Below are 53086 nucleotides of genomic sequence, written 5' to 3'. Positions count from 1 at the left end.
ACCGCCCCCTTCGTGGGTGCCCTGTTCGCCGTGGGGGTGCTGCGGGAGGCCGTCACACCGGCCCTGCTGCTGGCGGCGCCCCTGATGGCGGCCGGACTGGTGCTGCTGCTTGGCGAACAGCACAGCCACCGCCACCGGCATGCGGCGCAGCGCCACGACCATCGCCATCGCCACGACCCCGGCGGCGGCGAGCTGCACCACCGCCATCGCCACAGCGAAGCGCAGCTGGAGGGGATCGACCTCAGCCGCCCCTTCGTGCATGCCCACGAGCACGAGCACGAACCCCTGAAGCACGTCCACCCCCACGTGAGCGACGCCCACCACCGGCACCGCCACTGAACCGGGCCGGGGTCAGCCCAGGCCGATCGCCACGAGCGCATCGGGATCGCTGAACACCCGCTCCGGCGATGCATCGGTGATCACCCTGCCCCGGTGCATCACCAGCACCCGGTCGGCGTTCCGTTGCGCGAAGGAGAGATCGTGGGTCGCCATCACCACCGTGGTACCGGCGGCGTGGATGGCCTCGAGCAGCCTCTGCAGGTTCCGCACCTGGCCGGGATCGAGATAGGCCGTGGGCTCGTCCAGCAGCAGCAGGCTGGGACGCAGGATCATCACATCGGCGATGGCCAGCCGTTTCTTCTGCCCCAGGCTCAGGGCGTGCACCGGACGGTCGGCCAGATCCTCCAGCTCGAAGCTGACCAGGGTCTGCTGAACCCGGTCGGCGATCTCGGCGTCGGGGCAGCCGAGGTTGCAGAGCCCGTAGGAGAGATCCTCCTCAACGGTGGCGGCGACCAGCTGCTCCTCCGGGTTCTGGAACACCAGCCCCACCTGCTGGCGCAGCCGCCTCAGGGCGGCCCGCTCGTAGCGCAGCGGGCTGCCCTGCCAGTGGATCGTTCCGGCCGAGGGGCGGTAGAGGCCATTGGCCAGGCGGAAGAAGGTGGTCTTGCCGCAGCCGTTCTGACCGATCAGGGCGTAGCGCAGGCCGGCCCGGATCTCCGCCGAGAGGGCCACCAGTGAGGGCGTGGCCGCGGCGGGGTAGGTGTAGCTCACGGCGTCGAATCGCAGCATCACGGCGTGGCGGCGGGCCCGAGGTGGTGGAGGGCCGTGAGCAGGCCGAGGAGGAGGAGGCCGGCGAGGGCTTCGTTGCGGTGCCGCGGCGAGGGGCGGTAGCGGCGGCGGTGCCAGAGGCGGATCGTGCCGGTGTAGCCGCGGGCCGTGAGGCCCAGCACCAGCTGCCGGTAACTCTGCAGGCTGCGCTGCAGCAGCTGGGCCACCAGCACACTCAGGCTGCGCATGGAGGACCGCCAGCTGCTGTAGCCGAGGCGGGACTGCTGGGCGGTGATCATCACGGCGGCGGTGTCCGCGAGCACGAAGACGAAGCGGTGCATCAGCCCCATCAGCTCCGTGAGCAGCTCCGGGCAGCCGCAGCGCCCCAGCACACGGGTGATCTCCACCATCGGCACGGTGAGCAGCACCAGCAGCAGAGCGGAACTGAGGGCCATGGCGCGGGGCAGCACCAGAGCGGCCTGATCCAGACCCTGCCGGCTGATGAACAGCAGCAGCGGGCCGATCGCCAGCGGCTGCAGCGCATCCGCCGGTAGCCCTCCCGCCGGTGCCGCCCCGCTGATGCCCACGATCAGCGCCACCAGGCTGAGCAGGATGAACCCCAGCGGCAGCAGCAGCAGACGCAGGCACACGTCCAGCTGGATGCGGGCGTGCACCGTGAGCCAGCGCAGGATCCAGGCCACCATCAGCAGCTGCACGCCCACCGGCGCCACGTAGCCCAGCAGGAACAGGGCCGCGGCGAAGGCGAGCCTGTGCTCCGGCGGCAGGGTCCGCAGCCCGTTGCCGCTGGCCAGCATGTCGATCCGGCGGAGCATCAATCCGTCGCCCTGGGGCCCGGCCGCTCAGCAATGGGCGGTCAGGATGGCGTCCCGCTGCTGCTCCGTCCCTTGTAGAGGCCGATCAAGTAGCCGATCACGCCGGCGCCGATGGCGGCCTGCGACACGAACAGCAGGCTCTCGATCTCGCCGCTCGGGGGCTCCATCAGGCTGCTGAACCAGGGTTCGTAGGCCGGCTGGACCTCGGTGACCGCATCGGAACCCTTTCCGTCTGCGCCTTCGAAGTCGCCGTGGACGATGAACAGCGGCAGCAGCGTCAGGGCGACCACGGCCAGCAGGATCAGCCAGTTGCCATCCCGTCTTGGGGTGGTGTGCCGGGCCGGGGCGGGATCAAGGGAGTGAGTCATGGCCTGAGGAAGGGGAGGGCGATGCGGAGACGGGTGATGCCATCCGCCGTGGGGATGGGTGGACGGGCTGGATCAGGCCGGATCGGGGCGCAGCAGCTTCAGGGTCTGCAGCTCCTCGGTGGCGTAGGCCTGGAGCCAGTTCCAGACCAGAAGCGTGAGCAGTCCCTCGGTGAGCGAGAGGGGGAGCTGGGTGAGGAAGAAGATGCCGGCGAACTTGCCGAAGGAGACCATCACACCGCCGCTGGCGGCAGGGAAGGCCACGGCCAGCTGAACCGCCGTGACCAGGTAGGTGGCCAGGCCGCCGACGGCGGCCGCCAGAAACACCGCCAGTTTCTGCCGGCCCGCGGCGGCCACCAGCCGGTAGACGCCGTAGGCCACCCACGGGCCCACGATCGCCATCGCGAACACGTTGGCCCCCAGAGTGACCAGGCCGCCATGGGCCAGGAGCAGGGCCTGGAAGATCAGCACCAGGCTGCCGAGCACGGTCATCACCGACGGACCGAACAGCACGGCGCCCAGGCCGGCACCCGTGGGATGGGAGCAGCTGCCCGTCAGCGATGGAAGCTTCAGAGCCGAGAGCACGAAGGCGAAGGCCCCGGCCAGGGCCAGCAGCAGCTTCAGTTCGGGCTGCTCCCGGGTGATCCGGCTGAGTGAGCGCAGCCCCCAGACGAAGAAGGGCAGGGAGACCAGCCACCAGAAGGCAGCCCAGGGCGCCGGCAGGAAGCCCTCCATGATGTGCATCGCCCGGGCGGGCTGGGCGGCACCCAGCAGCAGCACGGCGCCGAGGCCGAGCATGCCGCCCAGTGCGGTGAGTCGTCGGTGCCGTCTCATGGCTGGATGGTGGGGAGATGGGACGGGGCCTGGCGCAGCCCCATCGGCGGCTGCCGGTCTCGGGCAGCGCTGACGTCACGCGCTGATCGCGTCCCGGGAGCGGAGAAATGAAGTGGCGGCGGGAGCAGCGCTCCATGCACGCCACCATGCAAAAGACGGTGGGGCGTCATCTGTGCCTCGCAGATGCAGGTGCTGTGGGTTGTGCAGCGGCGGGCGTTCTGACTGGGAGGGGGTTGCCTCCGTCACAGCTGCGGGACAGTGCCGGACTCACACCGGTCTTTCCCCGTTACCTCCAGCGGCTGATCCCCGCTGGAACCGATGCGGATCGGCACAGTGGCTGCGTGGCTGTCGCCAGCAGGTCTGTGCCGGTGGTTGTGATGCTGGCGCGCGAAAGTGCGTCAGCTCAACCTTAGGCACACCGCTGAGCTGGCTTCATAAAGCGTTGCGCTTTATCTGGGGGCTGATGGCTGGCGAGGGGCACGCCAGTGACACGCGTTCCCTTGGTCCTGAGGCTCACGCTCCTGATTCATCGGGCTCTCTCGCTCGCGCAGGCGCGCAGTGCGTGCTCAGGACGCGGAGGTATGGCGTGTCTTGTGTGGTGTGATCGACCGGATCAGCTGATGATCATGCCGACGATCGCGATCAGTCTGGCAACCTTGATCGATGCGATCGGTTGCCGCAGTGCCCTGACCGCAGAGTGCCTCGGACATCAACGAACCATCAGAACTGGCATGCTGTTTCTGACTGTCGGCCCCTGGAGGTGATGACAGCGAGACCTCGCTTCTCCGGCTGAGCCTTGGCACGCAATGAGGCCAACTTCGCTGTGACTTCTGTGTCATGATTGTTGTCGGTGACGAGAGCACGGCCTGTGGTGTCGATGAACGCAGATCCGTCTGGCTTGAGATGTGGCATCCGGCAGCCGTGGGTCGTGGTGGCTGTGCTCGGCTTTCTGCTCGGTGCCTGCACATCGCCGGCGGATCGGGTGATCCGTGGTCATGACGATTTCGTGATGCGGATGCAGGAGCAGGGGCTGAACCGGAGCTCCTACGCCGAGGAGTGGGAACGGGCCGACGAGGAGGGGGAGTACTGGCGCGCCTGCCAACTGTGGCAGGAGGGGCTGGCGCTCAAGGCGGCGGAGCTGAGCGAGATTCAGGAGCGCCTGGCCATCCTCAGGGACCAACTGGATCGCGAGGAGGCCCGCCGGGTTCACGAGGAGCTGCTGACCCTGGCGGATTACCCACTGGAGGCGAATCGCGCCTCCATGGAGGCTTACTGCGAACAAGTGGGCCTGGATTGACCCTTCGTCAGATGTGACGCATCACGCCGGTGGAGCCTCCTGCCATCGTCTCGATCGCGTTTGCTCAACGTGGCCAGAAAGGATTGCATCGGCATAGCCGAATCGAGGCGGATACCGCGTCTGTGTATCAATTGGGCGAACCGACGGTCACATGTCTGCGTTGGCGTTCAGGTCTTGCTCCTTAGCCTTCGCCCGCTCTTCGGAGCCCGTGTGTGAGGACTCTCATGAAATGTTTTCCGCGACTGCTGGTCGCTCCAGTTCTGCTCGGTCTTGCGGCCCCGGCTGTGCTGCCTCCGGCCGGAGCCCAGGCCACGGAGCTGAACCTTGACGATGTCAGCGCTTACGCCGTTGACGAGGAGGCTGAATCCGTCGATCCGTTCGATCAGGTCACCAGCATCTCCCAGTTCTCCGACGTCTACCCGACCGACTGGGCCTACCAGGCGCTCTCCAACCTGATCGAGCGCTACGGCTGTGTGGCCGGCTATCCGGACGGCACCTACCGCGGCGGCCGTGCCATGACCCGCTTCGAGGCGGCGGCACTGCTGAACGCCTGCCTGGATCGGATCACCGAGGTGACCGACGAACTCAAGCGCCTGATGAAGGAGTTCGAGAAGGAACTCGCCATCCTCAGGGGCCGCGTCGATGGCCTTGAGGCCCGCGTGGGTGAGCTGGAGGCCACTCAGTTCTCCACCACGACCAAGCTCTCCGGTAAGGCGGAGATGGTGCTCGGCGGCACCAGCTACACCGGTGATTATGACTACAACGATCTCGACGATCCTCAGGAAGCCACCAGCTTCATCTATCGGACCACGCTCAACCTCAACACGAGCTTCACGAGCAAGGACCTGCTCTACACCCGCCTGCGCAGCGGTAACGCGCAGGACAGTGCCTTTTCGGGCAAGGGCTATGTGCCCCTGGCTCTGCTGGATTCAGCCAACAACAACGACAACACCGTCAAGCTCGACAAGCTCTGGTACCAGTTCCCGGCCGGTGACTTCACCTTCTATGTGGCCCCGCGCGCGGAGAACTACTACTTCCTCTCCAGCCAGCCCACGATCTACAATCAGGGCCGCTTCATCCTGAAGCTGTTCAAGTGGCGCGGCGCTGATGGTGTCTATGGCCATTCCAGTGGTGCTGGTGGTGGCTTCAACTGGAAGAAACGCGGCGGCGATCCGATGCAGCCCAGGCTCGGCATCAGTGCCAGCTATATCGCCCGCGAAGCTGAGGACGGCAACCCGAACACCGGTGGCATCGGCACCGATAACGCCGAAGGCAAGTTCGTGGCCCAGGTGGCCTACGGCAATCCCCAGTGGCAGATCTCTGCCGGTTACGCCTACACCCAGCAGGCCATGACCCTGGGTCTGGGCACCACCGACGGTGGCGCCGGGGTTCCGGCCGGTGCCGACGCCAACTCGCTGGCGGTGAACGGCTACTGGCAACCACTGCGTTCCAGCTGGATTCCGGCGGTCAGCGTCGGCTATGGCGTCACCTGGCTCAATCTCGACGGTGACGCTCCCGACGGCACCCGCAGTCAGAGCATGAGCTGGATGGCAGGCCTGGAGTGGAAGGATGCCTTCGCCGAGCGCAACCGTCTCGGCTTCGGCATCGCCGGCCCTCAGTGGGTCACCGAGCAGAAGGGTGGCGACACCCCCGACGACGGCAACATGGCGTTTGAACTCTGGTATGAGTTCCGTGTCACCGACAACATCGCCGTGACCCCGGCGCTGTTCTATCTCAGCCGTCCCTTCGGCCAGGAAACCGGCTCCAGCGCCGAAACCGGTGGCGTGGGAACCGACAGCTTCGGAACCCTCGGCTACCTGGTGCGGACCACCTTCCGCTTCTGATCCCGACAGCCTGAGCCTGCCGGCACGGCTCCCTCACTCCCTCACACACCACAGCCTCCCCTCGGGGAGGCTGTGGTGTTGGTGATTGCGGTGTGGCTGGCGCGTGCCAGGCCTCACCAGCAGTTCTCACCTTCGCCGATGGGAATGCAGATTTCCGGCTCACTGCCTTCTCCTTCGCCTTCTCCTTCACCGCCACCGACTTCCCCTTCCCCTTCCCCTTCTCCCTCACCTTCACCGCCTTCTCCCTCACCTTCACCGCCAACGCCCTCTCCGCCTTCGCCCATCTCGTTGACAGGCTCATCGGTGGTCCATTCCTTCAGGCCACTGCCTTCTCCTTCCCCTTCGCCTTCACCCGCCACGGCCACGGAGGGCTGCAGGGCCTGAGTGGCGATCAGCGTGGATGCGGCCAGGAAAATGGCGACTGGGGAACGGTTGCCCATGGCGAGTGAACGATGCACGCTGATTCTTGCGGCCGCCGGCCTCAGGGGAGGCACAGGTGCTACGCCACGGCGTAGCGAATGATGCGTGCACGGGCTGGCTCTCGCGGCTCAGTCGCCGAAGCGTCGCAGCAGATTGCCGTACGCCTGAAAGATCAGATCGAGGGATGGCGAGGTCCCGTGCTCGGCCAGCAGCGCCCGGGCCCCGGCATCCAGTCCGAAGAGGAGCATGCGGTCGTCGTGACTCTGAACATGGCTCTGGATCCAGCCCACGCAGACCAGGCGTTCCCCGCGGCTGACGGTGGTGACTTCATGCAGGCTGGTGCTGGGGTAGAGCACCACCTCGCCGGGCTCCAGTTTCACCTCCCGGCTGTCCTGCAGGGTCTGGATGCGCAGAACGCCGCCCTCGTAGTCGAAGGGATCGCTGAGAAACAGGGTGAAGGACAGATCGCTGCGACCGCCCCGCATGTAGGCGTTGTCCACATGCATGCCGTACCCCTGGCCCACACCGCTTCGGCTGAACATGGTGCCGTGGATCCGGCAGGGCAGAGCAAAGCTTTTGATCAGGGGATCGCGTCTCAGGTGCTGCATCACCCGATCCGTGGCGTCCCTGCCCACCGGGCAGCTGCGGGTCAGCTGCTGGTTGTTCTTGACTCTGGCTGATTGACGCCCGGCTGTGGCGCGGCCATCGGCCCAGGCGGCGCCTTCGGCGTTCACCATCGTGATCAGCAGGCTGACAGCCTCTGCCGGGAGAAGGCGGTGAATCAGAAGATCCATGCAATCGAATCTGGCGGCAGCCGCCCTCAGGGATCCGGCCCTGCCTGTCTCATTGGTTACGCCGGCGTGTGATGCATGACACGGCGGCGGCGGGAGTCGGGCAAAGGGCTCTGGGGGCCTGAATAGCATGGCCTCAGGCCCTTCACTCCAGCGATGCGTTCCTTCCGCCGCGCCGAATCCCGGAACCAGACGATGGTTCCTCTGACCACGACGCGGCGGGTTGGGTCTGCCCTCGGGGGAATCCCCCGGCTTGCCTGGGGGATCACCGGGGCGATGCTTCTGTCGGGCGGCGTGAGTCTGATGGCTGCAGCCGAGGCCGCTGAAGTGCGTGTGTATTCCGGTCGTCACTACAACACCGATCGGGATGTGTTCAAGCGGTTCTCGGATCAGACGGGCATCCGCGTGCGCCTGCTCGAGTCCACCGGCCTCTCTCTGGTGGAACGCCTCAAACGGGAAGGGGCCCGATCGAAGGCCGACGTGATCATCCTGGTGGATGCGGCCCGCATCAATCAGGCGGCGGATGCCGGCCTTCTGCAACCGGTCCGCTCCGCGACGCTCGACCGCGCTGTTCCTGCCACCTATCGTGACCCGAGCGGTCGCTGGTATGGGCTCACGCGACGCGTGCGATCGATCATCGTGAATCCGGACAAGGTCTCGCCCGGCACGATCCGCACCTATCAGGATCTGGCCAGCCCGAAACTCAAGGGCCAGTTGTGCCTGCGCAAGCGAAGCAGCGTCTACAACCAGTCACTGGTGGCCGATCAGATCCTGCTGCGCGGTCAGGGGGCAACGCGGTCCTGGCTGAATGGAATCACCCGTAATGTGACCCAGCCCTACTACGGCAATGATGTGGCCCTGGTCCGCGCCGTGGCCAGCGGCCGCTGCGGTGTGGGTGTGGTGAACCACTACTACGTGGCCCGGATGCGGGGTGGGGTGCAGGGCAAGCGGGATCAGACCGTGGCCCGCAAGGTTGAGGTGATCATGCCAAAACCGGCTCACGTGAACATCAGCGCTGCCGGTGTGGCCAAGACCGCCAGGAACAAGACCGAAGCGATTCGCCTGATCGAATTTCTGGCCTCTCCCGACGGCAACAAGGGGCTGGCCGGTCCGACCTATGAATATCCCCTGCGTGGCAGTGGTTCCTCGGCCGAGCTGCGTCGTCTCGGCTCCTTCACGCCCGACAACGTTCCCATCGCCAAGCTGGCCCGGACCCAGCCGACGGCCCTGAAAATGATGGCCGAAGCCGGCTGGAAGTAGGTCTCGGCCGGGCCTCGCCGCGCCGTTCACTGGATCTCGGCGCCCGGATAGCCCCGCGGCGTCAGCATCACGCCCTCACGAACGGAGGTGCTGCTGTTGCCCACCAGCACCAGGGTGAGCATGTCCACCTGCTCCACCGGAACGCTGTCCAGCGGGTGGATCGCCAGCGATTCCCCCTCCCGATCCAGCTGACGGGCCAGCAGAACCGGTGTGGTGGCGGGACGGTGCCGGCTGAGGATGGTGAGGGCCTCCTGCAGCTGCCAGTCGCGATCGCGGGAGCGGGGGTTGTAGAGCGCCACCACGAAGTCCCCCATGGCGGCAGCCTCCAGTCGCTCCCGGATCCGGGGCCAGGGGGTGAGCCGGTCGCTGAGGCTGATGGTGCAGAGGTCGTGCATCAGGGGTGCCCCCACCCTGGCCGCCGCCTGCTGAAAGGCTGAGATGCCGGGCTGCACCCGGAAGCTCGGCCGGTCCTGCTCGGGCCGTTGCAACCAGCGGCTCAGAGCCAGCCCCGCCATGCCGTAGATGCCGCTGTCACCCGAGGAGATCAGGGCCACCCGCAGGCCGGAGCCGGCCAGATCCAGCGCCTGATCACAGCGCTGCTGTTCTTCGGTGAGCCTGCCGTCGACCCGCAGCTGGTCCGGGCGCCGCAGGGGTTCGAGCAGATCGAGGTAGAGGCTGTACCCGACCCAGGCGGTGGCCTCGGCCAGGCTGGTCCGTGCCGCGGCGGTGAGCTGATCCAACCCGCCCGGACCGGTGCCGATGCAGTCCAGCCGGCCCCGCTGCGGGGCCCACTGGCGGCTGGCCAGGGCGATGGCGACAGTCACGGCGCCCCGTTCCGGGGCCGCGGCTCGGCTGATGCGCTTGCTCACCGGCAGCCGGGCGTTCTCCCCTGCGGCCAGCAGGGCTGAAGCCTCGGCCACACTGGCGGTTCCCACGGCCCGGGCCACCTCCGCCGAGGGAGTGGGCACTGCCACGGCGGCCAGATCGCTGGATGGGAACAGCTTCAGGGGCCAGCCCCGGCGCTCGAGAACGTGCAGCAATCCCGCCTCATCCCCCTTGAGGTCCAGGCTGGCGGCACCGGCCACCGCTGCGGCTGCCAGGTTGGCGCTGGCCAGAGCCTCGTCAATGGCGCGCTCGATCAGCCCGGCCGAGCTGTCCCGCTCACAGCCCACACCGATCCAGAGCAGGGGCGGATGCCAGCGGCATCCCTCGTTGAGCTCGGCACCGATCACCAGATCGGCGGCCGGGCCGGTCTCTCCATCCGCGTCTGAGCCCGCGCTCTCCCCCACGGCGCTGGGCAGACGGCGCCAGAGGTCGAGGCCTCCCTCCTGGCGGACGGTCAGGTCCTGGCCCGCTGCCGCGCGCTTCATCAGCTGGTCCCACGGCCCGCTGCCCCGCCGCCAGCCCCAGTCCCGTCCGAAGCAGTCGAGCGGGAGTCCATTGCCCTCGCCCCCGCTGCTGCCGGTGCTCACCGCTGTTCCACCGAGGCAGGCGGCCACGGCCCGGCACAGCGATTCACCACCGGCCCGATGGCCCCCCAGCACCGGGATGGCGAACCGACCCGCCGGGTCGATCACCACTACGGCGGGGTCGTTGTGCTTGTCGCTCAGATGGGGGGCGATCAGGCGGGTCACCGCCCCCACCGCACCGGCGATCACGAAGGCGGAGGCCTGCTGCCAGTGCTGCGCCAGCTCTGCCGCGGCCCGGGCTTCCGGCGGCGTGATGGCGCTGATCACGCCGCCGGCCTGCAGCTGGCTGAGAGCGGAGCGCGAGCGGGCGCTGAGGGCCAGCCCCAGCACGAGGCCCCCGGATCGGGAGGGCTCAGGCGGCATCAGCCTGATCTGCCGCGGTGAGCGGGGGCGATGGGGCCTCGCCCGGCTCCTCCTCCTCGGCGTTGGAGGGGCTGAGTTCGGTGGGGGAGGTGCCGGCGGAGGGCTCTTGCCGGTCGGTCTCGGCCTCGGTCCCGGAGTCCCCGGCTTCTGCAGGGTCGGCCTCAGGGACCATCGCTTCGGGTGCGGCGGGCTCGGTTGCGGGCTTGGTCTCGACCCCGGGATCGGCCTCGATTCCGGGATCGGCCACTTCGTCGCCGGCCTTGCTGAGAGCGGGCTCCGCCGGGGCCGCGTCGTCGTCGGTCACGCTTGGCTCGGGCTCGGGCTCGGGTTTGGTTTCGCGTCCGACCGGCGCGACCGCTTCTTCGGAGGCCTCCGGATCTGCCGATTCGAGGCCGGCATCGGTCGGGAGCCCGAGCACCAGGGCCAGGTCGCGCTCACTCAGAGGACCGTTGAGCCAGGGGCCGCCGGACGCCCGTGGGTCGACCCGCACTCCACGCACCACGGCGTTGAAGGGGGGATTGAGCGGCTCGCCGGTGGCGGCGAGCAGTTCCAGCATCAGAACGTTGTCGCCCGGTCGGAAGCCCTCCAACCACAGCGGCGTCTGGCGGTCCACCAGAACGCTGTCTCCATTGAGGGTGATCCGCAGCCGCCACTGGTCATCTCCCGGGCTCAGGTGCTGCAGCGGGGCGTCCCACAGCAGCCAGTCCACCAGCACGGGCTCCCTGGTTCCGATCGGGCCGGTGGCCTCGCGCTGGTCCGGACTCACCGGCACCATCCAGGCACTGCCCGGGGCCGGCTGACTGCCGGGGAGGGGAGCCAGCCGATGCACGATCAGGCGACTGCTGGCCTGGGGGCTCTTGACCGCTTCCCCCCAGGGACGGGCGGCATAGGCCGTGATGCGATGGCTGCCGGGAGACAGGGGGTCCAGCGTCAGGCTGGCCTGTCCCTCCTCAACAGCGGTGATCCGCCGGGGGGCCTCGTCGTCGATCTGCACCACCACATGGGGACCGGGTCCGAGGGGGCCGGCATCGCCGATCGGCCAGTCCTGGACCTGCAGGTCCAGGGTCCAGGGCCCCTCAGCCAGCACGGCGTCGGGCGCGGGGGCGGTGATGCGCACCACCGGATCGTGAACCGCGAGCCGTTCCCGCACCTGCTGGACGGCGAGCGGGGGTGCGGTTTCCTGAAGCGTGGCCCCGCGGCCGCCGAGGGGCGTGCCCCCGGGCGTGCCGGCGCAGCCGGTGCAGCCGATCACAAGGGCGGTGACGACCCCCAGGAGCCGATGCAGAGGAGGCAGCGGTTGAACGGCCCGGCGAGTCATGGGAGCCCACGGGAGAAGCCGCAGCCATTCTGCGCAACGGGCTGCGGCCGGCCTCCAGCGCGCCGGCAGGGCAGGGCGACCCAGCACGGCCACCGGAAAACTTCATTGTTAAGTTGATAACAAATCGCGCAAAGTTGCAACGCCTGCGTGTGTACGCACTCTGCGCAAAGCCCAGTCCGACAGGGCGGTTCGCCCGGATTGAACCTTTGTAACTAGCCGGGCGGAGCTGCAGATCAACGCTCTTATGCTTCCGCGAGCGACTCCCTCTTGCAAGGGGGTCTCAACACCAGTTCCCCGGAGCTGGTGCCTCTCCGCTGTCCCAGCGGCGCGATCGCCCTCCCGGCGATCCGAGCCGCCACCAAGGGTCAGCGGGGCCCCGTGGAGGTGAGAGCCCCTCGCTTGAGGGGTGGCCCTCCACCTCGATCCCGTCCCTCGAGGAACGACTCGATGACCATCAGCCCACCAGAGCGTGGGAAAACGGCGAAAGCCATGGTTGACAGGAACCCTGTTCCCGTCGACGTCGACGTGCTCGGCAAGCCCGGGCATTTCGATCGCTCCCTCGCCAAAGGTCCCAAAACCACCACATGGATTTGGAACCTCCACGCTGACGCTCACGACTTCGACAGCCACACGAGCGATCTCGAAGAGGTCTCACGCAAGATCTTCAGCGCTCACTTCGGCCATCTGGCCGTCATCTTCATCTGGCTGAGCGGCGCCTTCTTCCACGGAGCCCGCTTCTCCAACTACACCGGCTGGCTGGCCGACCCAACGCACGTCAAGCCCAGTGCGCAGGTTGTCTGGCCCGTCTTCGGTCAGGAAATTCTCAACGGTGATGTGGGTGCCGGATTCCAAGGCATTCAGATCACCTCCGGCCTCTTCCACGTCTGGAGGGCCTGGGGCTTCACCAGTGAGACCCAGCTTCTCGCCACCGCCATCGGCGCCCTGGTGATGGCCGGCCTCATGCTCAACGCAGGGGTCTTCCACTACCACAAGGCCGCTCCGAAGCTCGAGTGGTTCCAGAACGTTGAGTCCATGCTCAACCACCACCTGGCCGGTCTGCTCGGACTGGGTTCCCTGTCCTGGACAGGGCACCTGCTGCATGTGTCCCTGCCGACCACCCAGTTGATGGATGCCATCGACGCCGGTCAGCCGCTCACCCTCGATGGGCAGACGATCGGTTCAGTGGCTGACATCCCGCTGCCGCATGAGTTCCTCAGCCAGGACCTCATCTCCCAGCTGTTCCCCGGCTTCGGTGCGGGCATCGGTGCCTTCTTCACCGGCAACTGGGCCGCCTACGGCGACTTCCTTACCTTCAACGGCGGTCTGAACCCCGTGACGGGAAGTCTGTGGATGACGGACATCGCCCATCACCACCTGGCGATCGCGGTGCTCTTCATCGTGGCCGGTCATATGTACCGGACCAACTGGGGCATTGGTCACAGCATCAAGGAGATCCTCGAGGGCCAGAAGGGTGATCCGCTTCTGTTCCCCGCCAGCAAGGGACACGACGGACTCTTCGAGTTCCTCACCACCTCCTGGCATGCCCAGCTGGGCCTCAACCTGGCGCTGTTCGGTTCGCTGACGATCATCGTTGCGCACCACATGTATGCGATGCCTCCGTATCCCTACATCGGCATCGACTACCCCACCCAGCTCTGCATCTTCACCCACCACATGTGGATCGGGGGCTTCCTGATCGTCGGTGGCGCGGCCCACGCCGCCATCGCCATGGTCCGGGACTACGACCCCGCCAAGCATGTGGACAACGTTCTCGACCGTGTGCTCAAGGCGCGTGACGCCCTGATCAGCCACCTGAACTGGGTCTGCATCTGGCTCGGATTCCACAGCTTCGGGCTGTATATCCACAACGACACCATGCGTGCCCTGGGTCGTCCCCAGGACATGTTCAGCGATTCCGCCATCTCCCTCAAGCCGATCTTCGCCCAGTGGGTTCAGGGTCTGCATGCCGCCGCTGCCGGCAGCACCGCTCCCAACGCCCTGGCCGGTGTGAGTGAAGTGTTCGACGGCTCCGTCGTCGCCGTGGCGGGCAAGGTCGCCGCTGCGCCGATCCCTCTGGGAACGGCCGACTTCATGGTGCACCACATTCACGCCTTCACCATTCACGTGACGGTGCTGATCCTGCTGAAGGGTGTGCTCTACGCCCGGAACTCGCGCCTGATTCCCGACAAGGCCAACCTCGGCTTCCGCTTCCCCTGTGACGGACCGGGTCGTGGTGGCACCTGCCAGGTGTCTGCCTGGGACCACGTGTTCCTCGGCCTGTTCTGGATGTACAACTCCCTCTCGATCGTGATCTTCCACTTCAGCTGGAAGATGCAGAGCGACGTGTGGGGAACCGTGAGTCCCGATGGCACGGTGTCGCACATCACCAACGGCAACTTCGCCAACAGTGCCATCACCATCAATGGTTGGCTGCGTGATTTCCTCTGGGCTCAGGCCGTTCAGGTGATCAACAGCTACGGCTCATCCAACAGTGCCTATGGGCTGATGTTCCTCGGCGCGCACTTCATCTGGGCCTTCAGCCTGATGTTCCTCTTCAGTGGCCGCGGCTACTGGCAGGAGCTGATCGAGTCCATTGTCTGGGCTCACAACAAGCTGAAGGTGGCTCCGGCCATCCAGCCTCGCGCTCTCTCCATCACCCAGGGTCGTGCTGTGGGTGTGGCTCACTATCTAGTGGGCGGCATCGCGACGACATGGGCCTTCTTCCACGCCCACATTCTTGTGGTCGGTTGACCTCATCCTGACCTTCCCAATGGCAACGAAATTTCCTTCGTTCAGCCAGGGTCTGGCACAGGACCCGACAACCCGCCGTATCTGGTACGGCATCGCCACGGCTCACGATTTCGAGAGCCATGACGGGATGACCGAGGAGAAGCTTTACCAGAAGCTCTTCTCCACTCATTTCGGTCACCTGGCGGTGATCTTCCTCTGGGTTTCGGGCAACCTGTTCCACGTCGCCTGGCAGGGCAACTTCGAACAGTGGGTCGCTGACCCCCTGCATGTCCGTCCCATCGCCCATGCGATCTGGGACCCCCACTTCGGCCAGGGCGCCATTGACGCCTTCTCCCAGGCCGGAGCCTCCTCACCGGTGAACGTGGCCTATTCCGGTGTGTACCACTGGTGGTACACCATCGGCATGCGGTCCAATGCTGAGCTCTATGCCGGCTCGATCTTCCTTCTGATCCTGTCCGCCTGGTTCCTCTTCGCCGGCTGGCTGCACCTGCAGCCCAAGTACCGCCCCTCCCTGGCCTGGTTCAAGAACGCTGAATCACGCCTCAACCACCACCTGGCTGTCCTCTTCGGCTTCAGCTCGATCGCCTGGACCGGACACCTGGTGCACGTGGCCATTCCCGAGGCCCGTGGTCAGCACGTCGGTTGGGACAACTTCCTCAACGTCATGCCGCACCCGGCAGGCCTGGGTCCCTTCTTCACCGGCAACTGGGGCGTCTATGCCGAGAATCCCGATACCCTCGGTCAGGTCTTCGGATCCTCCGAAGGTGCCGGCACCGCCATCCTCACCTTCCTCGGCGGCTTCCATCCGCAGAGTGAAGCGCTCTGGCTGACGGACATCGCCCACCACCATCTGGCGATCGGTGTGATCTTCGTGATCGCCGGCCACATGTACCGGACCAACTTCGGTATCGGCCACTCGATCCGCGAGATCCTCGAAGCCCACAACCCCCCCCGGGAACCCCTGGTGACCTGGGTGCCGGCCACAAGGGTCTCTACGACACGATCAACAACTCCCTGCACTTCCAGCTCGGTCTTGCCCTGGCATCCCTGGGTGTGATCACCAGCCTGGTGGCGCAGCACATGTACTCGATGCCCTCGTACGCCTTCATCGCGAAGGACTACACGACCCAGGCAGCGCTGTACACCCACCACCAGTACATCGCCATCTTCCTGATGTGCGGTGCCTTCGCTCACGGAGCCATCTTCTTCATCCGTGACTACGACCCGCAGGCCAACGCCAACAACGTTCTGGCCCGCATGCTGGAGCACAAGGAAGCGATCATCAGCCACCTGAGCTGGGTCTCTCTCTTCCTCGGCTTCCACACCCTTGGTCTGTATGTCCACAACGACGTGGTTGTGGCCTTCGGTACCCCCGAGAAGCAAATCCTTGTCGAGCCCGTCTTCGCCCAGTTCGTGCAGGCGGCTTCCGGTAAGGCGATGTATGGAATGGACGTTCTCCTGTCCAATCCCCAGAGTGCCGCCAGCCTGGCCTCGGCCAACATCCCCGGCGATCACTTCTGGCTCGATGCCATCAACGGCAACACCGACGTCTTCCTGCCGATCGGCCCCGGAGACTTCCTGGTGCACCATGCCATCGCTCTCGGGCTGCACACCACCACCCTGATCCTGGTCAAGGGTGCCCTGGATGCCCGTGGCTCCAAGCTGATGCCCGACAAGAAGGACTTCGGCTACTCCTTCCCCTGCGACGGCCCCGGCCGTGGCGGCACCTGCGACATCTCTGCCTGGGACGCCTTCTACCTGGCTGTCTTCTGGGCTCTGAACACCGTGGGTTGGGTGACCTTCTACTGGCACTGGAAGCACCTGGCCATCTGGCAGGGCAACGTGGCTCAGTTCAATGAGTCCAGCACCTACCTGATGGGTTGGTTCCGCGATTACCTGTGGCTCAACAGCTCCCAGCTGATCAACGGCTACAACCCCTTCGGCACCAACAACCTGGCCGTCTGGGCCTGGATGTTCCTCTTCGGACACCTGATCTGGGCGACCGGCTTCATGTTCCTCATCTCCTGGAGGGGCTACTGGCAGGAGCTGATCGAGACCATCGTCTGGGCTCACCAGCGCACGCCTCTGGCCAACCTGGTCGGCTGGCGCGACAAGCCCGTGGCGCTCTCGATCGTTCAGGCCCGTGTGGTGGGTCTGGCCCACTTCACCATCGGCTACTTCCTGACCTACGCCGCCTTCCTGATCGCCTCCACGGCGGGACGGTACGGCTAGGCCTCTGAATGCCACACCCGCGCTGCCTCAACAGCGGCAGCGCGACGTGATGACACAGAGGGATGGGATCACGCCCCGGCGCAAGCCGGGGCTTTTTCATGACCCGGCGGATCCGCCGGACCGCTCGCTCTCCGCCCGCCGAGGTCCTCGCAGCAGCAGGTACACCGAGGGGACGATGAACAGGCTGAGCAGCGTCGACACCAGCAGACCGCTGAACACCACCGTTCCGATGCTGATGCGACTGGCGGAACCGGCTCCGCTGGCCATCACCAGGGGTAGGAATCCGGCCAGGGACGTCACCGCCGTCAGCACGATCGGCCGCATCCGTTGCACGGCCGCGCCATGGATCGCCTCTGTCAGCGAGAGCCCGGCCCTGAGCCGCTGGTTGGCGAACTCCACGATCAGGATGCCGTTCTTCGCCGCCAGGCTCACCAGCACCAGAAGACCCATCTGGGCGTAGACATCGAGGGGCAGGCCGCGCAGCCACAGTCCGGCCAGGGCTCCCATCAGGGCCAGTGGAACGGTGAGCAGGATGATCAATGGGGCGAGGAAGCTGTCGTAGAGGGCGGCCAGCAGCAGATACACCACGGCCAGGCCGAGGCTGAAGAGGATCCAGCTGCTGTTGCCGGCCCGTTGCTCCTCCCGGGCCAGGCCGGTGAAGACCAGATCGAGGCGGCCGTCGCCCCCCAGTCGGTCGCTCAGCTCCTGCAATGTGCTGATCGCCTGGCCGCTGCTGACTCCGGTCGCGGGAAGGGCGGTGACGGTGATCGATCGGGTCTGGTCGTAGCGCTCGATCCGGTTGGTGCCCTGCCGGGCTTCGAGGCCCACCACCCCGGCGGCGGGAACCAGCTCACCCTCCCGGTTGGCGACCCGCAACCGCAGCAGGTCCTCCGGCACCGCCCGATCGGCCCCCTCCAGCCGCACGTAGATCCTGCGGATCCGGCCCTCCTGGTAGGTGTCATCGAGGTAGCGGCCGCCGATGGCCGCGCCGATCTCCTGCAGAGTCGCTACGAAGGGCAGATCGGCGGCCGCCATCAGATCGCGGTCCGGAATCAGTTCCACCTGGGGCGAGCTGGCATCGAAGCGGGTGCTCACCCGCTCGAACCGGCCGGTGGCCTGGGCCTGGTCGATGAACTCCCGTGCGGCCGCTTCGAACCGCTCCAGATCGAGGAGTCCGCCGCTGCGATCCAGCAGTTCCATGGTCAGTCCCGCTTCGCTGTTGAAGCCGCGCACCGTGGGGGGAGTGGTCACGACCACCCGCACGTCGGGCAGCTGCTCCGCCAGGGCCCGCTGCAGCCGCCGGCGCACGGCGGTGCTGCTGGTGTCGCCGCCGCCCCGCTCCTCCAGCGGCGGCAGGCGCAGGTAGAACGAGCCGCTGTTCGGCTCGCTCTGCCCGAAGCTGCGGCCCGCGTAGAAGTTGCCGGTGACGATCAGGGGCTCCTCGGCCACCACGGCCCGGATGCGTTCCATCACGGCTTCCGTGCGCTGCAGGCTGGCGCCGTCGGCGAGGGTGAAGTACCCCCGCAGCTGGCCCTGGTCCTCGTCGGGGATGAAGGAGGTGGGCGTGGCCTGGAGCCCGGCGATGGTCAGCAGCAGGCCCAGCACCAGAAGGACGGCGACCCTGCGGCGCCAGCGCAGCAGCCGATGCAGCAGGCGGCCGTAGGCCTGCTGGCTCCGGTCGAGCCAGCGGCGCAGGTGGCGGCTCAGCTGCCGCAGCGGCGGCGGCAGGCCCCGGCCCGCTCCGGAGAGCACCCGGGCGCAGGCCATCGGCGTGAAGCTCAGGGCATTGAGCGTCGAGAACAGGATCGCTCCGCTGATGGCCAGTGCGATCGGCTGGTACAGGCGTCCGATCGAGCCCGGGATCAGCAGCACCGGCAGAAACACCGCGGCCAGCACGAGCGAGGTGGCGATCACCGCCCCGGCCAGTTCCTGCATCGCCTCGAACGCGGCCCCGAGCGGCGGGCTGCCGCGCTCGATCCGCCCGGCGATGTCCTCGCTCACCACGATCGCGTCGTCCACCACGATGCCCGTGGCCAGGACGAGACCGAACAGGGTCAGGCTGTTGAGGTTCTCGCCGCTCAGCCGTACCAGGGCCAGGCTTCCCACCAGGGCGATCGGCACTGCGATCGCCGGGATCAGGGCCAGGCGCCAGCGCCCCAGGAACAGCAGCAGCACCAGCAGCACCAGCAGCACCGCATCCCGCAGCGTGGCCAGTGTGCGGTCGAGGTTGGCCCGCACCGTGGTGGCCACATCCACGATCACATCCATGCGCAGGCCGGGCGGGAAGCCGGGCCGGAGGCGCTCCAGTCCGTCCCGCACCTGATCGCTCACGGCGATGGCGTTGCTGCCGTCCCGCTGGAAGATGCCCACTGCCACGGTGGGATCACCACGGATGTTGATGGCGCTGCTGCCGAAGTCCTCGGGGCCGAGGCTCACGCGGCCCACGTCGCGCAGGCGCAGCAGTCCGCCGTTGGGCAGCCGCAGCACCACCAGCTGCTCCAGCTCCTGCACCGTGCGCAGCCGACCATCCGCGCGCAGGGGCAGGGTGAGGGCCTGGCCCTCCGGGGCCGGTGCGTCGCCCACCTGCCCGAGGGCCGGCAGCACGTTCTGCTCCAGCAGGGCCTGGGACACCCGACCCACCGTGAGGTCGTGGGTCTGCAGGGCGATGGGATCCAGCCAGAGGTGGTAGGCCAGTTCGCTGCTGCCGAACACCACCACCTCACCGACGCCCTCGAGGCGCTGCAGCCCGTCCCTCAGCTGCTGATCGAGCCAGCCGGAGATGAACTCCCGGCCATAGAGGCCCGGGTCGGCGCTGAAGCCCAGGATCATCAGCAGGTCGCTCGAGGAGCGGCGCACCCGGATGCCCTGACGGCTCACGGCCTGAGGCAGCCGGCGGGTGGCGAGGCTCACCTCGTTCTGCACCTTGATGGCATTCAGTTCCGGATCGCCCGCCTCGAAGCGCAGGGCGATGCTGCTGCTGCCCAGAGAACTGCTGGAGCTGATGCTCTCGAGACCCTCGAGGCCGTTGAGCTGCTGTTCCAGCACGGCCGTCACCCCCTGCTCCACCACCTCCGGCGAGGCAGCCGGAAAGGTGGCGCGCACACTCACGCGGGTGGGGGCGATCTGCGGCAGATCCTCCAGACCCAGACCCACCAGGCTCAGCAGGCCGGCCAGAAGAATGAACAGGCTGCAGACGACCGTCAGGACCGGTCGTCTCAGGAACGGATCGGAGATCGAGGCCACCGCCGCTCCCTCGTATCAGGGCGGCAATCCTGGCAGCTCAAAAGAATGAAGCGGCCGGTGCGCGCAACCGGCCGCTTCATTCAGGTGTGTGGAGTGGCAGTTGAGACTCAGCTCAGGCTGAGCACGCTGCCGGCGACGTTCTTCACCAGGTCGGTTCCGGCCAGGAACCAGGCGAAGGCCGCACCCCCGCAGCCGCCGAGCCAGAAACCACTGGCGAACTCGGCCCAGCCGGCCTTGGTGAACAGATCGGCGGGAGGGTTGTCGATGGTCGCGTCGGCGGGCTGCACGTTGGGACCATCGCCGGCGGTGCCGTAGATGGAGAGGCAGACCGTCAGGATCGACACCAGGCCCACAGCGGCCAGCAGGCCCGCGGTGGAGGCGTAATCGGTCGAGCGGAGGGGGCCGGTGTAGGCGAAGGGCCCGTAGAGGAGGTAGCCGTGCGCCATGCCGACCTCAAGCCCGCGCCGGTTGGGCGAGAGGGATGGGCGGTAGGCCGGAAGGGCGTTGAGGAAGGCCTTGGTGAAGTAGCTGCTGTTGATCGGTGTGGCCAGATTGCCGACGGTGGGATCAGCAACGGGGGTGACGGTCATGGACGGGGACGACGAAGCGGACAGGACGAAGACCTCACTCGGTGGCTTCAATCACGTTGAACAGCAGAGCCATGGCGACAGCTGCTCCAAGAATGCCGACGAGAGGAACAAACACCGAGGGCATCCAGGCCGCTGCAAACTCTCCTGTCATGTCACGGATCAGCATGGGTCTGCCGAACAATAGGCAGAGTGGTGCTGGGCTCTTTTGCTGCCGTTCCCGGTGACATAAAAGTTCAACCGTCGTCGCATCATTCCTTCGCTCCATGACCCGAGTCCTGTCCGTGGCCCTGCTGATGGGAGTGGCTGCCGTGGTCTGGCTCAGCCGGGGGCGGCGGCCCCGGCTGCTCGCCTCCACCGATGCGTCCGCCGTGGCGTCGCTCAACCGGGCCCAGATCAGCCGCGCCCTGGACGGGCCCGCGGAGTCGGACGATGCGGCCGGCGCCGGCGGCCCCGGGGTCGATGCGATGGACGGCCCTCCTCCGCTGCGGGGACTGGTGGGCCGCGATCGCCTGGCGTGGCTGCAGGTCCTGCGTGAGCTGAGCTCCGGGTCCTCCGCTGAACGCCTGCAGGCCATGCGACTCTGCTCCCGCTTCCGCGATCCCGGTGCCCTCCCTCTGATCCGCCGCGGCCTGCGCGACGCGGATGCCGCCGTGGTGGCGGAGGCGGCACGCCAGATGGCTCGCTACCGCGGACCGGTGCGCCCTTCTGCCGCCCGAGATCAGTCGCCGCTGCCGCGCAACGTGGCCCGCACCCGGTAGATGGGGCGACCCTGGCTCTCGTGGTAGGTGCGCATCTGCAGCTCCGCCAGCAGGCCGAAGCAGAAGAGCTGCACACCGCACACACCCAGCACCACCGCCAGGCTGAGCAGGGGGCGATTGGCGATGTCCGCCCCCATCAGCTTGTCGACCAGCAGCACGGAGGCGGCCACGAGGGCGGCGACCATCGCCACCATGCCGCCGAAGCCGAACACATACATCGGGCGGGTGAGGAAGCGCTTCATGAACCACACCGTGAGCAGGTCCATCAGCACGCGAAAGGTGCGATCGATTCCATACTTGCTCACCCCGTACTGACGGGCCCGGTGATTCACTTTCACCTCCGTGATGCGTGCCCCTTCGATGAAGGCCAGCGCCGGCAGGAAGCGATGCAGCTCCCCGTAGAGGTTCATGTCCTCCAGCACCTCGCGCCGGTACGCCTTCAGGGAACAGCCGTAATCGTGCAGGCGCACGCCGGTCACGCGACCGATCAGGCGGTTGGCCAGCCGTGAGGGCAGCTTCCGCATCAGGGCCGCATCCTGCCGGTCGTGGCGCCAGCCGCTGACGAGGTCGTAGCCCTGCTGCAGCCTCTCCACCAGCAGGGGGATGTCGGCCGGGTCGTTCTGCAGATCGCCGTCGAGGCTGACGATGATCGCTCCGCGCGCCGCATCGAATCCCGCCGCCATCGCGGCGGTCTGGCCGTAGTTCTTGCGCAGCAGCACGGCCACCAATTCCGGCACCTGCCGCACCTGCTCCTCCAGCACCCGGGCCGATCCGTCCGTCGAGCCGTCGTTCACCAGCACCAGCTCGAAGCTGAGTGTGAGGGGCCGCAGGGCCGTGAGCAGCTGCTTCAGCAGATCAGCGAGGCTGTCCTCCTCGTTGTAGATCGGGATCACCACCGACAGATCCGGCGCGGCCGCTGCGGCGGCAGGAGTCTGGGGGGCGGAGGACGTCATGGCATGGACCGGTCGGCGGCAACCTAGGGCGCGACCCGATCGGGGGTCAGGGCAGGGTGGTGCCGTCGTGGGAGCGCTCCACCCGTCCGGCTCCCCGCAGTTCACGGCGGTAGTGGCAGGCCACCGGATGGTGATCCCGCGGCGCCAGGCCGTCGATGCCGAGTCCGTCCCGGCCGTGTTCGCGCCCGGAGCTGTGCAGGTAGCGGCCACCGCCGAGATGCAGCCCCACATGGGTGCAGCGGGCCGCCGTCCCGAAGAAGATCAGGTCCCCCGGGCGCAGAAGGTTGAGCACGCCGGGCCGCACGGCGATGGGCCGGCAGAACCGCTCCTGCTGATAGGCGTCGCGCGGCAGCCAGATGCCCTGGGAGGCGAAGGCGTTCTGCACGAGCCCGGAGCAGTCGAAATCCGGCCCGACGGTGCCTCCCCACAGGTACCGGTTCGGCCGCTCCATGGCCGAGAGGGCCTGGGCCAGCACCGCCTCCATGCGCTGGCGGATCCGCGGCAGTCCCGGTCGCGGCGGCCGGACCGCCAGCGAGGCCCGAGCATGGCCGAGGCAGTCCTGCAGGCTGAGCCAGCAGGGGTAGCCGTCCTCGAGCAGCCGCACCGGGATGCGATCAGCCGCCCCCGTTCCCGACCGGCCGGCTCCGCAGCGGTGGCCCGGGTGGAGGCCCACCTGAAAGCGCCGGCCGGCCGACACTTCGGTCGCCAGTGCGCTGCCCTCCGGGCGCGCGTAGCCGGGCGCATGTCGATCGAGGCGCCAGCAGCTGCCCGGGCTCAGCAGTTCCGCCGCCACGGGCGTTCCTACGCTCACCATCCTCACCGCCGGCCCTGATGGCGTTCTACCGCTTTGAGCCACGCATGCACCAGCTGCTCTCGGAGCTGGTGGCCGGTGAGCTGGCCGCTCCGGGGCGACCGGATCTGGCAGAGGAGCTGAGCGTGACCTGGCTGCTCCACCCGGAGGGCCCGCAGGGGGAGGCCGTGGGAGCCAGCCTCGGCGGGGAGCGCATGCGCTATCCCGCCAGCGTGGTGAAGCTGGTCTACGCCGTGGCGGTGGAGGCCTGGTTGCAGGCCGATCTCCTGCTGGAGCACGACGAGCTGAGGCGCGCGATGGCCGACATGATCCGCGACTCCAGCAACGACGCCACGGCCCTGCTGGTGGATCTGCTGACGGGCACCACGGGCGGCCCCGATCTGCCGGAACCGGACTGGTCGCTCTGGTGCGATCAGCGCCAGCTGGTCAACCGCTGGCTGGAGGAGCTGGGCTGGGAGGAACTGCGGGGCTTCAATGCCTGCCAGAAGACCTGGGGCGACGGTCCCTACGGCCGCGAGTGGCGTCACTACGGCGCCGACCTCAGCAACCGCAACCGCATGGGCACCCTCGGCACCGCTCGTCTGCTGCACGCGGTGATGACAGACGCCGTGGTCTCCCCGCCGGCCTGCCGGCGCCTGCGCGATCTGCTCAGCCGCTCGCTGGATCCCCGCGAGCGGGTGGCGGATCCCGAGAATCAGGTGGACGGTTTTCTCGGGGGAGGGATCCCTGTCACAGCCGGACTCTGGAGCAAGGCCGGCTGGATGAGTCAGGCGCGGCACGATGCGGCCTGGATCGAGATCGAGGATCTCCCGCCCATGCTGATCGTCGCCTTCAGCGAGGGCGCGGAGCGGGCCGCCGATGAAACCCTGCTTCCTGATCTGGCAGCCGGGCTTGCGGCAGCCGCCCGCCGGCTGGATGAGGAGCCAGAATCCGAGGCGGAGTGAGCGGTTCAGCGGTCAGTGCTGCCTCAGGCCGTGAAGCATCGGCTCAGCGCTTGACCGGAAACGGAGAGGGAGGGATTCGAACCCTCGACAGAAGTTGCCTCCTGTAACTCCTTAGCAGGGAGCCGCTTTCAACCACTCAGCCACCTCTCCAGCGGCGCTGCCACCTTATCAGTGCTGCCCGCATTCCACCGCCTCCGGCGCGGCCGCGGGCAGTCGTGGCAGCCGGTGCTTGAACCCGCACAGGATCTCCCAGGGGATGGTGCCGCATTGGTCGCTCCACTCGGCTGGAGAGAGCACCGCCGCTCCACTGCTCCCGAGCAGGGTCACCGTGTCCCCGGCCTGCAGATCCGGGCAGCCACTGGCATCGATCATCAGCTGATCCATCGTGATCGCTCCCACCTGGGGCAGGCTCCGGCCCCGGTGCAGCACCTCCATCCGCCCGGACAGCAGTCGCGGCACCCCGTCGGCGTAGCCGATCGCCACAACGGCCAGGCGCATGGGGCGGCTGCTGATGAAGTGGTGTCCGTAGCTCACACCCACCCCCGCGCCGATCGAGCGCACCAGGGTGACCCTCGCCCTCAGGTGCAGCGCCGGCCGCAGCCCGCCCGGTGTCGCCAGATGCCCGGAGGGGGAATGGCCGTAGAGGGCCAGGCCGACGCGCACCAGGTCGTGATGGAGGGCCCGATCCCGCAGCGTGCCGGCGGAATTGGCCAGATGGCGGAGACCGCAGCGGATCTCCCGGTCCTGCAGGGAGGCCAGCAGACCCCGGAACGCCTCCTGCTGGCGGCGCGTCACCGCGTCGGCCCGCCCGTCCGGGGGGCCATCGGCCATGGCCAGGTGGCTGTACACGCCGGCCAGCTCCAGCCCCTCCAGCTCCTGGATCGCTTCGGCCAGGGGCAGGGCGTCCCCCAGGGGCACGCCCAGGCGGCTCATGCCGGTGTCGACCTTGAGATGAACGGCGAGCCGTCGTCCCCCGGCCCGGGCCAGGTCGTGGCAGTGGCGGGCCTGGTCCGGATCGCTGAGGGTCGGCATCAGGTTCCAGCGCACGCACTGGGCCAGCGAGGCGGCGTCGATGAGGTTACCCAGCACCAGCACGGGCGCTTCGATGCCGCCCCGCCTCAGCTCGATCCCCTCGGCGAGGGTGGCGACGCCGAACTGGCAGGCCCCGCCCTCCGCTGCCGCTCGGGCCACCGCCAGGGCGCCATGGCCGTAGCCATCGGCCTTCACCACCGCCATCAGCCGGGTGGCGTGGCCCAGTTGCTCCGAGCGGATCAGGCGGACATTGGAGCGGATCGCGTCGGCCTCCACGTCGACCCAGGCGCGCTGGCGGGGGTCGAGCTCAGCGCCGTCGTCCGGGTGTCGCATGGCAGCGACGGTAAGCCCCGTCACCGACCCGACTGGAGATCAGCCCTAGCCTTCCTCCACGTGGGGGCACCGATGGGTCAGGTCCTGGTTCTCAACGCCTCCTACGAGCCCCTGAACATCACCTCCTGGCGTCGCGCCATGGTGATGCTGATCAAGGGCAAGGCCGTCGGACTCGAACACGACAGCAGCCGCCTCATCCGTCCGGACATCACCCTGCCGACCGTCATCCGTCTGCGCCAGTACGTCAGGGTGCCCTTCCGGGAGCTGCCGCTCACCCGCCGCAACGTCTTCCAGCGGGATGGTCACCGCTGCCAGTACTGCGGCGTCAGCGAGCCCCTGTCGATCGATCATGTGCTGCCCCGCAGCCGCGGCGGGGCGGACGTGTGGGAGAACGTGGTCACGGCCTGCCTGCGCTGCAATGTGCGCAAGGGCAACCGCACGCCTCAGGAGGCCGGCATGCCGCTGCATCGCGCTCCCCGGCGGCCCCATTCCAGCCTCACGTTCGAGGCCACGCGCCAGATCCGCGCCGGCCGCTACGGCGAGTGGGCCAAGTATGTGATCGGCGCCTGAGGGCCGGCCTCCCTCCGATCAGGACCTGGCCGCCGCCTCCGCCAGCTCCTCAAGGCGGGCCTGCTGATCGGCCGCCTGGCACGCGGCCACGATGTCGGCCAGCTGGCTGCCCGTCAACACCTGGTCGAGGCTGAAGTGACGTCCCAGGCGGTGGTCGGTGGCCCGGTTGTCCTTGTAGTTGTAGGTGCGGATCTTCTCGCTGCGGTCGCCGCTCCCCACCTGGGCCCTGCGCTGGGCCCCCTCCCGGGCGGCGGCGTCCGCCCGCTCCCGGTCGAGCAGCTTGGCCCGCAGGATCTCCAGGGCCCGCTCCCTGTTCTGCAGCTGCGATCGCTCCTGGGTGCAGAACACCCGGATGCCGCTGGGCCGGTGCAGCACGTCCACGGCCGTTTCCACCTTGTTCACGTTCTGCCCCCCCGCACCGCCGGAACGGGCGGTGCTGATCTCCAGGTCGCCCGGCTGGAGCACCACCTCCACCGGATCGGCCTCGGGCATCACGGCCACCGTGGCGGTGGAGGTGTGCACCCGTCCCTGGGATTCCGTGGCGGGCACGCGCTGGACGCGGTGAACGCCCGCCTCGAACTTCAGCTGGCTGTAGACGCCCTCGCCGCGGATCGAGAGGATCAGCTCCCGGAATCCGCCCAGGTCGGCCGCGGAGGCGCTGACCGGCTGCACGGCCCAGCCCATGGCCTGGCCGTGGCGCTCGTACATGCGTGCCAGATCACCGGCCCAGAGGCAGGCCTCATCGCCACCGGCACCGGCCCGGATCTCCAGCATCACGCTGCGCTCATCGCGGGGATCGCTGGGCAGGAGAGCCAGGGTGATGGCGTCGATCAGTGCCCGGATGCTGGATTCCAGCTCCGTCAGCTCCTCCTGGGCCAGGGCCTCCATGTCGGCCTCGCCGCGATGCTCCCGCAGCAGCTGCCTGGCCTGGTCCTGCTGGCGCTCGAAGCGGAGCAGGGCGTGGTAGTCGGTCACGAGCGGTTCAAGCCGCGCCCGTTCGCGGGCAATCGGCTGGAGCCGGGACGGGTCGGAGGCCACGGATGGATCGGCCAGCTGACGTTCCAGCTGGATCAGGGTGGCCTCGGCGGTCTGAAGCCGCTCCTCAAGCAGGGCGCGGTCCATCAGCGGCGCTCAGTCCGGTGGGCAACGGGGCCGAGCGGGGGCTCAGGAGGCCTCCTGGTCACCACCCGGCGGGCGCATGCCGTATTTGCGCATGAAGCGATCCACCCGGCCCTCGGTATCGAGGATCTTCTGGGTGCCTGTGTAGAAGGGGTGGTTGCCGCTCCAGACATCCACATGGATCTCCGGCTGGGTGGAGCCGGTGGTCATCACCACCTCGCCGTTGCAGATCACCTTGGCATCGGGATACCAGGTGGGGTGGATCTCGGGTTTGGGCATCGGAATGGGGCAGACGGGACGGGAAAAGCCGGTCCTGGACCGGTGGTGATCAGCGCTTGGAGAACTGAGGCGCCTTGCGCGCTTTCTTGAGGCCGTACTTGCGACGCTCCTTGGCGCGGGGATCGCGGCTGAGATGACCCTCCACCTTCAGCGGCTTGCGGTTGTCGGCCGACAGCTCGCACAGGGCGCGGGCGGCACCCTGCTTGATCGCATCGGCCTGGCCGGTCAATCCGCCGCCCTTCACGTTGACCAGGATGTCGTATTCGCCGATCAGGCCGAGCGTGTCGAGCGGAGCCTTCACCGCGGAGAGATAGGCGGGGTTGAAGTTCAGATAGGAATCGCCCGGGCGACCGTTGATGGTGATCGTTCCCGTTCCCGGAACCAGCCGGACGCGAGCCACGGCCGTCTTGCGGCGGCCGGTGCCCCAGTAGACGACGCTGTTGGAGGAGGAACTCATTGTGCGGTGCTGGTGTTGGCGAAGGTGAGGTGCTGGGGCTTCTGGGCGGTGTGGGGGTGCTCACCACCGCGGTACACGTGCAGCTTGCGAAACATCTGGCGCCCGAGGGCGTTGTGGGGAAGCATGCCCTTGATGGCTTTCTCCACGATGCGCTCCGGCAGGCGGTCCTGGAGGGCGGCGAAGGTCTCCTGCTTCATGCCGCCGGGGCGACCCGAGTGGCGGCGGTAGACCTTCTGGGTGGCCTTGCGCCCGCTCACACGCACCTTCTCGGCGTTGATGATGATCACGCAGTCCCCGGTGTCGAGATGGGGGGTGAAGGTGGGCTTGTTCTTGCCCCGCAGCACCCGGGCCACTTCACTGGCGAGCCGTCCGAGGGTCTGATCCTCGGCATCGACCACGAACCACTGGCGCTCGAGGGTGTGGAGAGAGGGAGTTGGTGTCTTGTTCATCGCACCGGCTGGCCGGATTCGTGTGGACGCCGCACCGCACCCGCGAAGGGGGGCAGATCGTGGCGGCAGGCGGTTCTGCAGGTCGGACCCCGGCGGAGATGCCGCAGGCTCGTCTGCGCGTCGCAATCCTCCATCTTATCCTGCGGCCATCAGCTCCATGTCGCTGCCCGGGCCGGGTGGATCGGGTGCGTCCGACGTCGCCAGTCGGATGTGAGGCAGGGCGTCGTGGCAGAGGGATCGGCTGAACACGGGCTCCGGATAGCCCACCCGCAGCAGGCAGAGTCCCTGGGGTGGGGCGGCCTCCTTCACCTCCGCCCGCCGTTGCTGCCGCCAGCGCCGGTCGAACACCGCCTCGCTGATGCGCCCTTCGCCCACGGCCACCAGTTGTCCCACCAGCAGGCGCACCATCCCGTAGAGAAATCCGCTGGCCTGCACTTCCAGTTCGATCAGGTCACCGTGGCGTTCGAGCGCGACCTCCTGGACGGTGGTGCGGGCGTGGGAGCGGTGGCTGCCGGCCCGCTGGAAGGCGCTGAAATCATGGTGCCCCAGCAGCGACCGCAGGGCCCGGCTCATGGCGCCGTCGTCGAGCCGAGCCCGGTAGCGGTGCCAGCTCTGGCGGGCCAGGAAGAGGTTGGGATGGCGTCCGTTGAAGATCAGGTAGCGGTAGCGCCGGTGGCTTGCCGAGAAGCAGGCATGCCAGCTGGCGGCCACCGGCCGCGATTCCAGTACGCGCACCGTCGGAGCCAGGGCGCCGTTGAGGGCCCGGGCCCAGCGGACGGGCGCCATGGGTGAGCGGGTGTCGAAGTGAGCCACCTGTGCGGCCGCGTGGACGCCGGCATCGGTGCGACCGGCCGCCACCGTGGGCGAGGGTTCGCAGTCATCGAGAATCCGGATCGCCCGCTCAAGCTCGGCCTGGACGCTGTCGGCGTTCGGCTGGCGCTGCCAGCCGTGGAATGCGGCCCCGTCGTACTGCAGGCAGAGGGCGATCCGCTGGGGCGAGCGATCGGCTCCGGAAGGGGTCAGAGCGGCCCTGGTCAGACGAGCTCGATGATGGCCATCTCGGCGTTGTCGCCCCGCCGGCGTACGGTCCGGATGATGCGGGTGTAGCCGCCGGAGCGGTCGCCGTAGCGGTTGGACGCCTTCTCGAACAGGGCGTGCACCAGCTGCTTGTCGTAGATGTAGCCAATGGCGCGGCGACGGGCCGCCAGGCTGCCGTCCTTGGCGAGGGTGATCATGCGCTCGGCTTCATCCCGCAGGGCCCGTGCCCGTGCCCGGGTGGTGGTGACACGGCCTTCACGGATCAGCTGGGTGGTGAGACCCCGGAGCATGGCCCGGCGCTGATCGGCTGGGCGGCCCAGCTGGGGGACGCGGCATTGATGGCGCATGGTCGGATGGGAGGCGAGAAGGTGCGGGGGGTGGCGTGGTGCGGCTCAGACGCTGGTGCGGCTCTGCGGCAGGGAGATGCCGATCCGCTCGAGCGCATCGATGACTTCGTCGGCCGACTTGGAGCCGAAGTTCTTGATCTCCAGCAGATCCTCGTAGCTGAAGCCCATGAGATCGGAGACCGAATTGACCTGGGCCCGCTTGAGGCAGTTGTAGGCCCGTACCGAGAGGTTGAGCTCCTCCAGCGGGATCTGGGCCTCGGCGGAGGGCTCGGGTTCGAGGGCGGGATCCTCCTCCATCGAGCGGCTGGCCAGGGGCTCCACCAGGCTGATCAGCTGGTTGGCCGCCTGCGACATCGCCTCCTCGGGCGTGAGCGCACCGTTGGTCTGGATGGAGAGGCGCAGGCGCTCGGTGGCCGAACCGCCTTCACCCACGGCGGTCTCGTCCACCGTGTAGTTCACGCGTCGCACGGGCATGAACACCGCATCGATCTGAAGCAGATCGATCGCGCTGGTGTCCTCGCTGTGGCGATCGACGGGGCGATAGCCCACGCCCCGCTCGACATGCACCTCGAGTTCGAGGGAGTGGCCGTCGGCCACGGTGGCGATGGGGCTGTTCCCATCGATCACCTGCACCTGGGAGGAGAACTGCAGGTCGGAGGCGGTCACGTTGGCCGGTCCGGTCACCACCAGTCGTCCGATCTCGAGTTCGGGGCTGCGGCTCGCCACGGAGATCTGCTTGCAGTTCAGCAGGATGTCGAGCACGTCCTCCCGCACACCGGGCACGGTGGCGTACTCGTGGTTCACACCGGCGATCCGGATCGCGGTGACGGCGCTGCCCTCCAGCGACCCCATCAGCACACGACGCAGGGCATTGCCGAGGGTCGTCGCCTGACCCCGCTCCAGCGGACCGATCTCGAAGACATCCGTCTGGGAGCGGTCGTCAGAGGTCTGATGGTCGATGCGTTCGATCTGGTATGGCAGCACGATCGTCTGGAGTGGAAATGGTGGGTGTCAGCGGAGCGGCCGGTGGCGTCTCGTGAGGGGAAATGGCCGGATCAGACCCGACGGCGCTTCGAGCGCCGGCAGCCGTTGTGGGGCAGGGGGGTCACGTCGCGGATCAGGGTGATCTCGAGACCGGCCACCTGGAGCGCTCGGATGGCGGTTTCACGGCCGGAGCCGGGACCACGCACCAGCACCTCGATCTGACGCATGCCCTGATCGAGGGCGCGGCGGGCCGCCGCTTCAGCAGCGGTCTGGGCCGCGAACGGTGTGCCCTTCCTGGCTCCCTTGAACCCGCTGGCACCGGCCGAGGACCAGGAGATCACCTGGCCGGCGGTGTCGGTGATCGAAACGATCGTGTTGTTGAAGGTGGACTGGATGTGGGCAACACCATTGGGGACGTTGCGCTTGACCTTCTTGGGGCCGGATTTCTTGGTGGGTTTGGCCATGGGCGATCTCCCGCAGGGCGGGGCGATGGGTCGGGTGAACGGAGAGAGAGCACGGCATCCAGCTCCGTCGCAGCGGGGTCAGGGCTGGGGGCGGGGCGCCGTGTGCGGCAACCGGTGGCTTACTTCTTCTTGCCGGCCACGGTTTTGCGTGCACCGCGGCGGGTGCGGGCATTGGTCCGTGTGCGCTGGCCGCGCACGGGCAGGCTCATCCGGTGGCGGCGGCCCCTCAGACAGCCGATGTCCTGCAGGCGCTTGAGGGCCATGCCCTCCTGGCGACGCAGATCGCCTTCGATCGTGTAGGCCTCCGTGGCGTTGCGCAGCTTCTGCACGTCGCCGTCCTCGAGGTCCTTCACTCGGATATCGGGATTCACGCCGGTGCGGACCAGGATCTGGCGGGCCCGCGTGAGGCCGATTCCATAGATGTAGGTGAGGGCGATCTCCACCCGCTTGTCGCGGGGAATGTCAACGCCGGCGATCCGTGCCACGTGCTGATGCGGAAGGTAGGAAGGACTGAATGAGAGAGGAAAGGGAACGCGGTTTCAGGGCGATCGCAGCGCGTGGACGACACGCCTGCGTCGGTGACTGGTGCAGCGTTCCCGGCGGTGGGCAGGAGTGCTCAGCCCTGCCGCTGCTTGTGCTTGGGGTTGGCGCAGATCACCATCACCCGGCCGTGGCGGCGAATCACCCGGCACTTGTCGCACATTTTCTTGACCGAGGCACGCACCTTCATGGTGGTGGGCTCTCCACTTTGCAAACAGCTAACGTAGCATGGAGCGTCAAGTCGCTTCCGGAGTGAGCCGCCCTCAGGTGAGGAGGTCCTCGAGCCGGGCGGCGATCTCGTCGATCGTGCCCTCGCCGTCGACACGCGCCAGCAGGCCTCGCTCCTCGTAGAAGGCGATCAGCGGGGCCGTCTTCTCCTGATAGACGCGCAAGCGGTTGCGGATCGTGTCCGCCGTGTCGTCCGCCCGGCCGCGGTTGAGCAGCCGCTGGACGAGGAGATCGTCGGCCAGGTCGATCAGCACGGCCCGTTGCAGTGGTTGCTGAAGCTCCTCCAGCAGGTCCGCCAGCGCTTCGGCCTGCACCAGGGTTCTGGGGAAGCCGTCGAGCAGCCAGCCCTGGTTCGGGTTCAGCAGCCGCCCGCGCACAATGGCGAGCACCTGCTCATCGCTGACCAGGTCGCCGCGCTCCATCACCGCGTTCACCTCGATCCCCAGCGGCGTACCGGCGTCCACCTCGGCCCGCAGCATGTCGCCGGTGGAGAGGTGAAGCATGCCGTGGCGGGCCGCCAGTTGCTGGGCCTGGGTTCCCTTGCCGGCTCCGGGAGGGCCGAGGAAGAGAAGGCGCTGGTTCATGGTCGGTTGAAGCGGTGGTCTGTTGAGGTTGATCCGGGCCCTGCACCGTTCACTGGCGCACCATGCCCTCGTAACGCTGGGAGATCACGTAGGTCTGCACCTGCTTGGCCGTGTCGATGGCCACACCCACGAGGATCAGCAGGGATGTGGCGCCGAGTCCCTGGAAGGTGCGCACCTGGGTGGCACCTTCAACGGCCGAGGGAATGATGGCCACCGCACCGAGGAAGAGACCGCCGAGGAGCGTGAGACGGTTCTGGACACCGCTGAGATAGGTGGCCGTGGCGGAACCGGGCCGCACTCCGGGGATCGCGACACCACCGCGCTTGAGGTTGGTGGCGACGTCCTGGGGATTGATGGTGAGGGAGGCGTAGAAGAACGAGAAGCCCAGGATCAGCCCGAAGAACACCAGTGCATACAGCCATGGCGTGCTGCTGCCGGGGCTCAGGTAGCCGGCCACCCGGATCAGCCAGGGTGCCCGGGTGATGTTGGCGATCGTGAGGGGCAGGAAGACGAGGGCTGAGGCGAAGATGATCGGCATCACCCCGCCGGCATTCAGCTTGAGAGGCAGATAGCTCTGGCGGGAGGGCAGCAGTCCACCGCCGCCCACCTGGCGCTTGGCACTCACGATCGGAATCCGGCGGCTGCCCTCCTGAACGAAGACGATGCCGACGATGGTGACCAGAAACACCAGCACCAGCACCACGATGCCGACCACGGTGCTCCTGTCGCCGCTCTGAGCCAGCTCGATGGTGGAGCCGAGGGCCCGGGGCAGGGTGGCGACGATGTTGACGAAGATGACCAGCGAAGCGCCCTGTCCGACGCCGCGTTCGGTGATCACTTCGCTGATCCACATCACCACCATCGAGCCTGTGACGAGGGCCAGGGCGGTCTGGAAGACGAACACCGCCTCACCGACGCCCGGCAGGGCGTACTGGCGCAGGATCAGGGCGAAGACGAGGCTCTGGATGAAGCCCCAGCCCAGGGCCAGGTAGCGGGTGATCTGGGCGATCTTGCGGCGTCCCGCCTCACCTTCGTTCTTCTGAAGGTCCTCCAGCTGCGGCAGGGCCGCGGTGAGCAGCTGGATGATGATCGAGGCGTTGATGAACGGGAGGATGCCGAGGGCGAAAACGCCCAGGGTGGAGAGTCCGCCCCCGGTGAAGATGTCGAGGAAGCCGATCAGCTGACCTCCCTGCTCGATGAAGCTGCGGAAGGCCTCGCGATCGATTCCCGGGACTGGGATGTAGATCCCCAGCCGCACCAGCAGCAGCAGGGCCAGCGTGGTGAGGATGCGACTGCGCAGGTCCTTCGCCTGCACCATCTGGCGGATGACCTCGCCGGCACTGGGATTGCGACCGCGGCTGACGAGCATGAGAGGAGGGATTCGGCGAAGGAGCGGATCGGGTCAGGGCTGGACCGGTGACCGGTGGCGGCCGGAGGGTGTCAGTCGGAGACCACCTCGCAGCTGCCTCCGGCGGCCTCGATCTTCGTGCGGGCGCTGGCGCTGAAGGCCGCGGCCTGAACCGTGAGCTTGGTGCTGAGCTCGCCGCCGCCGAGCAGCTTGAGGGGAAGCTTCGGCTGGTTGACGATGCCGCTGCTCTCCAGGGCTGCCAGATTCACGGTGCTGCCGGCCGGAAGATCGTTGAGATCCGAGACGTTCACCACGGTGAAGCGGCGGCGGTTCACCAGGGGGAAGTGCTTGAGCTTGGGAACGCGCCGGTAGAGGGGCATCTGGCCGCCTTCGAAGCCGGGACGGGTCGGGCGGCCGGAGCGGGACTTCTGGCCCCGCATGCCGAAGCCGCAGCTGGCGCCCTGGCCGGCGGCGATGCCGCGCCCCTTGCGCAGTTTGCGGCGACGGGAGCCGGCCTGGGGGCTGAGGGAGTGGAGTCGGACGGTCATGGCGGGGTCAGGAATAGATCTGCTCAAGGGGAATGTCGCGCTCCTTGGCGGTGTCCTTGTGGGTGCGCAGCTCGGAGAGGGCCACCATGGCAGCCCTGGCGTTGTTCAGGGGAGTCTTGCTGCCCAGACGCTTGGCCAGCACGTTCTTGATCCCGGCGAGTTCGAGCACGGTGCGGATCGAGCCGCCGGCGATCACCCCGGTTCCGGGCGCCGCCGGACGGATCAGCACGCTCGCCGCGCCGTCGCGGCCGTTGCTGAGGGTGGGGATGGAGCTGTGACGGGTGAGGGGCACCTTCACCAGGTGCTTCTTGCCGTCGGCCACGCCCTTGCGCACGGCACCGATCACGTCACCGGCCTTGCCCACACCGACACCGACCTGGCCCCGTTCGTTGCCGACGACAACGATGGCCCGGAAGCTCATCTTCTTGCCCCCTTTCACGGTCTTGGAGACGCGCCGGATCTGCACAACCCGCTCCTGCCATTCGGAGTCGCGGTCATTGCGGCGGTTGTCACGCCGCCCGCGGCGTTCACCGCGTCCGCCGCGTCGCTGCTCCTGCGTGGGCTGGCCTTCGGCCGCTGCGGGAACGTCGGACGCTGCGGGGACGTCGCTGGTCTGGGGCTGGGTGTTGGAGTCAGTCATGGGGGTGAAGGATGGCTCAGAACTCAAGACCTTCGTTTCTGGCGGCCTCGGCCAGGGCCTTCACACGGCCGTGGTACAGGTTGCCGCCGCGGTCGAAGACCACCGACTTGATGCCCTTGGCCAGCGCCCGCTCGGCCACCAGGGAACCCACGGCTTGGGAGGCGGAACAGGTGGCGGAGCCCTCGAGCTTCGCGCGCAGATCCTTGTCGAGTGTCGAGGCGGAGCAGAGGGTGCTGCTCGACTCGTCGTCGATGATCTGGGCGTAGATGTGGGTGTTGGAGCGGAAGACCGCCAGACGGGGACGGTTGGCAGTGCCGGAGAGATGGCGGCGCAGACGGCGGTGCCGCTTCTGCGTCTGCTGCTTGCGCGACAGGCTGGACATGACGGGGGAGGATCAGAAGGTGGCGGATCGGGCGATCATTTCTTGCCGGATTTGCCGGCCTTGCGAAGAATGCGCTCACCCACGTACTTGATGCCCTTGCCCTTGTAGGGCTCGGGCGGACGGATGGCGCGGACCTTGGCGGCTTCGTTGCCCACCAGCTCCTTGTCGGCGCCGGAGACGGTCACGTTGGTGTTGTTCTCCACCGTGAATGTGACCCCGTCGGGGGGCGTCATCTCGACGGGATGGCTGTAGCCGGCGCTGACGACCAGCGTCTTGCCCTTGACCTGGGCCCGGTAGCCCACCCCGATGATCTCGAGCTTGCGGGTGTATCCCTGACTCACGCCCTCGATCATGTTCGCCACAAGTGTGCGGCAGAGGCCGTGGCGTTCGCGCGAGCGCCGGTTCTGACTGCTGGGTTCCACCACGATGGTGTTCTCCTTCTGGGAGACGGTGACGCCGTCGGGCAGCACCCGCTCAAGCGTGCCCTTCGGGCCCTTCACGCTCACGGAGAGTCCCTGGAGGGTGACCGAGACCTTGTCGGGGATGGGGATGGGCGTTTTGCCGATACGAGACATGTTGACGACCTTCAGAATCAGTAGACGTAGCAGAGCACTTCGCCGCCCACGCCCTGTTTGCGGGCGTCACGGTCACTCATGACCCCCTTGGAGGTGGAGATGATGGCCACACCGAGGCCGCCGAGCACCCGGGGGAGCTGGCGGGTGTTCTTGTAGATGCGCAGGCCGGGTTTGCTGACCCTTTGCACCGAACGGATCAGGGGCTGCTTGTGCTTGCCGCTGTAGCGGAGTTCCAGCAGCAGGTGCCTGCTCACCCCTTCGCCTTCCTCGGTGAAGGAGGAGATGAACCCTTCCTGCTGCAGCACGCGAGCAATGCTCTGCGACATGCGGGAAGCGGGAATCTTGGTGGTGGCGTGGCGTTTCTCACTCGCATTGCGGATGCGGGTGAGCATGTCGGAAATCGGGTCGTGGTTGGCCATGGCTGTAGGCGAGGAGGGCTCAGTTGCTGCGGAACGGCATTCCCATCTCACGGAGGAGGGCCCTGCCCTCTTCGTCGCTGCGGGCGCTGGTCACGATGGTGATGTCCATGCCCCGGATGGCATCGATCTTGTCGTAGGAGATTTCGGGGAAGATGATCTGCTCCTTCACGCCGAGGGTGTAGTTGCCGCGGCCGTCGAAGCTGCGCGGGCTGACCCCCCGGAAGTCGCGGATGCGGGGGAGCGCCAGATGGATCAGCCGCTCGAGAAACGCGTACATGCGGTCACCCCTGAGCGTGACCGCCACGCCGATCGGCATGCCCTGACGGATCTTGAATCCGGCGATGGCCTTCTTGGCCCGGGTCACCACAACCTTCTGGCCGGTGATGGTGGCCATCTCAGCGATGGACGCCTCGAGCGCCTTGGCGTTCTGGGCGGCTTCACCAAGGCCGCGGTTCACATTGACCTTGAGAACCTTGGGAACCTGGTGGATGTTGGAGAGATTGAGATCCTTGAGCAACTTGGGCTGGATCGTCTCCCGGTAGCGCTGTTTGAGGGTCATGGCGGGAAAGGGAAGCCTCTGGTCGGTGTCAGGGGCCTGGGGTGTCGGTCGGGAAGGGGCGCTGGCCCGGAATCGGGTCGGCGGGAAGGGGGCGGACCCGGAACGGCTCAGTCGAGCAGTTCGCCGGTCTTCTTGAGGCGGCGCTTCTTGCTGCCGTCGTCGGCGACGACGATCTCGACGCGGCTGACGACGTTCTTGCTGGTGGAGAAGAGCATCACGTTGGATGCGTGCAGAGAGGCCTCCTCGGTGACGATGCGGCCGCTCTCGCCCTCCTGCTGGGGCTTGACGTGACGGGTGCGAAGGTTGACCCCCTGCACCACGACGCGGTTCTCGGCGGGGAGTGTGCGCAGCACCTCTCCGGTCTTGCCCTTGTCCTTGCCGGTGATCACCTGAACGGTGTCGCCCTTGCGGATGCGCATCTTGGTGCGCGACGGGGTCTTGGTTTTGCTCGTGGCCATGGCTTCAGATCACCTCCGGGGCGAGAGACACGATCTTGGTGAAGCTGCGTTCGCGCAGTTCGCGCGCCACAGGACCGAAGACCCGGGTGCCCTTGGGGTTCTTGTCGTCGTTGATGATGACCGCTGCGTTGTCATCGAAGCGGATCGAGTTGCCGGTGTTGCGGCGCAGTGTGGCGCGGGTGCGCACCACCACCGCCTTCACCACGTCGGACTTCTTGACGCCCATGTTGGGCATCGCATCCTTGACGGCGGCGACGATCACGTCACCGACGTGGGCGTAGCGCCGGTTCGTTCCAAGCACTCGGATGCACTGGATCCGCTTGGCGCCGCTGTTGTCAGCGACGTTCAGAAATGTTTCCTGCTGAATCACTGTGATGCCTCCTCAGCTGTGCTCTGTGGTGATCACTTCAGCCACGGCCCAGCGCTTGTGACGGCTGATCGGTCTGGTTTCGGTGATGCGGACCCTGTCGCCGATGCGGCAACGGTTGTCTTCGTCATGCGCCTTGTAGCGCGTGGTGCGGCAGACGATCTTGCGATAGATGGGATGGGGGAAACGGTTCTCCACCGCCACCACCACCGTCTTGTCCATCTTGTCGCTCACGACGATGCCGAGTCGTTCCTTGATTGCCATGGTTCGGTCGGGGACGTCAGGTGGAGGTGCGGTTGCGTTGGGATCGCACCGTGAGCAGGTGCGCCAGCCGAAGACGCGTCTCCTTGAAGCGATGTGGCTTCTCCAGCTGCCGCGTGGCCTGCTGGAAGCGGAGATCGAACAGTTCACGCCGCAGTTCGGCGATGCGCTTGTCGAGATCGCTGTCCGAGAGCTCCCGGACATCGGCAATGAGAGGGCGGGGCATGGGTCAGGACTCCGTGGCGGTGGCCGTCACAACGGGGCTTCCGTCGTGCTGATCTCCCTCCTGATCGCTCAGGGTGAGGAACTTGGTGCGCACCGGCAGCTTGTACTGGGCCAGGCGCATGGCTTCTCGGGCCGTGGTTTCGGTGATCTCGTCGCCGCCCATCTCAAACAGGATGCGACCGGGTTTGATCACCGCCACCCAGAACTCCGGGTTGCCCTTACCGGAGCCCATCCGGGTTTCCGCCGCCCGCATGGTGACGGGCTTGTCCGGAAAGATGCGGATCCAGATCTTGCCGCCACGCTTGACGTAGCGGGTCATGGCACGACGGCTGGCCTCGATCTGGCGGGATGTGATCCAGCCGCACTCCTGGGCCTGGAGGGCGAACTGACCGAAGGCGATGGTGTTGCCGCGGGTGGCGACGCCACGCATGCGACCACGCTGCTGCTTACGGAATTTGACGCGTTTTGGACTCAGCATGATTCAGGCCTCGGGTCACTCCTCGTTGGAGCGGTCTTCGAACTGTTGAAGGCGGCGGCTCGGGCGCCGGCGTGGCGTGGCGCCCACCGGCACGGGTGATGCCTGATCGCTCAGCACCTCACCTTTGAACACCCAGACCTTGATGCCGAGCACCCCGTAGGTGGTGCGGGCAACCTTGGTGGCGTAGTCGATGTCGGCACGCAGGGTGTGCAGTGGGACACGGCCTTCACGGGTCCATTCCGTCCGGGCGATCTCGGCGCCGTTCAGACGGCCGCCCACCTGGATCTTCAGACCGAGAACGCCGGCCCGCTGCGCCCGCTGGACGGCCATCCGGATCACGCGTCGGAAGGCGACACGCTTCTCCAGCTGCTGGGCGATGTACTCGGCCAGCAGAAAGGCATCGGCATCGACGCGCTCGACCTCGACCACGTTGATGCGCACCTGGCGGTTGCGATCACCGACGGTCTTCTGGATGCCGGCGCGAAGGTCCTCGATGCCGCTGCCCTGACGCCCCACGAGCACCCCCGGGCGGGCGGTCTTGAGCTCCACCTCGAGCTGATCGGCCTTGCGGGCGATCAGCACATCGCTGATGCCGGCGGAGGCGTACTTCTTGGTGATGAAGCGACGGATCCGATCATCCTCCTGGAGGAGGGTGGGATAGGTCTTGCTGGGGGCGTACCAGCGGGAGCGGTGGTCCTGGGTGATCCCCAGGCGCAGGCCGGTTGGATGGATTTTGTGTCCCATCGGGTCGGTGTCCTCGGGAATTAGGTGGTGGTGTCGACGGGAGCCACAGCGATGCTGATGTGGCACGTCTGCTTCTTGATGGCGTAGGCCCGGCCCTGGGCACGGGGGCGGTACCGCTTCATGGAGGGCCCCATGTCGGCGCTGGCCTCGCTGATGATCAGGGTGGAGGGATCCAGGCCCTGGTTGTGCTCGGCGTTGGCGACGGCGGACCGGAGCACCTTGGTGATCGGGCCGGTGGACCGGTACGGCATGAACTCGAGCATGATCAGGGCATCGCGATAGCTGCGACCGCGGATCTGATCAAGGACGCGACGAACCTTGGAGGCCGAGCCGCGGATGTAACGCCCATGGGCGCGTGCCTGTTGGCTGGTTGAGGAAGTGGTGGCCATGACTCGATCGCTCCTTAGCGGGAACCCTTCTTGTCCTTGATGTGGCCCCGGAAGGTGCGGGTGGGGGCGAATTCGCCGAGCTTGTGCCCCACCATCTGCTCAGTCACGAAGACCGGCACATGGGCCTTGCCGTTGTGCACGGCAATGGTGTGGCCGATCATCATCGGCAGGATGGTGGAAGCGCGTGACCAGGTCTTGATCACGGACTTCTCGCCGGCGGAGTTCTGGGCCTCGATCTTGCGCAACAGGCTGTCGGCAACAAAGGGCCCTTTCTTGAGGGAACGTCCCATGGTGACTCAGAGAATGGACAGAACTGGGCGCATGATCAGGAATCGCGTCCGCCGCGACTGCGCTTGGAGGTGCGCCGCCGCTTGCGCAGCACGAAGCGGTTACTCGGCTTGTTGCGCTTGCGGGTCTTGTATCCGAGCGCCGGCTTTCCCCAGGGCGTGACGGGTCCGGAGCGGCCGATCGGCGCCCGGCCCTCACCACCACCGTGGGGGTGGTCGCAGGGGTTCATGACACTGCCGCGAACCTGGGGGCGACGACCCAGCCAGCGCCTGCGACCCGCTTTGCCCAGGCTGGTGTTGCGCACCTCGCTGTTGCCCACCTCGCCGATGGTGGCGAAGCACTCGCGCCGGACCAGCCGCACCTCGGTGGAGGGCAGCTTGAGAGCGACGTAATCGCCTTCCTTGGCCATCACCTGGGCGCTGGCACCGGCCGTGCGCACCATCTGTCCGCCGCGCCCGGCGTAGAGCTCGACGTTGTGAACGCTGGAGCCCAGCGGGATGGCCGACAGGGGCAGGGCGTTGCCCACCTCGATCGGTGCCTCCGGGCCGGAGACCACCTGCTGACCGATCTCGATCGAGGCCGGCGCCAGGATGTAGCGCTTCTCCCCATCGCGGTAGTGCAGGAGCGCCAGCCGCGCGTTGCGATGCGGGTCGTAGTGGATGGCCGCGACCAGGGCGGGAATGCCGTGCTTGTCGCGACGGAAGTCGACGAGCCGGTAGCGGCGCTTGTGCCCGCCGCCGCGGTGGCGGCAGGTGATGACACCGCGGTTGTTGCGACCCTTGCTGCGGTGCTTGGCGACCAGCAGGGAGCGCTCGGGCTTCCGGCTGGTGACCTCGGCGAAATCACTCACCACGAGGGTGCGTGTTCCGGGGGTGTAGGGGCGGTACTTACGAATGGCCATGGTTGTTCAGGCTCCTCAGGACTCGGGGAACAGCTGAATGGTCTGGCCCTCAGCCAGACGCACCACAGCTTTCTTGACCTGGGCCCGGCGTCCGGCGAAGCGGCCGATCCGACGGGTGCGGCGCGGCGGATTCATGGTGCTGATGCCCACGACCCTGACATCGAAGAGCTGCTCGATGGCTGCCTTGATCTCGGGCTTGGCGGCGCGGGGGTCCACCTCGAAGGTGAACTGATTGGCCTCGAGGGCGCGGGTGGCCTTCTCGGTGATCAGCGGCCTGCGGATCACGTCCGCAAGGCGGTCGGTGAAGCGCTTAGCCATCGCCGTAAACCTCCTGAATGGTCTGGAACGCGTCCTGACTGATCACGATGTGGTCGGCGTGCAGCAGATCGAAGACGTTGAGCTGGTCCGCCTCCATCAGCGTGACCGTTGCGAGATTGCGGATAGAGAGCCGGATCGTGTCACTCGGCTGGCGCAGGATGATCAGCACCTTGCTGCCCGCTTCGATGCCGAGGCGGGAGAGGGCGGCCACGATGTCGCGGGTGCGGGGCTGGTCCATGCCCTCGCCGAAACCGGTGACCACGGTCGTCTGGTCGCAGCGGGAGCTCACAGCCGTGCGCAGGGCGAGACGCCGCTCCTTGCGGTTCATCGCCAGCGTGTAATCGCGCGGCTTGGGGCCGAAGACGATGCCGCCGCCGGGCCTCAGCGGCGTGCGGATGGACCCCTGACGGGCCCGTCCCGTGCCCTTCTGGCGATAGGGCTTGCGGCCGCCGCCCCGGACCTCGGAGCGGGTCAGCGTGTGAGCTGTTCCCTGGCGACGGTTGGCGAGCTGACGCACCACGGCACGCTGCAGCAGGTCTCCGGCGCTCTCCTCTCTGGCCACCGGCCAGTCGAGATCGGTTGTGCCGCTGCCCTGGCCCTGCCAGTCGCGGACGTTGCATTTGGCCATCACTTCGCTCCCTGAGCTGTTTGGGCACCCACCGTGCGAGCCGGACGGATGTTCAGCAGTGCTCCGGGCTTGCCGGGCACCGATCCCTTGACGACCAGGAGATTCCGCTCGGAATCCACCAGCATCACGGTGAGGGCCCGGGTGGTCACCTTGCCGCCGCCGTAGCGCCCGGCCATGCGCTTGCCGGGATAGATCCGGCCCGGCGTCGTGCCGGCTCCGGTCGAACCCGGAAGGCGGTGGTTCTTGGAGCCGTGGCTCATGGGGCCTCGGCTGAACCCGTGCCGCTTCTGGTAGCCGGCGAAGCCGCGCCCCATGCTGTCGCCGCTCACGTCCACCTTCTGTCCCGCCTCGAAGGAATCCACGGTGACGCTGCCGCCGAGCTCGAGGCCCTCGACGCTGTCGACCCGGTACTCCCGCAGGTGGCGCAGGGGATCGCCGCCGGAACGGGCCAGATGGCCTGCTGCGGGTTTGCTGATCAGCTTCGGCCGTGTGTGCCCGAAACCGACCTGAACGGCGGTGTAACCGTCGCTGGCTTTGGTCTTGATCTGGGTGATGCGGCAGGGGCCCGCCTCGATCAGGGTGACCGGGACGGCTCTGCCTTCATCGTCGAAGAACTGGGACATGCCCAGCTTCTTCCCGAGGATGCCGATTGACATGGTTTGGAAGAACGCCAGCGGGATGGCGTGAACGGATGGCTGGTCCTGGGATCAGGCATCCGGCACAGATCTGCCGTGTCGAGCGTGTGACCTGCGGAGCGCCCGGCGAAGGACCGGTGCAGGCTGGCCAGCACTGCCGACAGGCAGAAGGGGCGTGTCGTGACTTGATCGCTCCGGGCCAACACCACGCACTCGGGTGCTGTCCAGGGAATCGATCAGTATCAGTGTCCGGATGCAGGTGATCCGGTACCGACCGCGGCAGCCCGGCGCCGATCGCCGGACTGGGCGCAGCGACCGGAGGCCCGGCTGGCGGTCGGGCACGGCGCTTGCGCAGCCAGCAACCATACCACTGAGGGCGCGGCTCCATCCACTGCTGCCACAATGGCGCCACTTGCTGAGGGCGCATGCCGCTCCTGCTCACCGGTCGAGGCTTCCGCCGCGATCTCGAGGAGACCGGTGCCCTGGCTCTCTACGCGCCCCTGGAAGGCGGTGCCGAGACCCGTCTGCTGCGCCGTCTGCGCGCAGTGGGTTACCAGGCACAGATCACCAGCGCCCGTGGTCTCGGCGATCCGGAGCAGTACCTGCTGCGTTCCCACGGTCTGCGGCCGCCGCATCTGGGCCACCAGAGCGTCGGCCGCGGCGCCGCGGTGGGCGAAGTGCACAACGTCATGCCCCAGCTCGGCGCCCTGCTGGAAGGCGACTCTCCGATCCTTCTCTGGCTGCTGGAGGGTCAGGTCCTGGCGGCTTCCGAGCTGGCGGCCATCGCCGCTCTCCCGGCCAGAGAGCCCCGCCTGAAGATCGTTGTGGAGATGGGAGGGGCGCGGGCTCTGCGCTGGCAGCCGCTCTCCACGCTTGTCTGAACCGGAGACGGCCCTGCGCCGCGGCACCTGGGTCAAGGTCATCGCCGGGGCCAGCAACGAGGATCTGCCAGCCATCGCCGACCTCTGCGCCCTCTTCGCCGTGGCCGGTGCCGACGCTCTGGATGTGGCCGCCGATCCGGCCGTGGTCGCTGCGGCCCGCCGGGGCCTCGACTGGGCCAGGGTCCGATCCGGCGTGCGCCCCTGGCTGATGGTGAGCCTCAGTGACGGCGAGGACCTTCACTTCCGCAAGGCCGGCCTCGAGCCCAGCCGCTGCCCGGCAGGGTGCCCGCGCCCGTGTGAGCGCGTCTGCCCGGCGCTGGCGATCTCCTTTCCCGCCGGTGTGGATGCCAACCGCTGCTACGGCTGCGGCCGCTGCCTTCCCGCCTGCCCCCATGGCCTGATCGAGGCCCGCTCCACCAGCCTCCCGGCCGCGTCGCTGCCCGGGCTCCTGAGCGGGCTGCGCCCCGATGCGGTGGAGATCCACACCGCTGCCGGCCGTGGTGAGGCCTTCTCCGAGCGGCTGGTCGGCATCGCCGCAGCCGGCCTGCCGCTGCGGCGCCTCTCCGTCAGCTGCGGTCCGGGCAGTGGCCGCCCGCAGGGAATCGAGGCGTTCGTCGGGGAGCTCTGGGACCGTCACCGCCGGTTGCGGCCCTATCCCTGGCCCGTGATCTGGCAGCTGGATGGCCGGCCGATGAGCGGCGATGTGGGGGACGGCATGGCCCGGGCCGCCGTGACCCTCTGGCAGGCGCTGCGTAGGCACGCACCTCCGGGACCGCTGCAGCTCGCCGGCGGCACCGGCCCCCATAGCCACGCTCTGCTGGGTGGTGCCGCTGCAACGGCGCCGCGCCGGCACCGCCCCGCCGGCGTGGCCTTCGGTGGCTCGGCCCGATCCCTCCTGCAGCCCCTGCTGCTGGAGGCGCACCGCAGCGGCGTTCCGCTCCGGGACCATCCCCGACTGTCGATGGAGGCCCTCGCCAGGGCCCGCTCCCTGCTGCGGCCCTGGAAGCCGGCCGCCGCGCTCGAGGGAGCCCCGGCCGGGTCATGGTCCGCGCCCGCCCATTGCTAGAACCCAACGAGCGCTTCGCCCGGTCGGCCATGCGTCCCCCCACCGAGAGCCCTGCCGCCCCATCCGGACAGACGCGCATCACCGACGATCTCGATCAGCTTCTTGGCGTTCTGCCGCCCCCCGTCCGCCAGGCCCTGGCTCTGCCTGCGGACCGGGAGGACCTGCTGGAGGTCGTGCTTGATCTGGGCCGGATCCCCGAGGCGCGCTATCCCGGCCGGGCCCGGCCCCTGGGCGACCGACCGATCGAGCGATCCGACCTCGGCTCCGTGGTGGAGCGGCTCGGCCGCTTCGGCGGTGACAACCGGGCCGGGATCGAGCGCACCCTTCATCGCATCAGTGCCATCCGCAACCGTACCGGCGATGTCGTCGGGCTCACCTGCCGCGTGGGACGCGCCGTGTTCGGCACCGTGGCCATGGTCCGCGATCTGCTGGGCACGGGCCAGTCGCTGCTGATGATGGGGCGCCCGGGGGTGGGCAAGACCACTGCCCTGCGCGAGATCGCCCGGGTCCTGGCCGATGATCTGGATCGCCGGGTGGTGGTGATCGACACCAGCAATGAGATCGCCGGCGACGGCGACATCCCCCACCCCGCCATCGGCCGGGCGCGTCGCATGCAGGTGGCCCGCCCCGAATGGCAGCACCAGGTGATGATCGAGGCGGTGGAGAACCACATGCCGGAGGTCATCGTGATCGATGAAATCGGCACGGAGCTGGAGGCCCAGGCGGCCCGCACGATCGCCGAACGGGGTGTGCAGCTCGTGGCCACGGCCCACGGCAATGAGCTGGCGAATCTGATCAAGAACCCCACCCTCAGCGATCTGGTGGGCGGGATTCAGTCGGTCACCCTCGGCGATGACGAGGCCCGTCGCCGGCGCAGTCAGAAGACGGTGCTGGAGCGGGCCGCCGAGCCCACCTTCCCGCTGGCGGTCGAGATGCACAGCCGCCACCGCTGGCTGGTGCACGTGGATGTGGCCCGCACCGTGGATCTGCTGCTCCGCTCGCAGGATCCACGGCCGGAGATCCGCGCCCTCGCGGCCGACGGCTCGGTGAGCGTGGAGGATCGTCCCGCACCCCGGCTGCTGCCGAAGCGCCGCGGCCATCGTGCGGGGGAGCCGGCCTCTGCTGCGGAACCGCGGGTCCCGCCGGGCGCCACGGCTCCGCACACCGCCGTGTCCGGTCCGACCGACACGGCCGCGCCGGCTCGAGCCCAGGCAGCGCTTCGTCCGGCCCTGCGTCTGCTCTGCTGCGGGGTGGAGGAGCGGCTCATCGCCCAGCTCGCCGCCAGCTGCCGCTGGCCGGTGCGCTGTGTCGCCGAGATCGGTGAGGCGGACGCGGTGCTGGCGCTGCGTCAGCAGCTCGGCGGCTGCCCCGACCTGCGCCGTCAGGCCAGGCTGCGGCGGGTTCCGATCCTGGTGATCAAGTCCGGCTCCCTGCATCAGGTCGAGCGGGCCGTCGGCCGGTTGCTGCAGCGCCATGGCCACGCCCCCGCCCCGGCGGCGCCTGCTGCGGCATCCGAGGCAACCGCTGAACCCGACGACGCCCTCGCGGCACTCGAGGAGTGCCGGCTGGCGGCGGAGCAGGTGGTTCTGCCACGCGGCCAGCCCGTGGATCTGCTGCCGCGCAGCGAACGGGTGCGCCACATGCAGGAGGACCTGGCCCAGCGCTACCGCCTGCGCACCCAGGTGTTCGGTGCTGCCGAGCCTCAGCGCCTCAGGCTGTTTCCGCCCTGATCGTCCAGCCGGATTGACGGAGGGAGGGGCCCGGCAGGTAAGTTGACCATCGGTTCTGCGAGCCAGGAATCCTGCTCCCGAACCTGCATTCAGTGGGCCGTCGCCAAGTGGTAAGGCAGCGGGTTTTGGTCCCGCCATTCCTAGGTTCGAATCCTAGCGGCCCAGTTTCTGATCTCCTCCCCGAGGTCCTCTCCCCGCGATGGCGTCCCGCCCCACGCTCGTCTTCGACTTCGATGGCGTGCTCATCGACGGCATGGAGGAGTACTGGTGGTCGGCCCGGACCGCGGCCCTCGCCCTGAGGCCCGCGCTGGCGCTGGCGCTGCCGGAGGCTGTGCCGGCGGCCTTCCGCCGTCTGCGGCCCCGCGTGCACAAGGGCTGGGAGATGGTGCTGCTGGCCCTCCTGCTGGCCGGGGACTCCGAGGGACAAGCGCCGGAGCTCGCTCCGGGAGACGACTGGAGCCTGCGGCTCTTGCCGGCCTGGGCCGGATCACCGGAGCCGCTCCAGCGCAGCCTGGAATCCGCCCGTGAGCAGGCCATCGCCACCGATCTCGACGCCTGGCTCGGCCGGCATCACGCCTTCGAGGGCGTGGTTCCGCGCCTGCGTGCCCTGGAGGATGCCGGCCTCGAGTGGGGTGTGCTCACCACCAAGGCGGAGCGGTTCACCCGCCGCATCCTCGACGCGCAGCAGCTGAGGCCGGCCTGGGTCATCGGTCACGAGCGGGGCAGCAAGGTGGAGGTGCTGCGCAGCCTGCTGCTGGAGCGGCCGCGCGCGCTGTGGTTCGTCGAGGATCGCCGCGCCACCCTCGAGCAGGTGCTGGCGGAGCCGGATCTGGCCGGGGCCGTGCGCTGCTACCTGGCGACCTGGGGCTATCTGGGGCCGGGCGATGCCACCGGGCTGCCGGCCGGGATTCGCCTCCTGAGCCCCGCTGCCTTCAGCGCTGGCCTGGCCGACTGGCCCTGAACCGTTACAGTTCATCTGTATCAGTGCCTTGCTCTGATGCGGGCCGTCGATTTGGTGGCACCTGTGTCTGGGATGGCCGTCCGGTCCCGCGATGATCGTGGTCCGGCCCCGTCCCGTCGTTTCCTCGTTGTTCTCCGCCATGCCAGTCGAACTCAAGGGCAGTGCCGCCCGCGCCGCCGCCAACGGCCGCCAGCAGGATGCTCAGCAGGCGGAGCGGGACCGGGCCCTCTCCTCCGTCCTCGGCCAGATCGAGCGCAACTTCGGCAAGGGCTCGATCATGCGGCTCGGGGATGCCTCCCGCATGCGGGTGGAGACCATCTCCTCCGGTGCCCTGACTCTCGATCTCGCCCTGGGCGGCGGCTATCCCAAGGGCAGGGTCGTGGAGATCTACGGGCCGGAGAGTTCAGGTAAGACCACCCTCACCCTGCATGCGATCGCCGAGGTGCAGCGCCGGGGGGGGGTGGCGGCCTTCGTCGATGCCGAACACGCCCTGGATCCGGTCTACGCCGCGGCCCTCGGGGTCGACATCGAGAACCTGCTGGTGTCCCAGCCGGACACCGGCGAGATGGCGCTGGAGATCGTGGACCAGCTGGTGCGTTCCGGTGCCGTGGACATCGTGGTGGTGGATTCGGTGGCCGCCCTCACGCCCCGGGCGGAGATCGAGGGGGAGATGGGTGATCTCGCCGTGGGCAGCCAGGCCCGCCTGATGAGTCAGGCCATGCGCAAGATCACCGGCAACATCGGCAAGTCCGGCTGCACGGTGATCTTCCTCAACCAGCTGCGGCTCAAGATCGGCGTCACCTACGGCAGCCCCGAAACCACGACGGGAGGCAACGCGCTCAAGTTCTATGCCTCGGTGCGGCTCGACATCCGTCGCATTCAGACCCTGAAACGGGCCACCGAGGAATACGGCATCCGCGCCAAGGTGAAGGTGGCCAAGAACAAGGTGGCGCCGCCCTTCCGAATCGCGGAGTTCGACATCCTCTTCGGACGCGGCATCAGCACGCTCGGATGCCTGCTCGATCTGGCCGAGGAGACGGGGGTGGTGATCCGCAAGGGCGCCTGGTACAGCTACAACGGCGACAACATCGGCCAGGGTCGCGACAACACGATCGGCTGGCTGGAGCAGAACAGCGAGCCGGCCCAGACGATCGAGACGGAAGTACGCCGCCGTCTGACCGAAGGCGCCGATGTGCGATCCAACTCGATGAAACCGCTGGCGGCCGCGGCGCGGGAGGCCGCGGCCTCAACGAAGCGGCCGGACGCTCCGGGAACTGCTGGAGCCGATCCGGGCGCTGCTGCTCCGGCCAGCCCGGCGGCCGCAGTGACCGGGGGCCGCTGAGCGGTCTGATCGATTCAGGCCGGGCGCTCGACCACTGGGTGGGGAGCCCGGTCCGGCCTGACCGGTCGGGTCGGACCGGTCTGCAGGAAGGCGGCGATGCGCTGAAGTTCCCCGATCGCCTCGGCGCCGTCCAGCCGGACCAGTTCGCGACCATTGCGCGATTCCAGCCAGCTGATGCCGCTGTCGGAGACCAGGAAGCGCACCATGTGGCCGTCGCCGAGATCGGCGACAAAGGAGGCGCCCCGGCCATCGATGCCGTTTCCGCAGACGTAGCAGGTGGCCGCCAGACCCTGCTGCTTCAGGCTGAGGGCCAGGGCCTGCAGGCTGAGCACAAGGTCCTGGACAACCCCTCGATAGGTTTCGGCGAGACGTGTGAACATGACCCCGTCATGGGAGTCCGCCCAACATAAGGTTTCCTTCCGATTTGCCGTCGTGTGGCGGTGGTAGAGGGGCTATTCCCGTCAGCGAGTCTTGACAGTCCCGTTCTGACTACGGCATGTCCGCCAGCGTCCACCAGCCGGCGGCCGGTCCGATGAACCGCACGGTGATCCAGCCCAGCACGAGCGCGGCGATGCCGATCCAGGCCCCACGGGTCGTGAGCTGCACGAACCGCTGAGCCTGGTCCTGGGTCAGGGGCAGCCAGGGGGCGATCCGCGGTGAGGTGTCCGGCTTCCGCTTGCTCGTGCGCGGAGGGAGCCCCTGTACCGCGCGCCGTCGTGCCTCCCCCATGCCCGAACCGACAGCTGTGACTCTCGCCTGAGGTTAGCCATCGTCGTCATCCCGGGCCCGCCGCCCGCCGGCTCCCCGTTGGCTTCAGCGGGGGCGCAGCCGCAGCAGAGGCTGCCAGGGCTCCAGAGCGCGCAGAACCTCCCGGCCCCAGCTGCGGGCCCGTACCCGTCCGTCCAGGATCGCCAGGCGAGCGTCCTCCCTGCCCCGCAGGGCGAGGGTGCCCCGCTGCAGTGTTGCCAGGGCCTCGGGGAGGAGCAGGCTGCGGAACCAGTCGTTGCCGTTGCGCTTGCAGGCCTCGACCCGAGCCGCCGTCAACGGGTCTTCCAGGCTCGCGATCGGCAGCAGGGCCACGACCAGCTGGTCCGGAACGGGCAGGCGGTTCTGGTGCTCAATCCACCAGCTCCAGCCGCAGCAGAGCACGCCATTGCTGTCGGGCGCGGTCTCCTCCAGCACGACCCGCCGGCCGAAGTCGGCGGCCAGCTCGCTCAGCAGCCGGCGTCTCAGGTCGGCATCGTCGAGAACCACCACCGTCAGCCCGCCGCGGCCGAGGATCAGCTTCCGGCAGGCGTCCGCCAGATGGGAGGGATAGGCCGGCCCGTTGGGCAGCGGCTGCTGCCGCGGCAGGTAGAGGGGCAGCGGATCGTGCAGGGCCGGCGTGCCCAGCTGGACGCGCACCGTGGCTGCGAAGCCGGCCGGGTGCCCGTCGCTCAGTCCGGCCGGCTCGCCGAGACCGGAACTGTCGGCCACGATCACGCCGCGGCGGTGGAACAGCGGGGCGCAGGCCTGCAGGGGCTCCAGCGGCTGGTGGTGCCACTGCCACTGCAGCATGGGGCGATCGACGCTGGCCCAGCTGGTCCAGCTGCCGGTGGGCAGGCTGAGCCAGCGCTGCCACGGCTCCGGCAGATCCTCCAGGCCGGCGAGGCGGCGCCGCAGGGGTTCGCTCTCCTCCGGCCGCAGCATCACCCGCTCGCTCCCTCCGGGTGCGCCGCCGGCCGGCAGAACGCGACGCGTGAGCCGTTCGTGCAGCTCCAGCAGGTCGCTGCCCGCGGCGGGATGGGCGCGCCGCAGTCGCTCCCAGTCGGCTGCCGCGAGCGTCAGCGTCATGGCCTGGCGCAGCGACGACACCAGCTCCTCGCCCTCGGGGATGACCAGGGGCCGGTCAGCGAGATCTCCAGCGCTGGCCGCGGCCAGGCACTCCTGATGACTGAGGAGCCAGCACTGTTCATCTCCGGGGGGCGTCCGCCCCTCCCAGCAGGCCATGGGCAGGCCGGCTGAGGCGATCTGGACGGCCTCCACCTGCAGCAGCCGGCGGCGTAGGCGATCGCTGAGCACCAGAGCGGTGCCCCGTCCGCTCAGGGCCATCGGCACCAGGAGACCGAGCATCCAGCTCGGGTCGCTGCCCGGCGCGATCGTCACGAGCGTGTGGTCGCCGCGACGCAGGCTCCGCGCCGCCAGCCGGCTCAGGGTGAGGTGATGGGCCCAGCGCGGTTCCCCCTGCTGCCGCAGCAGTCGCTTCAGGTGGGCGTGGGCCGCGGCTTCCTGCATCGGCGGATGGTACGAAGCTGAAGCCAGCTGCACCGTTCGTTGATGACAGAGCCAGCTCCAGCGCCGGCAGCGGGTTCGCACAGGTGCCCCGGCAGGGTCGGAATCGTGGGCCTGGGTCTGATCGGTGGCTCCCTGGGGCTGGATCTGCAGGCCGCCGGCTGGGCCGTTCAGGGCATCGTGCGCAGCGAAGCCACGGCCCGCCGTGCGCGGGAACGCGGCCTGGCCACGCGGGTGGACACCGATCCGGCCGCTCTCACAGGCTGCGGGCTGGTGGTTCTGGCTCTGCCCCTCGATCGCCTGCTGGCGCCACCCGCGGCTCTGGTGGCGGCGCTGCCGCGGGAGGCCGTGGTGACGGATGTGGGTTCGGTCAAGGCACCGGTGCTCGCCCTGTGGCAGGACCTGCACCCGCGCTTCGTGGCGGGGCACCCCATGGCGGGCACGGCTGCCGCGGGGGTGGAGGCGGGGCTGCCCGGCCTGTTCCGGAGCCGGCCCTGGGTGATCACGCCCGGCCCGCGCACGGATCCCGGCGCGATCGAGGCGCTGGAGCGACTGGCTGAGGCCGTCGGCGCGGAGGTGATCACCGCTGAGGCGGCGACCCATGACCGGGCGGCGGCTCTGATCTCCCATCTTCCGGTTCTGGTCAGTGCCTCGCTGCTGCTCGCCGCCGCGGACGAGAGCGATGCCGGTGTGGCCGCCCTCGCCAGGCAACTGGCCTCCAGCGGCTTCGCCGACACCACCCGGGTGGGTGGCGGCAATCCCGATCTGGGCACGTTGATGGCCCGGACCAATGGCACGGCGGTGCTGGCCGCGCTCCGGCGCTGCCGGCATCAGCTCGAGGCGATCGAGCAACTGGTTCAGGACGGCGGCTGGCCCGATCTCCACAGCGCCCTGAGCCGGGCCGGCCAGGAGCGATCCAGCTTCCGGGGATGCGGCTGAGGCCGGCTCAGGCCAGCGGAACGATGTCCGCCATGCCCCGGGCCTGGAGCAGCTGCCGCACCGAACTGAGGGCGGAGAGGCTCACGCCCGCGGTTCCCTCACCGGGATGAATGGAGTCGCCGCAGAGCCAGAGGCCGGTCAGCGGCGTGCGTCCCGCCAGGCCGAAGGGGCCGAACTGCCCCGGGGTCTGGCCCAGTCCACCCACGATGCCCATGGGGCGCCCGGTCCAGCGGGCGAACCCCCGCGGCGTGGCCAGCTCCTGGTGGGTCCAGGCCTCGGCCCCGATGCCGAGCAGGTGCTCCAGCCCGCGGCGGAGCCCCAGTCCGGCCTTCTGCTTGGCCCAGTCGTAGGCCTGCCGGTCCAGGCCCTGCCAGCGCGTCACCGCTGTGAAGCAGCTGGCGATCACCGTGGCCTGGCCGCGGGGTGCCCGGCCATCCCCCTCGCGGCTCACCGAGACGAAGAGGCTGCCCGGATCGGGCCACTCGAGCTGCAGGTGGGCGGCACAGTGCTCGGGCAGAGCGCTGCGATCGCAGACGCCGTAGTGCACCAGGGCTCCGGAAGGCTCCGGCAGGCGGCTCAGGCGCCTGTTGTACCCGCTGGGCAGCGCGGGTCCGAGCAGGTCCGGGAGGCACTGGGGCGGCAGGGTCACGATCACATCGCGGCAGCGGATCGCATCGGTGTCCGTCGATGGTCGGCCCCCGCGTGCGATCCGGCAGAGCCAGCCCCCGCTGGCTCCGGGGCGGGGTGCATCCGCCGATCCAGGGCCGATGGGCTCCAGCCCCACAAGCCGCTGCTTCAGCCGCAGCTCTCCCCCGTGGCGTGTGAGCCCCGCCTCGAGGCTGCGGCTCAGTTCCTGCATTGAGCCGTGCAGGTGCCAGAGGCCGAGAGGCGCCTGGGCCATCGCCAGCACGGTGGCCCCGTAGAGCGCGGCGGTGCCGGCGGCGGGCTGCTGGGAATAGAGCTTCAGCTGCAGATCGAGAAAGCGCCGCAGGCGCCGGTCCTCTCCGCAGCCGCAGAGGCGCAGCAGATCGGCCATGGAGGCCGCGGCCAGCCAGGCGCTGCCGAGGGTTCCCGGCCGCAGGGCCCCGAGCAGCTGGCCGAGATCCCAGCCGGAGCGTGGCGGCAGCACCGGATGGCGGCCGGCGAAGGCCCAGTTGCTGGCGTGCAGCCGCTCGCAGAGGTTCCA

At 68.2% G+C, this 53086-nt stretch carries 62 protein-coding genes, 2 tRNA genes, 1 pseudogene and 1 riboswitch (2 of these 66 running past the window's edge); of the genes and pseudogenes, 17 read left to right on the top strand and 48 right to left on the bottom strand.

Annotated elements, in window-relative coordinates:
* On the top strand, positions 1-339 hold the 3' portion of the coding sequence (locus EVJ50_RS15015) for a DMT family transporter (RefSeq protein ID WP_225322856.1). It extends 201 nt beyond the left edge of the window; 339 of the gene's 540 nt are visible here — the last part of the coding sequence; its start codon lies off the left edge, out of view; the stop codon is at positions 337-339.
* Positions 340-351: 12 nt separating this feature from the next.
* Here the strand turns inward: EVJ50_RS15015 and EVJ50_RS08245 are convergent, their stop codons facing one another.
* The 4 genes from EVJ50_RS08245 to EVJ50_RS08230 all read right to left on the bottom strand — a co-directional run bounded on the left by EVJ50_RS08245 (position 352) and on the right by EVJ50_RS08230 (position 3079).
* On the bottom strand, positions 352-1068 hold the full coding sequence (locus tag EVJ50_RS08245) for an energy-coupling factor ABC transporter ATP-binding protein (protein ID WP_150883424.1): 717 nt from the start codon (positions 1066-1068) through the stop codon (positions 352-354).
* On the bottom strand, positions 1068-1880 hold the full coding sequence (gene cbiQ / locus EVJ50_RS08240; protein ID WP_150883423.1) for a cobalt ECF transporter T component CbiQ: 813 nt from the start codon (positions 1878-1880) through the stop codon (positions 1068-1070). Before cbiQ ends, EVJ50_RS08245 begins: the two co-directional genes overlap by 1 nt.
* 41 nt (positions 1881-1921) lie before the next feature.
* Positions 1922-2248: an energy-coupling factor ABC transporter substrate-binding protein gene (locus EVJ50_RS08235; protein WP_150883422.1), complete on the bottom strand. Its 327-nt coding sequence runs from the start codon at positions 2246-2248 to the stop codon at positions 1922-1924.
* 72 nt (positions 2249-2320) lie between these two features.
* Complete coding sequence (locus EVJ50_RS08230) at positions 2321-3079, bottom strand: energy-coupling factor ABC transporter permease (RefSeq protein ID WP_150883421.1); 759 nt, start codon at positions 3077-3079, stop codon at positions 2321-2323.
* A gap of 190 nt (positions 3080-3269) precedes the next feature.
* A riboswitch (cobalamin riboswitch) is annotated at positions 3270-3414 on the bottom strand.
* A gap of 593 nt (positions 3415-4007) precedes the next feature.
* Here EVJ50_RS08230 and EVJ50_RS08225 point away from each other — a divergent pair.
* The 3 genes from EVJ50_RS08225 (at position 4008) to EVJ50_RS14605 (ending at position 6669) form a co-directional block, all read left to right on the top strand.
* Entirely contained in the window at positions 4008-4376 is a 369-nt protein-coding gene (locus EVJ50_RS08225; RefSeq protein WP_150883420.1) for a hypothetical protein, read from the top strand.
* A 224-nt stretch (positions 4377-4600) separates the two neighbouring features.
* Positions 4601-6220 (top strand): iron uptake porin, encoded by a 1620-nt coding sequence (locus tag EVJ50_RS08220; RefSeq protein ID WP_150883419.1) that lies wholly within the window; start codon positions 4601-4603, stop codon positions 6218-6220.
* A 92-nt stretch (positions 6221-6312) separates the two neighbouring features.
* A complete protein-coding gene (locus EVJ50_RS14605; protein WP_191964721.1) occupies positions 6313-6669 on the top strand; it encodes a hypothetical protein in 357 nt (118 codons plus the stop codon).
* A gap of 99 nt (positions 6670-6768) precedes the next feature.
* Here EVJ50_RS14605 and EVJ50_RS08210 read toward each other — a convergent pair whose 3' ends face one another.
* Complete coding sequence (locus tag EVJ50_RS08210) at positions 6769-7434, bottom strand: Fe2+-dependent dioxygenase (protein ID WP_150883418.1); 666 nt, start codon at positions 7432-7434, stop codon at positions 6769-6771.
* A gap of 273 nt (positions 7435-7707) precedes the next feature.
* On the opposite strand from EVJ50_RS08210, the gene EVJ50_RS08205 reads away from it, so the two are divergent.
* Positions 7708-8691 (top strand): extracellular solute-binding protein, encoded by a 984-nt coding sequence (locus EVJ50_RS08205; protein ID WP_150883417.1) that lies wholly within the window; start codon positions 7708-7710, stop codon positions 8689-8691.
* A 26-nt stretch (positions 8692-8717) separates the two neighbouring features.
* On the opposite strand, the gene cobJ is transcribed toward EVJ50_RS08205, so the two are convergent.
* Both cobJ and EVJ50_RS08195 read right to left on the bottom strand, forming a co-directional pair.
* The gene (gene cobJ, locus EVJ50_RS08200; protein WP_150883416.1) at positions 8718-10523 is read right to left on the bottom strand and encodes a precorrin-3B C(17)-methyltransferase; all 1806 of its coding nucleotides are present in this window, start codon (positions 10521-10523) and stop codon (positions 8718-8720) included.
* A complete protein-coding gene (locus EVJ50_RS08195; protein WP_150883415.1) occupies positions 10513-11841 on the bottom strand; it encodes a hypothetical protein in 1329 nt (442 codons plus the stop codon). Before EVJ50_RS08195 ends, cobJ begins: the two co-directional genes overlap by 11 nt.
* Before the next feature lie 447 nt (positions 11842-12288).
* On the opposite strand from EVJ50_RS08195, the gene psaA reads away from it, so the two are divergent.
* Both psaA and psaB read left to right on the top strand, forming a co-directional pair.
* Positions 12289-14592 carry a photosystem I core protein PsaA gene (gene psaA / locus EVJ50_RS08190; RefSeq protein WP_150883414.1) on the top strand — a complete coding sequence of 768 codons (2304 nt, stop codon included), beginning with the start codon at positions 12289-12291 and terminating at the stop codon, positions 14590-14592.
* 19 nt (positions 14593-14611) lie between these two features.
* Positions 14612-16824, top strand: a pseudogene (gene psaB, locus EVJ50_RS08185) (photosystem I core protein PsaB).
* 96 nt (positions 16825-16920) lie between these two features.
* Here psaB and EVJ50_RS08180 read toward each other — a convergent pair.
* From EVJ50_RS08180 to EVJ50_RS08170, 3 genes are all read right to left on the bottom strand, one after another.
* Complete coding sequence (locus EVJ50_RS08180) at positions 16921-20067, bottom strand: efflux RND transporter permease subunit (protein ID WP_150883413.1); 3147 nt, start codon at positions 20065-20067, stop codon at positions 16921-16923.
* A 107-nt stretch (positions 20068-20174) separates the two neighbouring features.
* A complete protein-coding gene (locus EVJ50_RS08175; protein ID WP_150883412.1) occupies positions 20175-20657 on the bottom strand; it encodes a photosystem I reaction center subunit XI in 483 nt (160 codons plus the stop codon).
* A 34-nt stretch (positions 20658-20691) separates the two neighbouring features.
* Complete coding sequence (locus EVJ50_RS08170) at positions 20692-20808, bottom strand: photosystem I reaction center subunit VIII (RefSeq protein WP_150884948.1); 117 nt, start codon at positions 20806-20808, stop codon at positions 20692-20694.
* 112 nt (positions 20809-20920) lie between these two features.
* On the opposite strand from EVJ50_RS08170, the gene EVJ50_RS08165 reads away from it, so the two are divergent.
* The gene (locus tag EVJ50_RS08165) at positions 20921-21415 is read left to right on the top strand and encodes a hypothetical protein (protein WP_150883411.1); all 495 of its coding nucleotides are present in this window, start codon (positions 20921-20923) and stop codon (positions 21413-21415) included.
* Here EVJ50_RS08165 and EVJ50_RS08160 read toward each other — a convergent pair.
* The gene (locus tag EVJ50_RS08160) at positions 21376-22368 is read right to left on the bottom strand and encodes a glycosyltransferase family 2 protein (RefSeq protein ID WP_150883410.1); all 993 of its coding nucleotides are present in this window, start codon (positions 22366-22368) and stop codon (positions 21376-21378) included. The two genes, EVJ50_RS08165 and EVJ50_RS08160, sit on opposite strands and share 40 nt — an antisense overlap.
* A 46-nt stretch (positions 22369-22414) precedes the next feature.
* Positions 22415-23182: a C40 family peptidase gene (locus EVJ50_RS08155; protein WP_150883409.1), complete on the bottom strand. Its 768-nt coding sequence runs from the start codon at positions 23180-23182 to the stop codon at positions 22415-22417.
* Between the two features lie 17 nt (positions 23183-23199).
* On the opposite strand from EVJ50_RS08155, the gene EVJ50_RS08150 reads away from it, so the two are divergent.
* Positions 23200-24123, top strand: a complete 924-nt coding sequence (locus EVJ50_RS08150; RefSeq protein WP_150883408.1) for a serine hydrolase — start codon at positions 23200-23202, stop codon at positions 24121-24123.
* A gap of 61 nt (positions 24124-24184) precedes the next feature.
* Here the strand turns inward: EVJ50_RS08150 and EVJ50_RS08145 are convergent.
* Both EVJ50_RS08145 and alr read right to left on the bottom strand, forming a co-directional pair.
* Positions 24185-24273 (bottom strand) — tRNA-Ser (locus EVJ50_RS08145).
* An 18-nt stretch (positions 24274-24291) separates the two neighbouring features.
* Positions 24292-25488 carry an alanine racemase gene (gene alr / locus EVJ50_RS08140; protein WP_150883406.1) on the bottom strand — a complete coding sequence of 399 codons (1197 nt, stop codon included), beginning with the start codon at positions 25486-25488 and terminating at the stop codon, positions 24292-24294.
* A gap of 72 nt (positions 25489-25560) precedes the next feature.
* On the opposite strand from alr, the gene EVJ50_RS08135 reads away from it, so the two are divergent.
* The gene (locus tag EVJ50_RS08135; protein ID WP_150883404.1) at positions 25561-26058 is read left to right on the top strand and encodes an HNH endonuclease; all 498 of its coding nucleotides are present in this window, start codon (positions 25561-25563) and stop codon (positions 26056-26058) included.
* Between the two features lie 18 nt (positions 26059-26076).
* Here EVJ50_RS08135 and prfA read toward each other — a convergent pair whose 3' ends face one another.
* From prfA to rplC, 30 genes are all read right to left on the bottom strand, one after another.
* Positions 26077-27180, bottom strand: coding sequence for a peptide chain release factor 1 (gene prfA, locus EVJ50_RS08130; protein ID WP_150883402.1), 1104 nt, complete (start codon positions 27178-27180; stop codon positions 26077-26079).
* A 42-nt stretch (positions 27181-27222) separates the two neighbouring features.
* Entirely contained in the window at positions 27223-27456 is a 234-nt protein-coding gene (gene rpmE, locus EVJ50_RS08125) for a 50S ribosomal protein L31 (protein ID WP_150883400.1), read from the bottom strand.
* Between the two features lie 49 nt (positions 27457-27505).
* On the bottom strand, positions 27506-27913 hold the full coding sequence (gene rpsI / locus EVJ50_RS08120) for a 30S ribosomal protein S9 (protein WP_150883398.1): 408 nt from the start codon (positions 27911-27913) through the stop codon (positions 27506-27508).
* Positions 27910-28362: a 50S ribosomal protein L13 gene (gene rplM, locus EVJ50_RS08115; protein ID WP_150883396.1), complete on the bottom strand. Its 453-nt coding sequence runs from the start codon at positions 28360-28362 to the stop codon at positions 27910-27912. The genes rpsI and rplM overlap by 4 nt, the downstream gene beginning before the upstream one ends.
* Before the next feature lie 135 nt (positions 28363-28497).
* Positions 28498-29385, bottom strand: coding sequence for a tRNA pseudouridine(38-40) synthase TruA (gene truA / locus EVJ50_RS08110; RefSeq protein ID WP_150883394.1), 888 nt, complete (start codon positions 29383-29385; stop codon positions 28498-28500).
* An 11-nt stretch (positions 29386-29396) separates the two neighbouring features.
* On the bottom strand, positions 29397-29747 hold the full coding sequence (gene rplQ / locus EVJ50_RS08105; RefSeq protein WP_150883392.1) for a 50S ribosomal protein L17: 351 nt from the start codon (positions 29745-29747) through the stop codon (positions 29397-29399).
* A gap of 45 nt (positions 29748-29792) precedes the next feature.
* Positions 29793-30731, bottom strand: coding sequence for a DNA-directed RNA polymerase subunit alpha (locus EVJ50_RS08100; RefSeq protein WP_150883390.1), 939 nt, complete (start codon positions 30729-30731; stop codon positions 29793-29795).
* 71 nt (positions 30732-30802) lie between these two features.
* Positions 30803-31195: a 30S ribosomal protein S11 gene (rpsK, locus tag EVJ50_RS08095; protein ID WP_150883388.1), complete on the bottom strand. Its 393-nt coding sequence runs from the start codon at positions 31193-31195 to the stop codon at positions 30803-30805.
* A gap of 119 nt (positions 31196-31314) precedes the next feature.
* Positions 31315-31680, bottom strand: a complete 366-nt coding sequence (rpsM, locus tag EVJ50_RS08090; protein WP_150883386.1) for a 30S ribosomal protein S13 — start codon at positions 31678-31680, stop codon at positions 31315-31317.
* 131 nt (positions 31681-31811) lie between these two features.
* On the bottom strand, positions 31812-31925 hold the full coding sequence (gene rpmJ, locus EVJ50_RS08085; RefSeq protein ID WP_010311631.1) for a 50S ribosomal protein L36: 114 nt from the start codon (positions 31923-31925) through the stop codon (positions 31812-31814).
* 73 nt (positions 31926-31998) lie between these two features.
* The gene (locus EVJ50_RS08080) at positions 31999-32547 is read right to left on the bottom strand and encodes an adenylate kinase (protein WP_150883384.1); all 549 of its coding nucleotides are present in this window, start codon (positions 32545-32547) and stop codon (positions 31999-32001) included.
* Between the two features lie 49 nt (positions 32548-32596).
* Positions 32597-33916 (bottom strand): preprotein translocase subunit SecY, encoded by a 1320-nt coding sequence (gene secY, locus EVJ50_RS08075; RefSeq protein WP_150883382.1) that lies wholly within the window; start codon positions 33914-33916, stop codon positions 32597-32599.
* 71 nt (positions 33917-33987) lie between these two features.
* Positions 33988-34443 carry a 50S ribosomal protein L15 gene (rplO, locus tag EVJ50_RS08070; protein WP_150883380.1) on the bottom strand — a complete coding sequence of 152 codons (456 nt, stop codon included), beginning with the start codon at positions 34441-34443 and terminating at the stop codon, positions 33988-33990.
* A 7-nt stretch (positions 34444-34450) separates the two neighbouring features.
* The gene (rpsE, locus tag EVJ50_RS08065; RefSeq protein WP_150883378.1) at positions 34451-35083 is read right to left on the bottom strand and encodes a 30S ribosomal protein S5; all 633 of its coding nucleotides are present in this window, start codon (positions 35081-35083) and stop codon (positions 34451-34453) included.
* A gap of 16 nt (positions 35084-35099) precedes the next feature.
* The gene (gene rplR / locus EVJ50_RS08060; protein WP_150883376.1) at positions 35100-35465 is read right to left on the bottom strand and encodes a 50S ribosomal protein L18; all 366 of its coding nucleotides are present in this window, start codon (positions 35463-35465) and stop codon (positions 35100-35102) included.
* A 35-nt stretch (positions 35466-35500) separates the two neighbouring features.
* Positions 35501-36040, bottom strand: a complete 540-nt coding sequence (gene rplF, locus EVJ50_RS08055) for a 50S ribosomal protein L6 (protein WP_150883374.1) — start codon at positions 36038-36040, stop codon at positions 35501-35503.
* 17 nt (positions 36041-36057) lie between these two features.
* Entirely contained in the window at positions 36058-36459 is a 402-nt protein-coding gene (gene rpsH, locus EVJ50_RS08050) for a 30S ribosomal protein S8 (protein ID WP_150883372.1), read from the bottom strand.
* A 19-nt stretch (positions 36460-36478) separates the two neighbouring features.
* Positions 36479-37018: a 50S ribosomal protein L5 gene (rplE, locus tag EVJ50_RS08045; RefSeq protein WP_150883370.1), complete on the bottom strand. Its 540-nt coding sequence runs from the start codon at positions 37016-37018 to the stop codon at positions 36479-36481.
* Positions 37019-37125: 107 nt separating this feature from the next.
* Positions 37126-37437: a 50S ribosomal protein L24 gene (gene rplX / locus EVJ50_RS08040; RefSeq protein ID WP_150884947.1), complete on the bottom strand. Its 312-nt coding sequence runs from the start codon at positions 37435-37437 to the stop codon at positions 37126-37128.
* Positions 37438-37480: 43 nt separating this feature from the next.
* On the bottom strand, positions 37481-37846 hold the full coding sequence (rplN, locus tag EVJ50_RS08035; RefSeq protein ID WP_150883368.1) for a 50S ribosomal protein L14: 366 nt from the start codon (positions 37844-37846) through the stop codon (positions 37481-37483).
* Between the two features lie 12 nt (positions 37847-37858).
* Positions 37859-38107: a 30S ribosomal protein S17 gene (gene rpsQ / locus EVJ50_RS08030; RefSeq protein ID WP_150883366.1), complete on the bottom strand. Its 249-nt coding sequence runs from the start codon at positions 38105-38107 to the stop codon at positions 37859-37861.
* Positions 38108-38123: 16 nt separating this feature from the next.
* Positions 38124-38330, bottom strand: coding sequence for a 50S ribosomal protein L29 (gene rpmC, locus EVJ50_RS08025; protein WP_150883364.1), 207 nt, complete (start codon positions 38328-38330; stop codon positions 38124-38126).
* A 3-nt stretch (positions 38331-38333) separates the two neighbouring features.
* A complete protein-coding gene (rplP, locus tag EVJ50_RS08020; protein ID WP_150883362.1) occupies positions 38334-38807 on the bottom strand; it encodes a 50S ribosomal protein L16 in 474 nt (157 codons plus the stop codon).
* Between the two features lie 15 nt (positions 38808-38822).
* Positions 38823-39551 (bottom strand): 30S ribosomal protein S3, encoded by a 729-nt coding sequence (gene rpsC / locus EVJ50_RS08015; protein WP_150883360.1) that lies wholly within the window; start codon positions 39549-39551, stop codon positions 38823-38825.
* A 20-nt stretch (positions 39552-39571) separates the two neighbouring features.
* Positions 39572-39940 carry a 50S ribosomal protein L22 gene (rplV, locus tag EVJ50_RS08010; RefSeq protein ID WP_150883358.1) on the bottom strand — a complete coding sequence of 123 codons (369 nt, stop codon included), beginning with the start codon at positions 39938-39940 and terminating at the stop codon, positions 39572-39574.
* Between the two features lie 14 nt (positions 39941-39954).
* Positions 39955-40230 carry a 30S ribosomal protein S19 gene (rpsS, locus tag EVJ50_RS08005; RefSeq protein WP_150883356.1) on the bottom strand — a complete coding sequence of 92 codons (276 nt, stop codon included), beginning with the start codon at positions 40228-40230 and terminating at the stop codon, positions 39955-39957.
* 35 nt (positions 40231-40265) lie between these two features.
* On the bottom strand, positions 40266-41129 hold the full coding sequence (gene rplB, locus EVJ50_RS08000) for a 50S ribosomal protein L2 (RefSeq protein ID WP_150883354.1): 864 nt from the start codon (positions 41127-41129) through the stop codon (positions 40266-40268).
* A gap of 15 nt (positions 41130-41144) precedes the next feature.
* On the bottom strand, positions 41145-41447 hold the full coding sequence (locus tag EVJ50_RS07995) for a 50S ribosomal protein L23 (protein ID WP_150883352.1): 303 nt from the start codon (positions 41445-41447) through the stop codon (positions 41145-41147).
* Positions 41440-42075: a 50S ribosomal protein L4 gene (gene rplD, locus EVJ50_RS07990; protein ID WP_150883350.1), complete on the bottom strand. Its 636-nt coding sequence runs from the start codon at positions 42073-42075 to the stop codon at positions 41440-41442. The genes EVJ50_RS07995 and rplD overlap by 8 nt, the downstream gene beginning before the upstream one ends.
* Entirely contained in the window at positions 42075-42731 is a 657-nt protein-coding gene (gene rplC / locus EVJ50_RS07985; protein WP_150883348.1) for a 50S ribosomal protein L3, read from the bottom strand. The genes rplD and rplC overlap by 1 nt, the downstream gene beginning before the upstream one ends.
* Before the next feature lie 404 nt (positions 42732-43135).
* Between rplC and ndhN the strand changes: the two genes are divergently transcribed.
* The 6 genes from ndhN (at position 43136) to recA (ending at position 48690) form a co-directional block, all read left to right on the top strand.
* Positions 43136-43591 (top strand): NAD(P)H-quinone oxidoreductase subunit N, encoded by a 456-nt coding sequence (gene ndhN / locus EVJ50_RS07980; protein ID WP_150883346.1) that lies wholly within the window; start codon positions 43136-43138, stop codon positions 43589-43591.
* The gene (locus EVJ50_RS07975; RefSeq protein WP_191964720.1) at positions 43584-44657 is read left to right on the top strand and encodes an LdpA C-terminal domain-containing domain; all 1074 of its coding nucleotides are present in this window, start codon (positions 43584-43586) and stop codon (positions 44655-44657) included. The genes ndhN and EVJ50_RS07975 overlap by 8 nt, the downstream gene beginning before the upstream one ends.
* Positions 44658-44686: 29 nt before the next feature.
* Complete coding sequence (locus tag EVJ50_RS07970) at positions 44687-46387, top strand: AAA family ATPase (RefSeq protein WP_150883344.1); 1701 nt, start codon at positions 44687-44689, stop codon at positions 46385-46387.
* A gap of 93 nt (positions 46388-46480) precedes the next feature.
* Positions 46481-46552: transfer RNA gene (locus EVJ50_RS07965), tRNA-Gln, on the top strand.
* A 34-nt stretch (positions 46553-46586) separates the two neighbouring features.
* A complete protein-coding gene (locus tag EVJ50_RS07960; RefSeq protein WP_150883342.1) occupies positions 46587-47348 on the top strand; it encodes an HAD family hydrolase in 762 nt (253 codons plus the stop codon).
* Between the two features lie 139 nt (positions 47349-47487).
* Positions 47488-48690 (top strand): recombinase RecA, encoded by a 1203-nt coding sequence (recA, locus tag EVJ50_RS07955; RefSeq protein WP_150883340.1) that lies wholly within the window; start codon positions 47488-47490, stop codon positions 48688-48690.
* A 14-nt stretch (positions 48691-48704) separates the two neighbouring features.
* On the opposite strand, the gene EVJ50_RS07950 is transcribed toward recA, so the two are convergent.
* The 3 genes from EVJ50_RS07950 to EVJ50_RS07940 all read right to left on the bottom strand — a co-directional run bounded on the left by EVJ50_RS07950 (position 48705) and on the right by EVJ50_RS07940 (position 50964).
* On the bottom strand, positions 48705-49070 hold the full coding sequence (locus EVJ50_RS07950) for a DUF1815 family protein (RefSeq protein ID WP_150883338.1): 366 nt from the start codon (positions 49068-49070) through the stop codon (positions 48705-48707).
* Positions 49071-49179: 109 nt separating this feature from the next.
* Complete coding sequence (locus EVJ50_RS07945) at positions 49180-49419, bottom strand: DUF2839 domain-containing protein (RefSeq protein ID WP_150883336.1); 240 nt, start codon at positions 49417-49419, stop codon at positions 49180-49182.
* Between the two features lie 84 nt (positions 49420-49503).
* Entirely contained in the window at positions 49504-50964 is a 1461-nt protein-coding gene (locus EVJ50_RS07940) for a helicase (protein ID WP_150883334.1), read from the bottom strand.
* A gap of 42 nt (positions 50965-51006) precedes the next feature.
* On the opposite strand from EVJ50_RS07940, the gene EVJ50_RS07935 reads away from it, so the two are divergent.
* Entirely contained in the window at positions 51007-51900 is an 894-nt protein-coding gene (locus EVJ50_RS07935; protein ID WP_150883332.1) for a prephenate/arogenate dehydrogenase, read from the top strand.
* Positions 51901-51907: 7 nt separating this feature from the next.
* On the opposite strand, the gene crtD is transcribed toward EVJ50_RS07935, so the two are convergent.
* Positions 51908-53086 carry the 3' portion of a C-3',4' desaturase CrtD gene (gene crtD / locus EVJ50_RS07930; RefSeq protein WP_150883330.1) on the bottom strand. It continues 378 nt past the right edge of the window, so 1179 of the gene's 1557 nt are visible here — the last part of the coding sequence; the start codon falls outside the window, past its right edge; it ends in the stop codon at positions 51908-51910.

The organism is Synechococcus sp. RSCCF101 (genome assembly GCF_008807075.1).
In the GTDB taxonomy this organism is placed as follows: Bacteria; Cyanobacteriota; Cyanobacteriia; order PCC-6307; family Cyanobiaceae; genus RSCCF101.
The sequence above is the reverse complement of the archived record's forward strand: the minus strand, read 5'-3'. Positions and strand labels throughout refer to the sequence as shown.

Coding starts and splice junctions, on each gene's coding strand:
- EVJ50_RS08245 (WP_150883424.1), bottom strand. CDS start 1,068: ATGCTGCGATTCGACGCCGTGAGCTACACCTACCCCGCCGCGGCCACG.
- cbiQ (WP_150883423.1), bottom strand. CDS start 1,880: ATGCTCCGCCGGATCGACATGCTGGCCAGCGGCAACGGGCTGCGGACC.
- EVJ50_RS08235 (WP_150883422.1), bottom strand. CDS start 2,248: ATGACTCACTCCCTTGATCCCGCCCCGGCCCGGCACACCACCCCAAGA.
- EVJ50_RS08230 (WP_150883421.1), bottom strand. CDS start 3,079: ATGAGACGGCACCGACGACTCACCGCACTGGGCGGCATGCTCGGCCTC.
- EVJ50_RS08220 (WP_150883419.1), top strand. CDS start 4,601: ATGAAATGTTTTCCGCGACTGCTGGTCGCTCCAGTTCTGCTCGGTCTT.
- EVJ50_RS08210 (WP_150883418.1), bottom strand. CDS start 7,434: ATGGATCTTCTGATTCACCGCCTTCTCCCGGCAGAGGCTGTCAGCCTG.
- EVJ50_RS08205 (WP_150883417.1), top strand. CDS start 7,708: ATGCTTCTGTCGGGCGGCGTGAGTCTGATGGCTGCAGCCGAGGCCGCT.
- cobJ (WP_150883416.1), bottom strand. CDS start 10,523: ATGCCGCCTGAGCCCTCCCGATCCGGGGGCCTCGTGCTGGGGCTGGCC.
- EVJ50_RS08195 (WP_150883415.1), bottom strand. CDS start 11,841: ATGACTCGCCGGGCCGTTCAACCGCTGCCTCCTCTGCATCGGCTCCTG.
- psaA (WP_150883414.1), top strand. CDS start 12,289: ATGACCATCAGCCCACCAGAGCGTGGGAAAACGGCGAAAGCCATGGTT.
- EVJ50_RS08175 (WP_150883412.1), bottom strand. CDS start 20,657: ATGACCGTCACCCCCGTTGCTGATCCCACCGTCGGCAATCTGGCCACA.
- EVJ50_RS08170 (WP_150884948.1), bottom strand. CDS start 20,808: ATGACAGGAGAGTTTGCAGCGGCCTGGATGCCCTCGGTGTTTGTTCCT.
- EVJ50_RS08165 (WP_150883411.1), top strand. CDS start 20,921: ATGACCCGAGTCCTGTCCGTGGCCCTGCTGATGGGAGTGGCTGCCGTG.
- EVJ50_RS08160 (WP_150883410.1), bottom strand. CDS start 22,368: ATGACGTCCTCCGCCCCCCAGACTCCTGCCGCCGCAGCGGCCGCGCCG.
- EVJ50_RS08155 (WP_150883409.1), bottom strand. CDS start 23,182: ATGGTGAGCGTAGGAACGCCCGTGGCGGCGGAACTGCTGAGCCCGGGC.
- EVJ50_RS08150 (WP_150883408.1), top strand. CDS start 23,200: ATGGCGTTCTACCGCTTTGAGCCACGCATGCACCAGCTGCTCTCGGAG.
- alr (WP_150883406.1), bottom strand. CDS start 25,488: ATGCGACACCCGGACGACGGCGCTGAGCTCGACCCCCGCCAGCGCGCC.
- EVJ50_RS08135 (WP_150883404.1), top strand. CDS start 25,561: ATGGGTCAGGTCCTGGTTCTCAACGCCTCCTACGAGCCCCTGAACATC.
- prfA (WP_150883402.1), bottom strand. CDS start 27,180: ATGGACCGCGCCCTGCTTGAGGAGCGGCTTCAGACCGCCGAGGCCACC.
- rpmE (WP_150883400.1), bottom strand. CDS start 27,456: ATGCCCAAACCCGAGATCCACCCCACCTGGTATCCCGATGCCAAGGTG.
- rpsI (WP_150883398.1), bottom strand. CDS start 27,913: ATGAGTTCCTCCTCCAACAGCGTCGTCTACTGGGGCACCGGCCGCCGC.
- rplM (WP_150883396.1), bottom strand. CDS start 28,362: ATGAACAAGACACCAACTCCCTCTCTCCACACCCTCGAGCGCCAGTGG.
- rplQ (WP_150883392.1), bottom strand. CDS start 29,747: ATGCGCCATCAATGCCGCGTCCCCCAGCTGGGCCGCCCAGCCGATCAG.
- rpsK (WP_150883388.1), bottom strand. CDS start 31,195: ATGGCCAAACCCACCAAGAAATCCGGCCCCAAGAAGGTCAAGCGCAAC.
- rpmJ (WP_010311631.1), bottom strand. CDS start 31,925: ATGAAGGTGCGTGCCTCGGTCAAGAAAATGTGCGACAAGTGCCGGGTG.
- EVJ50_RS08080 (WP_150883384.1), bottom strand. CDS start 32,547: ATGAACCAGCGCCTTCTCTTCCTCGGCCCTCCCGGAGCCGGCAAGGGA.
- secY (WP_150883382.1), bottom strand. CDS start 33,916: ATGCTCGTCAGCCGCGGTCGCAATCCCAGTGCCGGCGAGGTCATCCGC.
- rplO (WP_150883380.1), bottom strand. CDS start 34,443: ATGACCGTCCGACTCCACTCCCTCAGCCCCCAGGCCGGCTCCCGTCGC.
- rpsE (WP_150883378.1), bottom strand. CDS start 35,083: ATGACTGACTCCAACACCCAGCCCCAGACCAGCGACGTCCCCGCAGCG.
- rplR (WP_150883376.1), bottom strand. CDS start 35,465: ATGTCCAGCCTGTCGCGCAAGCAGCAGACGCAGAAGCGGCACCGCCGT.
- rplF (WP_150883374.1), bottom strand. CDS start 36,040: ATGTCTCGTATCGGCAAAACGCCCATCCCCATCCCCGACAAGGTCTCG.
- rpsH (WP_150883372.1), bottom strand. CDS start 36,459: ATGGCCAACCACGACCCGATTTCCGACATGCTCACCCGCATCCGCAAT.
- rplE (WP_150883370.1), bottom strand. CDS start 37,018: ATGACCCTCAAACAGCGCTACCGGGAGACGATCCAGCCCAAGTTGCTC.
- rplX (WP_150884947.1), bottom strand. CDS start 37,437: ATGCGCATCCGCAAGGGCGACACCGTTCAGGTGATCACCGGCAAGGAC.
- rpsQ (WP_150883366.1), bottom strand. CDS start 38,107: ATGGCAATCAAGGAACGACTCGGCATCGTCGTGAGCGACAAGATGGAC.
- rpmC (WP_150883364.1), bottom strand. CDS start 38,330: ATGCCCCGCCCTCTCATTGCCGATGTCCGGGAGCTCTCGGACAGCGAT.
- rplP (WP_150883362.1), bottom strand. CDS start 38,807: ATGCTGAGTCCAAAACGCGTCAAATTCCGTAAGCAGCAGCGTGGTCGC.
- rpsC (WP_150883360.1), bottom strand. CDS start 39,551: ATGGGACACAAAATCCATCCAACCGGCCTGCGCCTGGGGATCACCCAG.
- rplV (WP_150883358.1), bottom strand. CDS start 39,940: ATGGCCACCACTTCCTCAACCAGCCAACAGGCACGCGCCCATGGGCGT.
- rpsS (WP_150883356.1), bottom strand. CDS start 40,230: ATGGGACGTTCCCTCAAGAAAGGGCCCTTTGTTGCCGACAGCCTGTTG.
- rplB (WP_150883354.1), bottom strand. CDS start 41,129: ATGGCCATTCGTAAGTACCGCCCCTACACCCCCGGAACACGCACCCTC.
- EVJ50_RS07995 (WP_150883352.1), bottom strand. CDS start 41,447: ATGGCTAAGCGCTTCACCGACCGCCTTGCGGACGTGATCCGCAGGCCG.
- rplD (WP_150883350.1), bottom strand. CDS start 42,075: ATGGCCAAATGCAACGTCCGCGACTGGCAGGGCCAGGGCAGCGGCACA.
- rplC (WP_150883348.1), bottom strand. CDS start 42,731: ATGTCAATCGGCATCCTCGGGAAGAAGCTGGGCATGTCCCAGTTCTTC.
- ndhN (WP_150883346.1), top strand. CDS start 43,136: ATGCCGCTCCTGCTCACCGGTCGAGGCTTCCGCCGCGATCTCGAGGAG.
- EVJ50_RS07970 (WP_150883344.1), top strand. CDS start 44,687: ATGCGTCCCCCCACCGAGAGCCCTGCCGCCCCATCCGGACAGACGCGC.
- EVJ50_RS07960 (WP_150883342.1), top strand. CDS start 46,587: ATGGCGTCCCGCCCCACGCTCGTCTTCGACTTCGATGGCGTGCTCATC.
- recA (WP_150883340.1), top strand. CDS start 47,488: ATGCCAGTCGAACTCAAGGGCAGTGCCGCCCGCGCCGCCGCCAACGGC.
- EVJ50_RS07950 (WP_150883338.1), bottom strand. CDS start 49,070: ATGTTCACACGTCTCGCCGAAACCTATCGAGGGGTTGTCCAGGACCTT.
- EVJ50_RS07945 (WP_150883336.1), bottom strand. CDS start 49,419: ATGGGGGAGGCACGACGGCGCGCGGTACAGGGGCTCCCTCCGCGCACG.
- EVJ50_RS07940 (WP_150883334.1), bottom strand. CDS start 50,964: ATGCAGGAAGCCGCGGCCCACGCCCACCTGAAGCGACTGCTGCGGCAG.
- EVJ50_RS07935 (WP_150883332.1), top strand. CDS start 51,007: ATGACAGAGCCAGCTCCAGCGCCGGCAGCGGGTTCGCACAGGTGCCCC.